Source organism: Streptomyces sp. NPDC127038 (assembly GCF_042725875.1).
In the GTDB taxonomy this organism is placed as follows: Bacteria; Actinomycetota; Actinomycetes; order Streptomycetales; family Streptomycetaceae; genus Streptomyces.
Genome location: NZ_JBHXDQ010000056.1, coordinates 1 through 56,775, shown reverse-complemented (window position 1 = coordinate 56,775; position 56,775 = coordinate 1). Strand labels below are relative to the sequence as shown.

Here is a 56,775-nt window from a genome sequence, read left to right as displayed (position 1 = left end):
ACGGCTGCCGGACTTCCGCGTCTCCGCGCCGCGCTTTCCTGATCCCTCGGCCACCTCCGCACCCTACGTCGTACCCCGGGTAACTTTCCCGGTCGCGACCCCTACCCATGAGTACCGGGCTGCTCTACCCTCCCGATTGTGCCAGTGTTCACTGGCAGGATCGTGCGGAGCAGGGAGGCGTCGGGATGACCGAGCACGAGCATGTACGGGTGGCGGTGATCGGATCCGGGTTCGGCGGGCTGGGAGCGGCCGTACGGCTGCGCCGCGAGGGGATCACCGACTTCGTGGTCCTGGAACGGGCCGGCGCCGTCGGCGGCACCTGGCGCGACAACAGCTATCCCGGGTGCGCCTGCGACGTCCCCTCACACCTGTACTCGTTCTCGTTCGCGCCCAACCCCGAATGGCCGCGCACCTTCTCCGGGCAGGAGCACATCCGCCCGTACCTGGAGCACGTGGCCGACGTCTTCCGGCTCCGCCCCCATCTGCGGTTCGACTCCGAGGTCACGAGGATGACCTGGGACACCGAGAAGCTCCACTGGCGGATCGAGACGAGCGCGGGGTTCCTGACGGCGGACGTCGTGGTCTCCGCGACCGGGCCGCTCTCCGACCCCAAGATCCCCGCGGTCCCGGGGATCGAGACCTTCACCGGCAAGGTGTTCCACTCGGCCCGCTGGGACCACGACCACGACCTGCGCGGCAAGCGCGTGGCCATGATCGGCACCGGGGCCTCCGCGATCCAGATCGTGCCCGCGATCCAGCCGGACGTCGCCCGGCTGACCCTGTTCCAGCGCACCCCGCCGTGGGTGATGCCCCGGGTCGACCGCGCCATCAGCGGCGCCGAACGGTGGCTGCACCGGCAGCTGCCGTTCACCGCGCAGGCCAGGCGGGGACTGCTCTGGGGCATCCGGGAACTCCAGGTGCAGGCGTTCACCAAGCGGCCCGACGAACTCGGCCTGGTCGAACGGCTGGCCAAGCGGAACATCGCGCGGGCCGTCAAGGACCCGGAGCTGCGCGCGAAGCTGACCCCCGACTACCGGATCGGCTGCAAGCGCATCCTGCTGTCGAACGCCTACTACCCGGCGCTCACGCAGCCCAATGTGGACGTGGTGGCCTCCGGGCTCGCCGAGATCGACGGCTCCACGCTCGTCGCCGCCGACGGCACCCGCGCCGAGGCCGACGTGATCGTCTTCGGGACCGGCTTCCACGTCACCGACATGCCGATCGCCGACCGGGTCGTCGGCGCGGACGGCAGGACGCTCGCGCAGGCCTGGGAGACCGGCATGAAGTCGCTGCGCGGAGCCACCGCGGCCGGTTTCCCCAACTGGATGACGATCATCGGACCGAACACCGGACTCGGGAACTCCTCGATGATCCTGATGATCGAGTCCCAGCTGAACTACATGGCGGACTTCGTGCGGCAGCTGGACGTCCTCGGCGGCCGGGTGGCGCTCGACGCCCGCCCCGCGGCCGTCGACGCCTGGAACCACCGGGTCCAGGAGCGCATGAAGCGCACGGTGTGGAACACCGGCGGCTGCACCAGCTGGTACCTGGACGCCAACGGCGTCAACACGACCGTGTGGCCCGGCACGACGACCGAGTTCCGGGGTGCCACGCGCCGCGTCGACCTCGGCGAGTACGACGTGCTGCGTGCCGGAGGGCCCGCACCCGACGCGTCGGAGGCCCCGCCCGAGCCGCGCACGAAGGACACCCGCAAGAAGAAGGTGGAGGCGGGAGCGTGAGCCGACCGACGTACGAGGCGCCCGGGGCGTACGCGCCCCCCGTGCCGGCGCGGGAACTGACCGCGCACTCCGCCGACGGTTCCCGGCTGCATGTCGAGGTGCACGGCCCCGAGGGCGCGCCGGCGGTCGTCCTGGCGCACGGCTGGACCTGCTCGACCGCCTTCTGGGCGGCCCAGATCCGGGACCTCGCCGCCGACCACCGGGTCATCGCCTACGACCAGCGGGGCCACGGACGCAGTCCCGCGAGCCAGAGGTACAGCACCGAGGCGCTCGCCGACGATCTGGAGGCGGTGCTCGCGGCGACCCTCGCGCCGGGCGAGAAGGCGGTGCTCGCGGGCCACTCCATGGGCGGGATGACGCTGATGGCGGCCTCGGCTCGGCCACGGTTCCAGGAGCACGCCGCGGCGGCGCTGCTGTGCAGCACGGGAAGCACGCGACTGGTCGAGGAGTCGCGGGTGCTGCCCTGGCGCGCCGGCCGGCTCCGGACGCGCCTCACCGGCGCCGTGCTCGGCTCGCGCGCGCCGCTCGGGCCCGTCACGCCCGTCGCCCGCCGGATCCTCAAGTACGCGACGATGGGCCCCGGTTCGTCCCCCGCCATGGTGGAGGCGTGCGCGCGGATCGTGCACGCCTGTCCGCGGGGTGTGCGCCACGCCTGGTCGGCCGTGCTCGCCTCGCTCGATCTCGACGCGGGAGTGCGGGAGTTGAGGGTGCCGACCGCGGTCGTCGCGGGCAGTGTGGACCGTATGACACCGGTCGTGCACGCCCGGGCCCTGGTGGCGGCGCTGCCGAACTGCGTCGGCAGCACCGAACTGCCGGGCCTCGGGCACATGACACCGGTGGAGGCGCCGGAACTGGTCACCGCCAGGATCCGGGAACTCGTCGCCACGTACGCGGTCAGGGCCGCGGAAGCCGAGCCGGTCGCAGAGATCAAGGAGGGCGCATGAGCAGGGTCAGCCTGGAAGGGCAGGTCGCCGTCGTCACGGGGGCCGCACGCGGTGTCGGCGAGCTCCTCGCCCGCAAGCTCTCCGCGAGGGGGGCGAAGGTCGCGCTGGTCGGACTGGAGGCCGACGAGCTGAAACGGGTCTCGGAGGGGCTGCGCGGCGAGAGCGGCCACTGGTACGCCGACGTCACCGACCACGAGGCCATGGCGCGGGTCGCCCGGGAGGTCGAGGAACGGTTCGGGAAGGTGGACGTCGTCGTCGCGAACGCCGGTGTCGCCAGCGGCGGGCCGTTCGCCGACTCCGACCCGGTCGCCTGGCGCCGGGTGATCGAGGTGAACCTCATCGGATCGGCGGTCACCGCACGGGCGTTCCTGCCCGCGCTGACGGCGAGCCGGGGCTATCTGCTCCAGATCGCGTCGCTGGCCGCCATCACCCCCGCCCCGATGATGTCGGCCTACTGCGCCTCCAAGTCCGGTGTGGAGGCCTTCGCGCACTGCCTGCGCGCCGAGGTCGGCCACAAGGGCGTGCGGGTCGGTGTCGGCTATCTGTCCTGGACCGACACGGACATGGTGCGGGGGGCCGATCAGGACGAGGTGATGCGGGAGCTGCGGCAGCGGCTGCCGTGGCCGTCGAACAAGACGTATCCGCTGGGACCGGCCGTCGACCGGATCGTGGCCGGGATCGAGCGCCGCTCCGTCCATGTGTACGCGCAGGGGTGGCTGCGCGGGATGCAGGGGATCCGGGGGTACCTGCCGGGGATCATCGGGTCGGTCGGGCAGCGCGAGATGCGGCGGTTCGAACCGCGCCTCGGCGGTGTGCGGACCGGTCTTGTCGGGGCGGGCGGGGCGGCCGACGAACAGGAGCGGACCTCGCCGGCTCCATGAGGGGACGAGGGGTGCCGCCTGCTCCGTGAGGGACCGAGGGGCGGCCGGGACCGGCGTCGGAGGAGCCTTCCGGTGCGTCCCACCGGCGCTTCTCACGGTGAGTGACCGACCGAAATGCGTGCTCTGTCCGTGCGTGTCAATCTGGTCGAGGCCCGCACAACCGCCCTTGTCCACAAGGGAGGTCGGGGCCGAATCCCTCACCCGCAACAGGAGTGAATCCCATGAGCATGCAGGACCAGTTCAAGGACAAGGCCGAGCGCATGAAGCAGCAGCAGACTGGCAAGAAGAAGACGCGTCCCGAGGGCCGCCAGGACGAGGCGAGCCGTCGCGCCCCGGCCGGCCGCGACCACGCGATGCCGGAGGCGGAGCGCTCTCAGCGTGAGGCCCAGGACCGCTTCGACCAGGACTACGACGCCTGACCGAAGCACCCGCTGTCCTGAACGGGGCGCCCTCCGCGCGGAGGGCGCCCCGTCCTTGTGCCCCGGTACCCCCCGGCCCCCCTCACGCGCCGGGCCCCCCTCACGCACCTCGGACCCCGGCCCGCCAACCCCGGTGCCGCCGGGGTCAGTTCGTTCTCGGGGGCAGCTTCGGCCTTCTTCTGTCGGGCACGTCCGAGTGGTCGGGCGGGGAGGCCGCGGGGTGGGTGCGCAGCAGGTCGAGGGAGAGCTGGACGGCGTCGTCCAGCTGGGCGTGCCGGCCCTCGGCCCAGTCGAGCGGGGTGCGCAGGATCTCCAGGTCCGGGGTGACGCCGTGGTTCTCGACGGACCAGCCGTACGCGTCGAACCAGGCGGCGTTCATGGGCACCGTGATGACCGTGCCGTCGCCGAGGCGGTGCCGGCCGGTCATGCCGACCACGCCGCCCCAGGTGCGCTGCCCCACGACCGGTCCCAGCTCCAGCAGCTTGAAGGCGGCGGTGATCATGTCGCCGTCGGAGGAGGTGGCCTCGTCGGCCAGGGCGACCACCGGCCCGCGCGGGGCGTTGGAGGCGTACGACACCGGCTGGGCGTCGCGCGTGAGGTCCCAGCCGAGGATCGTGCGGGTCAGCTTCTCGACGACCAGCTCGCTGATGTGGCCGCCCGCGTTGCCGCGTACGTCGACGATGAGGGCGGGGCGCGAGACCTCCATCCGCAGGTCGCGGTTGAACTGGGCCCAGCCCGAGCCGCCCATGTCCGGGATGTGCAGATAGCCGCAGTGTCCGCCGCTCAACTCCCGCACCACCTGGCGGCGTTTGGCCACCCAGTCCTGGTAGCGCAGGGGGCGTTCGTCGATCAGCGGGACCACGGCCACCCGGCGGGAGCGCCCCTCGCCCTCCGCCGGGGTGAAGGTCAGCTCCACGGTCGTCCCGCCCGCGCCCGCGAGCAGCGGATACGGCCCGGTGACCGGATCCACGGGCCGTCCGTCGACATGGGTGAGGACCGCTCCCTCGCGGATGCCGGTGCCGGCCAGCGGTGAACGCGCCTTGGAGTCGGACGAGTCGCCGGGCAGGATCCGCTTCACCATCCAACTGCCGTCACGGCAGACGAAGTTGGCGCCGAGCAGGCCCTGCCAGCGTTGGTAGTGGGACGGGCCCTCGTTGCGGCGCGCCGGGCTCACGTACGCATGCGAGGTGCCCAGTTCGCCGAGCACCTCGCGCAGCAGGTCCGCGAACTCGTCCGGGGAGGAGACCCGTTCGACCAGGGGGCGGTACTGCTCCAGGATCGCGGCCCAGTCGATGCCGCACATGTTCGGGTCCCAGTAGTAGGCGCGGATGATGCGGCCGGCCTCCGCGTAGGCCTGGCGCCACTCGGCGCACGGGTCCACCTCGTGCAGGATGCGGCGCAGATCGATCCAGACGGTGGAGTCGCTGTCGCCGGACTCGGTGGACGGCACGGCACGCAGGTCGCCCTCGTCGACGACGACCAGCCGGGACCCGTCGCCGCTCACCGCGAACCAGTCGAGATGGTCGACGAGTTCGGACTTCTTCCCCTTGGTGATGTTGAAGAACTCCAGGGTCGGACGGCCGGTCGTGTCGTCCGGGTTGGCGAACGTCTCGCCCAGGGCGCCGGAGATCGGCCAGCGCAGCCAGACCAGACCGCCGCCCGAGACCGGTTGCAGCGCCGAGTACTTGGAGGCCGTGACCGGGAAGGGGGTCACCCGGCTCTCCAGGCCTTCGAGTTCGACGGTCGTGGCGCTGCCGTCGCCGGAGCCGTCCTCGACCGGGTCGAGGCCTCCGGCGACGGGCCGCCCGTCGGGGTTCAGCGCGAACGGGGAGGGGGTGGCGGAGGACAGGGGGACGAGGTAGGGACGGCAGCCCAGGGGGAAGGACAGGTCGCCGGTGTGCACGTCGTACACGGGGTCGAAGCCGCGCCAGGACAGGAACGCGAGATAGCGGCCGTCCCGGGTGAACACCGGGTTCTCGTCCTCGAAGCGGCCGTTGGTGACGTCGACGATCAGCCGGTCCTTTATGCGCGCCATCTTGATCTGCCGCAGGGAGCGGCCGATCCCGGGGTGCGACCAGGTCAGCCAGGCCCCGTCCGGGGAGAAGGCGAGGTCCGTCACCGGTCCGTTGATGGACTGGATGAGCTCGACGACCTCCCCGGGCCCGGGCTGCGCGACCCCTCCGGATTCCCCGGCCCCACCGCTCCCATCGGCCGATTCGCCGTCGGCCGCCCCTTCGCCCTCGTCGGCCTCTTGGCCCGCGTTCCCGCCGCCGCTCGCGTCCCCGTCGCCGTCCGGGCCCGCGCCGTCGCCCCCGGACCCCGCCCCGTCCCCGGACCCCGCCCCGTCCCCGGCCTCGGCCCCGTCCCCGGCCTCCTCCACATCCTCCGCATCCTCCGTCTCCCCCGTACCCCCCAGCTCGTCGAGCCCGTCCGTCGCGTCGGGCTCCTCCGTGGCGTCGAGCAGCAGCAGCCGCCCGTCGTTCGAGGCGATGGCGAGGCGTTCGCCCTGGGGGTCCGACACCAGTTCCTGTACGCGGCCGAGACGGCCGGAGGCGAGGCGGCGCGGCTCGCGGGCGCCGGTCGCGCGCGGGAGGTAGGCGATCTCGACGGCGTCCTCGCCGTCCGCGTCGGTGACGTAGGCGACCTGGCCGCCCGAGCCGAGCATCTCCGGAAGCCGGACGCGTACGCCCGGGGTGTCCGAGATGGTGCGCGCGGGGCCGTCGCGGTGGGTGAGCCAGTAAAGGCTGCCGCGCACGACGACGGCGCTCGCCCGGCCCGTCTCGTCCACGGAGATGCTGTCCACGTGCTGGGCGGCCGGCACCGGGTAGGAGCGCCGTCCCGCGCGCGGACCGCCGAGCACCACGTCGAGGCGGCGGGGGACCGACTCGGGGGACAGGTCGTCGACGATCCACAGGTCGCCCGCGCACTGGTAGACGACCCGGGTGCCGTCCGAGGAGGCGTGCCGGGCGTAGAAGGCGTCGTGGTCGGTGTGGCGGCGCAGGTCGGAGCCGTCGTACGAGCACGAGTAGAGGTTCCCGACGCCCTCGTGGTCGGAGAGGAAGGCGATCCGCCCGCCGGCGAACATCGGGCAGGCGAGGTGGCCGCCGAGCTCGGCGACCAGTTGCCGGCCGTGCAGCCAGATGCGGCCCATGGCGCCGCCCCGGTAGCGCTTCCAGGCGGCCGGCTCGTGCGGTGGGGTGCCGGTGAGCAGCAGGGTCCTGCGCTCGCCGTCGATGTCGGCGACGCCGATGTCCGAGACCGGGCCCCAGGGCTGCTTGCGGCCGGGGTCGCCGTCGGTGGGGACGGCGTAGGCCCAGGTGAAGTAGGAGAAGGGCTGGCCGTGCGAGGCGACGGCGAGGATGTCGCCCTCGGGGGACCAGCCGCACACCTGGGTGTCGGCGCTGCCCCAGTAGGTGAGCCTGCGGCCCGGTCCGCCCTCCACAGGGGCCACGTGGATCTCCGGGACGAGGCTGCGCCAGCTCGTGTACGCGATCCGCCGGCCGTCGGGGGAGAAGCGGGGGTGGCCGACCTTGGTGCGGTCGACGGTGAGCCGCCAGGCGCGTCCGCGGCCGTCGAGCGGGGCCAGCCACAGGTCGTCCTCGGTGACGAAGCACAGCCGGTCGCCGCTCAGATGCGGGAAGCGCAGATAGCCGGGGGAGTTCTCGTCCGTCGTCGCGTTCTCGTACTCGTGGCTCACCTCCCCATGCTTTTCCGCTGGAGTGACCCCGGCAACTCGTGGCACGGGGGGCGCGTTGTGGGACGGGGGAGCGGATGGGGATACGGGAGGTGCGCATGGGGCGCGTCGCGGGAACGTACGCGCCCCGCGTGTGACCCTGGCCTCATCGAACCCCGGCCCCGGCCCCGCCCGGCCAGGTTTTCCCGGCCTCCCGGTCCCGTCCGCCCGGCCGCGGCTCCGGCGTGACCCAGCACACGTACGAAACGGTTTCGTTTCGCTGGCGTCGGGGGGTATCTTCAGGGCATACGAATCCGTGTCGTTCGAAGCGGGAGAGGTGAGTGGGATGGCTGAAGCCGCAACGGCGCGACGCAGTCGGATCACGCCCGAGCGTGAGGCCGAGCTCTACACGGCCGTGCTCGACCTGCTTCGGGAGGTCGGCTACGACGCCCTCACGATGGACGCCGTCGCGGCCCGTACCCGTTCCAGCAAGGCCACCCTCTACCGCCAGTGGGGCGGCAAGGCCGAGCTCGTCGTGAAAGCGCTGCGGCACCAGAAGCCGCTGAAGTTCTCCGACATGGACACCGGGAGCCTGCGGGGCGACTTCCACGCACTGGCCCTGCGCCAGGACGACTGCCAGATGGAACAGGACTCCGCGCTGATGCGGGGTCTGGCCATGGCGGCACACGGGAACCCGGACCTGCTGAAGGCGTTCCGGGAATGGCTGATCGAGCCGGAGCTGGAAGAACTGCGCCGGGTGCTCCGGCGCGGTGTCGACCGGGGTGAGATCCGTGCGGACAACCCGGCGATCGAGTACGTGATGCACATGCTCATCGGCGCCTTCGCCGCCCGCACCATGATCGACGAACTCCCGCCGACGCAGGCCTTCCTGCATTCGTATGTCGACGCCGTGGTCCTCCCCGCTCTCGGCGCCTGACGTCCCCTCCTGCCCCTGACCCACCCGGCGGACCTCCGCGGCCGTACCCGGCCACCGGACTCCGCACTCGCACCTGACGCGCCGCTCACGTCGTCGGGCTGATCACCCCTGCCCCCACTCGGGTGGTCACACCAGCCCCTGCCCTTCCACGACCTGACCGGGAGTACGCCCTCGTGGCCACATTCCTCTACAAACTCGGCCGACTCGCCTTCCGGCGACGGCATTTCGCCGCCCTGATATGGGTGGCGCTGCTCACCCTCGCCGGTGTCGGCGCCGCCTCCGCGCCCGTCGCGGGATCGTCCTCCTTCTCGATCCCCGGCACCGAGGCGCAGAAGGCCTTCGACCTGCTGGAGAGCCGCTTCCCCGGAATGAGCGCCGACGGAGCGACCGCACGGGTCGTCTTCAAGGCGCCGGCCGGCGAGAAGATGGCGGACAAGGACAACAAGGCGGCCGTCGAGAAGGCCGTCAAGGTGCTCGGCACCGGTTCCGAGGTCACCTCCGTCACCGACCCGTTCAAGGTCCACGCCGTGAGCAAGGACGGGACGATCGCCTACGCCTCGGTGCGTTACGACGTCTCCGGCATGGAGCTGAAGGACGCCTCGAAGGACGCCCTGAAGTCCGCCGCCCAGGACGCGCGGCACTCGGGGCTGACCGTCGAGGTCGGCGGTGACGCGCTCCAGGCGACGCCCGAGACGGGTTCCAGCGAGGTCATCGGCATCGCGATCGCCGCGGTCGTCCTCGTCATCACCTTCGGCTCGCTGATCGCGGCCGGACTGCCGCTGCTGACCGCGCTGATCGGCGTCGGCATCGGTGTCTCCACGATCACCGCGCTCGCCAGCGCGCTCGACCTCGGCTCCACCACCTCCACCCTCGCGATGATGATCGGCCTCGCGGTCGGCATCGACTACGCCCTGTTCATCGTCTCCCGCTACCGGGCGGAGCTGGCCGAGGGCCGCGAACGCGAGGACGCGGCCGGACGGGCCGTCGGCACGGCGGGCTCGGCCGTGGTCTTCGCCGGACTGACCGTCGTGATCGCGCTGGTCGGACTGTCGGTCGTCAACATCCCGATGCTCACCAAGATGGGTGTCGCCGCGGCCGGCACGGTCGCGGTCGCCGTCCTCATCGCCCTGACGATGATCCCGGCGCTGCTCGGCTACGCGGGCCGCAGGGTCCAGCCGGCCGGTCAGAAGAGCAGGCTGCTCGGCGGCGGCCGCGCCGCGAAGAAGGCGGGCAGGCCCAACATGGGCACGCGCTGGGCGAGCTTCGTCGTCCGCCGCCCGCTCGCGGTGCTGCTGCTCGGTGTGGTCGGCCTCGGCGCCGCCGCGGTCCCGGCCGCCTCGCTCCAGCTCGGTCTGCCCGACGACGGCTCGCAGCCGGTGTCCACCACACAGCGCCGCGCCTACGACCTGCTCTCCGAGGGCTTCGGGCCCGGCTTCAACGGCCCGCTCATGGTCGTCGTCGACGCCAAGGCGAGCGACGCGCCCAAGACGGCGTTCAGCACGGTCCACGACGAGATCAAGGACATGAAGGGCGTCGTGAGCGTGAGCCCGGCGGCGCCCAACAAGGCCGGGGACACCGCGATGATCACGGTGATCCCGGACTCGAAGCCGTCCTCCGTGACGACCGAGGACCTCGTCCACACGATCCGCGGCGCCGGAGCCGGCATCAAGGCCGACACGGACGCGACGGTGCTCGTCACCGGCTCCACGGCCATGAACATCGACTTCTCGCAGAAGCTCAACGACGCGCTGATCCCGTATCTCGCGCTCGTGGTCGGTCTCGCGTTCCTGCTGCTGATCGTGGTGTTCCGCTCGATCCTCGTCCCGCTGAAGGCGGCCCTCGGCTTCCTGCTCAGCGTGACGGCGGCCCTCGGCGCGGTCGTCGCGGTCTTCCAGTGGGGCTGGCTGTCCGGCCTGATGGGCGTCGAGGAGACCGGCCCGATCATGTCGATGATGCCGATCTTCATGGTGGGCGTGGTCTTCGGTCTGGCCATGGACTACGAGGTGTTCCTCGTGACCCGGATGCGGGAGGCGTTCGTCCACGGCGAGAAGCCCGCCCAGGCGATCGTGACCGGCTTCAAGCACGGCGCCCGGGTCGTCACCGCCGCCGCGGTCATCATGATGGCCGTGTTCTCCGGGTTCATCGGCTCCAGCGAGTCGATGATCAAGATGATCGGCTTCGGACTCGCCATCGCCGTCTTCTTCGACGCGTTCGTCGTCCGGATGGCCCTGGTCCCGGCGGTGCTCGCCCTGCTCGGCAGGCGGGCCTGGTGGCTGCCGAAGTGGCTCGACCGCGTGCTGCCGAACGTCGACGTCGAGGGCGAGGGCCTGCGGGTGCTCGACGAGCGGCCCAGCGAGGAGAAGGACCGGAAGCTGGTCGGGGTCTGATCCGCGACCAGGATCGTCGGAGTCTGATCCGCGACAGGATCTCCGGCCCGATCCGGAATCAGTGAGCCACCGGGGTGGCGGCCGTGTACGTCCGGCGGAGGAAGCGCATGAGCGCCTTCGTGTCGAGCTGCACGACCGCCACCCCCTGCGCCGAGTGGAACTCCAGGACGGCCTGGACGCGGCCGCACGGCCAGATGCGCACGTCACCGCTGTCCACGGGGACGCGCAGGCCCCGTTCCAGCAGCTCGCGCTCGAAGACCCATTCATGGGGGCCGGGCAGCGTGATGTGCACCTGGCGCGGGTCCGTCTCCGGGTCGTACCGGAGGGCCACCGGGACGGCCCGGTGTTCGTCGTCGGCGGAGTCGGCTGTGTCCGTGACGATATGAGCGCGTGCGTACTGTTCGACGGCGTGCATGAACCGACTCCTTACGCTGCGTCACCTATATGGAATGTGTGAATCCCGTCACCACTCCAATGTCGCACATCTCGCGGAAACCGCTCTCCGGCCGTCCGTGACCCTCCCTCAGGTGACGCGTGCCCCGTAAGGGCGCTCCCATGCGTGCGGTGGCGGTCGCGTCCGGCGCGGCCGTGCCGGACCTCCAGGCTCCCCGCGCCCGTGAAATGCCCCCGTACGCCTGCCCGTCGTCGGCTGTTCGCGTTGTCGCGCTCTTGCAAGTCATTCGCAACAAGGCATTATCATCGGACGGTGCACGTTCCTGACGGATTCATCAATGCCCCGGTCTCCGCGGCCGCAGGCGTCGTCGCGGCCGGCGCCCTCGCCGTGAGCCTGCGGGGTGCCCGCCGCGAACTCGACGAACGGACCGCTCCGCTCGCCGGCCTGGTCGCCGCCTTCATCTTCGCCGTGCAGATGCTGAACTTCCCGGTCGCCGCCGGGACCAGCGGGCACCTGCTCGGCGGCGCCCTGGCCGCGATCCTCGTCGGCCCCTTCACCGGCGTCCTGTGCGTCTCGGTCGTCCTGCTCATGCAGGGCATCCTCTTCGCGGACGGCGGTCTCACCGCGCTCGGCGTCAACATCACCGACATGGCGATCACCACCACGGTCGTCTCGTACGTCGTCTTCCGCGGCCTGGTGAAGGTGCTGCCCCGCAAGCGGCGCTCCGTCACCGTCGCGTCCTTCGTCGCGGCCCTGCTCTCCGTCCCCGCCGCCGCCGTCGTCTTCACCCTCGTCTACGCGGTCGGCGGCACCACCGACGTCGCGCTCTCCAAGGTCGCCACCGCCATGGTCGGCGTCCACGTCCTCATCGGCATCGGCGAAGCGGTGATCACCGCGCTCACCGTCGGCGCCGTCATCGCCGTACGGCCCGACCTCGTGTACGGCGCCCGCGGCCTCCAGCAGCGGCTCAAGCTGCGGGTGAACGGGGAACTCGTCGACACCCCCGCGGCCGTCGCCCCCGCCCCGGCCCGCTCCTCGCACCGCAAGGTCTGGATCACCGGCCTGGTCACCTCCCTCGTCCTCGCCGGGTTCGTCAGCTTCTACGCCTCCGCGAGCCCCGACGGCCTGGAGAAGGTCGCCAAGGACAAGGGCATCGACACCAGGACGAAGCCGCACGCCTCCGAGGACTCGCCGCTCGCCGGATACGGGGTCAAGGACGTCTCCGACGCCCGTCTCTCCGGCGGTCTCGCCGGGGTCATCGGCGTCGGCGCCACCGTCGCCGCGGGCAGCGGCGTCTTCTGGGCGGTCCGCAGGCGGCGCCCGGCCGACACCTCGCCCGCCTCCGTGCCGGAAGGCGTCTGAGGTGGGGGCCGGGCACGCTCATCAGCTCTACCGGCACGCCGACTCGCCCGTGCACGCCCTGCCGCCGCACACCAAGCTGGCCGCGGCCCTCGCCTTCGTGGTCGTGGTCGTCTCCACCCCGCGCGAGGCGATGTGGGCGTTCGCGCTGTACGCCGTGCTGCTCGCCGTCGTCGCCCACCGGGCCCGGGTGCCTGCGGGCGTCCTGCTGCGCCGGCTGCTGATCGAGATCCCGTTCGTCGCGTTCGCGGTGCTCATGCCGTTCGTGGCGGAGGGCGACCGGGTGGACGTGCTGGGACTGTCGTTGAGCGTCAACGGTCTGTGGGGCGCATGGAACGTCCTCGCCAAGGGCACCCTCGGCGTCGCCGCGTCCGTCCTGCTGGCCTCCACCACCGGGCTGCGCGAACTGCTCCTCGGCCTCCAGCGGCTGAAGCTGCCGCCGCTCCTCGTGCAGATCGCCGCCTTCATGATCCGCTACGGGGACGTCATCACCGACGAGATGCGGCGCATGCGGATCGCGCGGGAGTCGCGCGGCTTCGAGGCCAGCGGGGTACGGCACTGGGGGGTGCTCGCGAAGTCGGCGGGCGCCCTGTTCATCCGCTCCTACGAACGCGGGGAACGCGTGCACCTGGCCATGGTCAGCCGCGGGTACGCCGGTTCCATGCCCGTCATCGACGAGGTGACCGCGTCCCGGGCGCAGTGGTCGTACGCCCTCGCCCTGCCCTTCGCCGCCCTCGCCGTATGCCTGTTGGGATGGACCCTGTGACGTCTGCCGCACCTTCGCTGGAGGTCTCCGGCCTCGCGTTCGCCTACCCGGACGGCCACCAGGCCCTGTTCGGCGTCGACTTCCGGATCGAGCGGGGCGAGCGCGTCGCCCTGCTCGGCCCGAACGGGGCGGGCAAGACCACCCTCGTCCTGCACCTCAACGGCATCCTGACCGGCGGCGCCGGAACGGTCGCCGTCGCCGGACTCCCGGTCGGCAAGCGGCACATGGCGGAGATCCGGCGCCGGGTCGGCATCGTCTTCCAGGACCCGGACGACCAGCTGTTCATGCCGACCGTGCGCGAGGACGTGGCCTTCGGACCGGCCGCCGCCGGCATGAAGGGCGACGAGCTGGAGCAGCGGGTCCGCACCGCCCTGGAGCGGGTCGGCATGGAGGCCTTCGCCGACCGTCCCCCGCACCACCTGTCCTTCGGGCAGCGGCGCCGGGTCGCCGTCGCGACGGTGCTGGCGATGGAGCCGGAGATTCTCGTCCTGGACGAGCCCTCCTCCAACCTCGACCCCGCCTCCCGGCGCGAACTCGCCGACATCCTGCGCTCGTTGGACGTCACCGTCCTCATGGTCACCCATGACCTGCCGTACGCCCTCGAACTGTGCCCCCGCTCCCTCGTCCTCAGCGACGGCGTGATCGTCGCCGACGGCGGGACCGGCGCCCTCCTCTCGGACGACACGCTGATGCGCACCCATCGTCTGGAGCTGCCCTTCGGGTTCGACCCGCGCTCCGTGACAATGGGGGCGTGACCAAACAAGAGGACGTCGCGCCGGCCGGGTCGCTGCTGCTCGACGACCAGCTGTGCTTCGCGCTGTACGCGGCACAGCGGGCCGTGACCGCCGCGTACCGCCCGCTGCTGGAGGAACTCGGCCTCACCTATCCGCAGTACCTCGTCCTGCTGGTCCTGTGGGAGCGCGGCGAGACCACGGTCAAGGACCTGGGCGCCGCCCTGCGCCTCGACTACGGCACGATGTCGCCGCTGCTCAAGCGGCTGGAGTCGGCGGGGCTGGTGCGCCGTGAGCGCTCGGCGGACGACGAGCGCTCGGTCCGTGTGACCCTCACGGGGCGCGGCGAACTGCTCAGGGAGCGCGCCGAGGACGTACCGCAGGCGCTGCTGACGGCGACCGGTCTGAGCGAGGCCGAGGTCACGCGCCTGCGCGAGGAGCTGTGGCGGCTGACGGAGCGGGCGCAGGGCGCGGCCGCGCGGGGGCGCTGATCCCGCGGGGCGTCGGTCCGAGGGGCCGCTGACGCGTGCGGGTGCCGGTCCGCGAGGCCCTGACGCGCGAGGGCGTCGGTCCGCGAGGCTCATGTGCCGCGCGCCGGTGCGTTGATCCACGGGTTACCGGCGGTTCGTCGTCACTTGTCTCGACTCATCGTGACCCGAGGCTTTCCGGGCTCCATACCGGCCGGTACCTTGTGCACGATGCATTTGCGCGACGCGCCTGTGTGAGCTTCTGTTGCCCGCTCTGGGGGAGGTCCTGCCGTGATCGACGGCGCCGTAGTCGACACCCGTCCGACGAAGATCATGTATGTCGCCGAGGCGACCGCCCACGGCGGCCGGAACGGCTTCGTGACCAGCCAGGACGGGCAGCTCGAACTGAAGGTCGCGATGCCCCCCGCGCTGGGCGGCGACGGGAACGGCACCAACCCGGAGCAACTGTTCGCGGCCGGGTTCAGCGCCTGCTTCCACAACGCGCTGGTGCTGGTCGGCCGCCGCGCCGGCCTCGACCTCTCCGGCTCCACGGTCGCGGCCAAGGTCGGGATCGGCCCCAACAAGCAGCACGGCTACGGACTCGCGGTCGCCCTGAGCGTCTCGCTCCCCGTCCTCGACGCGGACGTGGCCGCCAAGCTCGTGGACGCCGCCCACGAGGTCTGCCCGTACTCGAACGCCACCCGCGGCAACATCGAGGTCACGATCCTGCTGGGCTAGCCGGCCTAGGAATCGAAGGCCGCGGACGCGTGTTCCACTCACCATCGGCAGTTTCTGCGGTGGTGAGGCGACAGGGAGCGCGGGCGTGGACGTGAACGGGACAGTGGCGGAGGGCTTCGAACCGGTCGGGGAGGCGTTCGCGGCCAACTTCGCGGCGCTCGGGGACCGGGGCGCCGCCGTCACCGTGTACCGCGACGGGGACAAGGTCGTCGACCTGTGGGGTGGCACCCGTGACGTCGACGGCACCGAGCCCTGGCTGCCCGGCACCGCGCAGATCGTCCGCTCGGCGACGAAGGGCGTCGCCGCCGCCGTACTCCTGCTGCTGGCCCAGCGGGGACAGCTCGACCTGGACGCTCCTGTCGCCGCCCACTGGCCCGGGTACAAGGCGCACGGCAAGGAGCACACGCGCGTACGGCATCTGCTCGCGCACCGGGCCGGGGTCCCCGTCCTGGACCGTCCGCTCACCCCCGCCGAGGCCGCCGACCCCGACCGCGCGGCCGCGGCGGTGGCCGCGCAGGCACCCGTGTGGGAGCCGGGCACCGAGCACGGCTACCACGCGCAGACCTACAGCTGGCTGACCGGCGAACTGGTCCGCCGGGTCACCGGGCGGACGATCGGCCGGTGGATCGCGGAGGAGATGGCCGGGCCGCTCGGTCTCGACCTGTGGGTCGGGCTTCCGGAGGCGGAGGCCGGCCGGGTGGGCCGGGTCGCGCAGACCGAGGCGCCGTCCACGCCGGGCGGCCTCAAGACCCGCCCCAAGCGGGCCGTCTCCGAGGCGTACGCCGACCCCGGCAGCCTCACCCGCCGCGCCTTCGCCGCGATCACCCCGATGCCCGACGAGAACGATCCCGCGTACCGCGCCGCCGTCCTGCCCGCCTCGAACGGCATCGCCACCGCCGACGGTCTCGCCCGCTTCTACGCGGCGCTGATCGGGGAGGTGGACGGCGTCCGGCTGTTCACCCCCGAGACGCTGGCGGCCGCGCGCTCGGAGCAGTCCGCGGGACCCGACCGGGTCCTGGTCGTCAACACCCGCTTCGGCCTCGGCTACATGCTCCACGGCGGAGCCTCGCCGCTGCTCTCCCCGGGCTCCTTCGGCCACCCCGGCCGCGGCGGCGCCCTCGGCTTCGCCGACCCCGAGTCGGGGATCGCGTTCGGCTACGTCACCAACGGCTTCCGCACGAGCGTGACGGCGGACCCACGGGCCCAGGCACTGGTACGGGCGGTGCGCACGGCCATCACGGCGTAGCGGCCGGGGTGCTGCCCCGACACCCACCCCCCTGTGCCGCGGGCCCCGCGCGCGGGGCATCTCGGTCCGGCCTCTGCCGCGCACCCTCCGGGGGCCCGCTGACAACGGGCCCGCGAGCGCCTACCCGGCCCCCGTGTGCAGCATCAGCCCTATCCCCACGACCAGGAGCCCCGCCGCCGCGATCCGGGGCGCGCCGAACCGTTCCTTGAAGAAGACGGCTCCGATGGCCGCGCCGACGATGATCGAGGACTCCCGCAGTGCCGCGACCGGTGCCAGTTCGGCGCGGGTCTGGGCCCACAGGACCAGGCCGTAGGCCGCGACGGACAGGGCGGCGCTGAACAGGCCGACGGCGGCGTGCGGCCCGAGCAGCGCGAGCGTCTCGCCGCGCCGGCGGTACAGCAGGTAGGCGGGGACGGCCACGCCCTGGGCCGCCATCAGCCAGGCGATGTAGCCGAGGGGGCTGCCGGAGGCGCGGACGCCCAGGCCGTCGACGACGGTGTACCCGGCGATGGTCACCCCGGTGGCGAGCGCGGCGCCGATCGCCGCCCAGTCGGGGCGCCGGCCGCGCAGACCCCACAGCGCGACACCCGTCAGTCCCGCGCAGGACAGCGCGACGCCCGCGGCCGCCCAGCGGTCGGGCACCTCGTGGGCGAAGAGGGCGGCCAGCACCGTCACGATCAGCGGGGCGGTGCCGCGCGCGATCGGATACGCCTGCCCGAAGTCGCCGAGCCGGAACGAGAGCATCAGCAGCAGCGTGTAGGCGACGTGGACGCAGGCCGACACGAGCAGGTAGGGCCAGGCACCGGACGCCGGGAACGCCACGAAGGGCGCCATGCCGAGACCGATCAGCATCCCGCCGCCGGCGATCAGCGTGAACCCGACGAGCTTGTCCTCGATGCGGTGCGCGAGCGCGTTCCAGCCGGCGTGGGTGACCGCGGCGAGCAGGACGGCCGCGGCGACCAGCGGTGTCACGCGGCCGGCTCGCGCACGTCCACCAGCGTTCCCCGGGCGTGCGCGACCAGACTCTCCGGGTCCATCGGGAAGACGGTGAACGGGACACCCGCCGAGGCCCACACCGCCTCGTGGCCGAGCACGGAGCGGTCCACCAGGACGCGGGTCGTCGTCAGGTGCCCGAAGGGCGGCACGGCGCCGGGGCCGTACCCTGTCGACTCGCGCACCAGGCGGGCCCCCGCCCGGGTCAGCCTGTCGGCGCCCAGCTCACGTCGTACGCGCTCCATGTCGACGTGCGCGGCGCCGTCGAGCAGGACCAGCACGGGAACCCCGTCCGCGGCGAAGAACAGCGAGGTGCAGATCTGGCTCGGCTCGCAGCCGATCGCCGCGGCGGCCTCGGCGGTGGTGCGGACCGCCTCGGGGAAGCGCCGGACCCGTCCGATCACGTCGTCGAGGCCCAGCTCCCGCAGGGCCTTCGCGAACCGGGGGTCGGGTTCGCCCGCTGCGGAGGGCCGGCCCTCGCCGGTGTTCTCATCGGTGACGTTCATGCACGGCACGCTAGCGGTCCGTGTACGACCCACGCGAACGGGCCCCGGGAGCGGCCGCCTCCCCGGGGCGGACGCGTGCGTCAGCCGCCCGAGCCGGCCTTCAGGAGGGCCGCCACGATCGGGCCCGCCGTGCTGCCGCCGTGGCCGCCCTGCTGGACGACGCCGGCGCCCGCCAGGTCGCCCTTCCAGGCGGTGAACCAGCCGTTGGGCTGCTTCTGGTTGTCGACCTCGGCGGAGCCGGTCTTGGCGCCGAAGTCGGGGCCGAGTCCGGCCATGGCCTCGGCGGCGGTGCCGGCGGCGGCCGTGTACTGCATGACCTCGCGCAGCTGGGCCAGGGTGGTCGCGGACAGGGTGCGGGACGCGGTGGCGATCGTGCGGTGGTCGACCGACGGGGAGACCAGATAGGGCTGGTGGAAGGTGCCGGACTGGACCGTGGAGGCGACGGAGGCCATGTTCAGCGGGTTCATGCGGACCCCGCCCTGACCCATCAGCGAGGCGGCCATCTGCGCGGCGGTCTGCACCGGCACCGAACCGTCCACCGTGGGCACGCCGATGGCCCAGTTGTTCATGCCCAGGCCGAAGACCTGCTGGGCCTGCTTGGTGAGGTCGTCGTCCTTCAGCTTCTTGGCCTGGGTGATGAAGGCCGTGTTGCAGGAGCGCGCGAAGCTCGCCTTGAAGGTGCCGTTCTTGATCTCGAAGTCGTCGTCGTTGTGGAACTTCCAGCCGCCGTACGTCGCCGTCTTGGGGCAGGGGTGCGGCTTGTCGGGGGAGGCGAGGCCCTTCTCGAACAGCATCGAGGCCGTGATGACCTTCATCGTGGAGCCGGGCGCGAGCGAGCCCTGGAAGGCGGTGTTGAAGCCGTGGTCGGTGTTCGCGACGGCGAGGATCTCGCCCGTCGAGGGGCGCATCAGGACCACGGACGCCTTGGGCTTGGCGGCGACCAGGCGCTCGGCCTGGGCCTGGAGGGTCGGGCTGAGCGTCGTCTGCACCTTGCCCGGCGTGCCCGCGCTGAGCGTCACCAGGGTCTTGTCGGGGGTCTTCTGGGTGCCCTTCGCCGCGGCCTTGCGGACCACGCGCAGCTCGATGCCCGCCTTGCCGCCCGCCGTCTTGCCGAACTTCTCGCGCAGTCCGTCGAGGACGGTGCCGAGGGAGGGGTACTTGGCGGCGGTCAGCTCACCGCCGTGCCGGTCGAGGGCGGTGATGGGCGGGGTCCCGGCGTCTCCGGTCACCAGCCGGTCGCCGTCCTGGAGGTCGGGGTGGACGACGGACGGCTTCCATCCGACGGTCGCCGCCCCGTCCGCGGTCCGGCGCACGACGGTCAGTTTCGAGGTGTACGACAGCGGCTTGGTCAGGCCCTTGTAGGTGACGGTGGCCTTGACGGTGAAGGGGACCTCGGCGCCGGTGTGCTTGCCGCCGGTCAGGGTCACGGCGCTGATGTGGCCGTCCTTGGCGAAGCCGGTCAGCACGGTCGTGGCCGCGGCGGAGTCGTCGGTCGCCGCGGCCGCCCGGGCTACGTCCCCGTTCTCCCAGGCGGTGAGGAAGGCGGTGGAGGCCATGGTGACCTCGGAGGCCGACAGGGGGCCTGTCTTGACGGCCTTGCGGGTGCTGGCCGTTATCCCGGCGCCGGCGGCCGCCTCGCCGCCGAAGAGGCTGTAGGCGCCCAGCGCCCCGCCGACGACGGCCACGGCGATCACCCCGCCGAGTACGGCGGGCCGCTTCGTCTTCCGTCGCTCGGCGACGCGCCTTCTCTTGCCCACAGCCCTGTGTCCTCCGCCGTCCCCTGGTGTCCCGCGATGCCGTGTGAAGCCCCCGTGCTCACGTGCCCCTCGTTTCTCACGAGAAGCACCACCCTAGGGTCACCTCCTGTGCGGAGTGACGTCAGCCGCCCGTTCGTAGCACAGCTGCGACGATCGGGCCCGCCGCCTGTCCCCCGTGACCGCCCTCCTGGGTCATGGCCGCGGCCGCGATGTCGTTGCGGTAGCCGGTGAACCAGCTGTTGGACTTGGCCTGGCCGTCGACCTCGGCGGAGCCGGTCTTGGCCCCGATGCTGCCGCCGAGCCCGGCCATCACCTGGGCCGCGGTGCCGCTGACGGCGGTGCGGTTCATCATCGCGCGCAGCTGGGCGACCGTACCGGCGGACAGGCCCTTGGCGGTGGCCAGCTCACGGCCGTCGAGGGAGCGCGGCACGATGACCGGCTGCCGGAAGACGCCCGTCATCGCGGTGGCGGTCACCGAGGCCATGTTCAGCGGGCTCATCTGCACCTGGCCCTGGCCGATCAGGTTGGCCGCCGTGTCCGGGCCGCCGGAGGCCGGGACCGCGCCGTCGAAGGACTCGATGCCGGTCTTCCAGTTGTTCTGTCCGAGGCCGAAGCGCTGCTGGGCCTCGTTCGTCAGGGAGTCGACCTTCACCTCGTCCGCGTACTTCACGAACGCGGTGTTGCACGAGCGCGCGAAGCTGTCGGAGAGCGTGGCGTCCGGCTGCGGCTGCATGCCGGTGAGGTTGTGGAAGGTCTGGCTCTGCCAGACCGCGGTGGGCGGGCAGGGCGCGGGGCCGCTGGCCGTGGTGATGCCGTTGTCGATGAGGGTCGCCGCGCTGATGATCTTCATGGTGGAGCCGGGCGCGAGCTTGCCGAGGAAGGCGGCGTTGAAGCCGTCGGCGCGGTGGTTGGCGACGGCGAGGACCTCTCCGGTGCTGGGCTTCACCGCCACCACGGAGGACTCGGGGAACCGGGTGACGGCCTGCTCTGCCGCGGCCTGGGCGCTCGCGCTGAGGGTCGTACGGACCTTGCCCGCCCGCCCCTTGGCGAGGGTGAGCAGGGTCGTGTCGCCCGTGTCCTCGCCGCCGTGCCGGATCGACAGCTCGACGCCGGGCGTGCCGCCCGCCTTGTCGCCGTACTTCTCCCGCAGGGCGTCCAGGATCGGCCCCAGGGACGGGTACTTCTCCTTGGTCAGGACAACGTTGTTCCGGTCCACGGCCTCGATCGCCGGGCTCGCCGACTCGCCCGTGACCAGGGTGTCGCCGTCCTTCAGCTCCGGGTGGACGACGGAGGGCTTCCAGTCGACCAGGGCCTTGCCGGTGGTCTCGCCGCGTACGACGGTCAGTTCGGAGTCGTACGAGAACGGCTTGCTCTTCCCGTCGTACGACACCGTCGCCCTGACGGAGAACGGCACCCGGTCCCCGGAGGCGGCACCCGGGGTGATCCTCACGCCGGTCAGGTGCGCGTCGTCGCGGTAGCCGGCGAGCAGCGCCTCGGCGCTCGCCGCGTAGTTGGTCCGGGCGGCGGCCTCGGCGGCGTCGCCCTTCTCCCAGGCCGCGAAGAACGCGCGGCTGGTGTCCTTGACCTCGCCGGCGCTCGGTGGCCCGGTCCTCACCGGGGCGGGCCCGGGCCCGCCGGCTCCCGTTCCGCCGCTCCCGCTGATCGAGGTCACGACGTTGTAGGCGCCGTACCCGGCACCGCCCACCACCACCGCGAACACACTGCCTATGACGGCAGCCTTGGCCCCCTTGCGCATCGCCCGAATCCCTCCCCGTGACCCCTTTCCGAACTTCTGAACGCGTTCAGAAAAGTCGGTTCACTCTGCACTCTAGGTGTGGATGGTGCCTGTGGTGCAGACCTTCGCTGAATCGTTAACCACGGTCAACAGGCTTGTCCGTGAAGGCAGTTCACGGACAAGCCTGTTGGTTTCCCTCGGCCGGCCGGGTCGCCCGGCCTACGTGTCCAGTGGCGTCCGCGGGTTTCCGCGTCTCAGCGGACGCGTCGCCGTACGAGGACGGACAGGGCGGCGCCGACGGCCAGTGCCCCTCCCGCGGCGGTCGCATACCAGGGCAGTGCGCCCGCGCCCGTGTCGGCCATGGAACCCTGCGCGGTGCCGCCCGGCGCGGTCGATCCGGAGCCGCCGGTCGAGCCCGAGCCCCCGGTCGATCCGGAACCGCCCGTCGATCCGGAACCGCCCGTCGATCCCGAGCCGCCGGTCGAGTCCGAGCCGCCCGTCGAGGATCCGGACCCGCCCGCCGGCTTGCCGCCGACGGTCACCGTGATCGCCGCGGTGTTGTTCTTGTCGTTGCTGTCGTGGCCGTCGACCTTGACCGAACCGGGGGCGAGCTTCTTGGGGTCGTCGATGCGCAGTTCGAAGTCGAACGGCGTGAACTGCTTCGCGTCGAAGTAGTAGTCGTCGGTGTCCTGGAAGCAGGAGTAGCTCCTGGCGCCGGGCTCGCTCGACTTGAAGTGACCCTCGAACGAGTAGCAGTCCTTGGGGACCTTCACCGCCGTGGTGCCGGGCGGGACCGCCACCCTGGTCACGACGGTGGGGTCGTCACCGGGTCCCTCGCCGGCCCACTGCGCGATGGTGGCGGGACCGTTGTTGCGGACACCCAGCTCCGCCTTCACCACCTGTCCGGCCTTGCCGTCGAGGGTGGCGCCCACCGCCTCGAGGTCGAGGGCGTTGGCGACGTGGACCGCGCCGGACGCGGGCCCGAACTCGAACTTCCCGGCGCCGCCGACCCGGGGGACGAGCCTCATCGCGCGTCCGGTGCCGCGGTGGACGTCGGTGAGGTGCATCCAGTCGTAGCCCTCGGCCGTCTTGTACACGCTCAGGTTCCAGGACTCGTTCAGCGCCGTGCCGCCGACCTTCAGCGTGAATCCGTCGAGGTCGTAGGAGGCGCCCGGTTCGACCGGGGCCTCGATGTGGCAGCGCGCTCCCTGGCGGCCGACCTCGCAGTTGCTGGGCACGTCGGCGAGGGAGAGGCCCTGGGAGAACCAGGTGGCCACGTAGACGCCCTGCAGGGGCCGGGAACTGTAGTGCGTGAAGCCGACCGTGGGGCGCAGTGTCGCGCCGGGTTTCGTCTCGGCGGCGTTCGAATGGCCCCGGTCGATGATCGGGCCGACGTCCGCCACGGCGGTCTGGATCGTGATCTCTCCGAGTGCGGTGTCACCGGCCTGCCCGGAGACCCGGACCGCACCCGTGAAACCGGGCCGCGCGGTCGCCAGTGTCGTGAAATGGAGGGAGGGGGCGCTCAGGATGTCGCCCGGCTTGAGCGGTTTGCCCCTGTTCAGGGTCTTGCCGTCACAGACGAGGAGCAACTTCTGTTTCTCGGTGCAGGACTGGTCCACCGACAGGCTCATCTGGCCCTTGAGCGCCGTGGCGTCGATGGTCACCGTGAAGTCGGTCAGCTCACTGGAGCCGGTGTAGCGCGCGTTCACGTAGGCGTAAGCGGTGGGGTACCCGTACGGCTCCACCGTGACCGGATCGCCGCTCTGGGTGGAGGTGAACTCCAGCGGCGTGCCGACCGCGGTGGCCTGGCCGGAAAGCGGCGCGCCGAGGGTCAGCAGTCCTGCCGCGAGGGCGGTGGCGCCTGCCCGCAGGGTGTGGCGGGGCAAGTGTCGGGGCACGGTGCTCCTTCGGCATGGCGGAGACCGGAAGTGATCCGGCCGCTGAAGTAGATGGCCGGGGGAGACCGATGGTTGTACGAGCCGACGTCGCCCGACGTCTGTACGCCACCGTGTCGACACTGTGTCGCCACCGCGTCGACACCGCGTCGACGGTTTCCGGCCGGGAACCGGGCCGCGGGGGTTTTCACCGGTCGGTCAGGTCGACGAGGAGGTCGCAGTGCGGGTCCTCCGGGACCGGCCGTCGGTACTGCTCCTCCTCGACGAGGGAGGGGAGCGAGGCGATCAGCGCGGTGGCGGGGGTCTCGGTCAGGCGGATGTCGGCGCCGATGACGCCGGGCCGGTCGGAACGCTGCACGTAGAGCCGCAGCAGCCCGTCGCCGTGGGGTGATCTCCTCCGGGCGCAGGCGGACGAGCGTCATCCCCATGGTTTCGCCGACGTCACTGCCGCTGTGGATCAGGGGTCCGGTCAGGGCGGCCCGGCGACAACGACGACGAGGGCCCGGCTTCCCGCCGCGCCCTCGTCGTCGTTGTCCGGTCGGCTAGACCCAGGTGTCCAGCCACATCCGGGATCTCCACTGGTCGATGGGGATCGCCGTGCCCGTGTACAGGGGCCAGAAGTAGATGAAGTTCCACAGGATCAGCAGGACCAGGACGCCCGCTCCCGCCGCGCCGACGACGCGGCGGCGTTCCCCGGAGCCGGGTGGGCCGAGGATCGCGCCGATCATCATCGTGACCGCCAGACACAGGAACGGCACGAAGACGACGGCGTAGAAGAAGAAGATCGTGCGCTCCTGGTACATGAACCAGGGGAGGTAGCCAGCCGCGATGCCGCAGGCGATGGCGCCGGCCCGCCAGTCGCGGCGGAACGCCCAGCGCCACAGCACGTACACCAGCGCGAAGCAGGCGGCCCACCACAGCAGGGGCGTGCCGAGCGCGAGCACCTCACGGGCGCACTTGTCGGCCGCGTCGGCCGGGCAGCCGTCCTTGCCGGGCATCGGGGACTCGTAGAAGTACGAGACCGGACGGCCGAGGACGAGCCAGCTCCACGGGTTGGACTGGTAGGTGTGCGGCGAGGTCAGCCCGACGTGGAACTTGTAGACCTCGTGCTCGTAGTGCCACAGGCTGCGCAGCCAGTCCGGGAGGAAGGTCCAGTTGCCGCCCCGGCCGTCCGTCACCGCCCAGTTGCGGAAGTAGCCGCCCTTGCCGTTGTCCGGCGAGAGGATCCAGCCGGTCCAGGAGACCAGGTACACGGCCACGGCGACCGGCACCGTCGCCAGGAACGTGAGGCCCGTGTCGCGTGCCAGGGGAGCCCCCAGATGCGACGTCCGGGCGCCCGCGACCCGGCGCGAGGCCGCGTCCCACAGGACCGCCATCACACAGAACGCGGCGAGGATGTACAGCCCGTTCCACTTGGTGCCGATGGCCAGGCCCAGCATCAGGCCCGCCGTCCAGCGCCAGGGCCGCCAGCCCAGACGGGTCGTCTCGGCGACCTCGGCGTCGGGGCGGACGAACCCGTTCTCGTCGGCCGGCAGCGCCGCCGCCAGTCTCGCCCGCGCCTTGTCGCGGTCGATGAGCAGGGCGCCGAAGGCCGCCAGCACGAAGAACATCAGCACCCCGTCGAGCAGCGAGGTGCGGCTCATCACGAAGTGCAGGCCGTCCACCGCCATCAGCGTGCCCGCGAGGCAGCCGAGGAACGTCGAGCGGAACAGCCGGCGCCCGATCCGGCACAGCATCAGCACCGACAGCGTGCCGAGCAGCGCCGTCATGAAGCGCCAGCCGAACGGGTTGAAGCCGAACATCCACTCGCCGAGCCCGATGACGTACTTGCCGACCGGCGGGTGCACGACATAGGCGGCGTCGCTCGGGATCCCGACGTGCCCGTTCTTCTGGAGGATCAGGTCGTTGGCGTCCTTGGCCCAGTTGACCTCGTAGCCGCGGTGGAAGAGAGCCCAGGCGTCCTTGGCGTAGTACGTCTCGTCGAATATCACCGCCTTGGGGCTGCCCAGGTTCCAGAACCGCAGCAACCCGGCGAACAGGGTCACCAGGAGCGGGCCCACCCAGCCCGACCAACGGTTGAAACGGTCGGCGACCTCCTGACGCAGCCCGAGCGCGGCCCACATTCCGGGGCCTGGCTGGGCGTACGGCGGTACGAGCCGGTCGCGCACATCACTTCGGGGCGGCGCCGTGTAGCCGAATCGGCGCAGCCGCTGCTGCCACGACGGCCGCCGGTCGTCGGCGGCCTGGCCCTGCCCCTGCCGGGTGTCCGTGGAGGACGCGGTACTGGTCACCGCGCCATCGTAGGGAACAGGTCTGTGGGAGTCCCGTGCATGGCCCCTTCGGATCGGACGAGCTTGCCGGGCCGCACCCCTGCGAGGATGGCACCGTGACAGGAATCCTTGTGTTGGCAGGCACTCCCATCGGCGACATCTCCGACGCGCCGCCACGGCTCGCGGCGGAACTGACCGGGGCCGATGTCGTCGCCGCCGAGGACACCCGCAGACTGCGCCGGCTCACCCAGTCCCTCGGGGTCCAGCCGACCGGGCGGATCGTGTCGTACTTCGAGGGCAACGAGGCCGCCAGGACCCCCGAACTCGTCGAGGCGCTCGTCGGCGGGGCGCGGGTCCTGCTGGTGACCGACGCCGGGATGCCGTCCGTGTCGGACCCCGGCTACCGGCTGGTCGCGGCCGCGGTCGAGAAGGACATCAAGGTCACGGCCGTCCCCGGCCCCTCCGCGGTGCTCACCGCGCTCGCCCTGTCCGGTCTGCCCGTCGACCGCTTCTGCTTCGAGGGCTTCCTGCCCCGGAAGGCCGGAGAGCGGCTGTCGCGGCTGCGGGAGGTCGCCGAGGAGCGCCGCACGCTCGTCTACTTCGAGGCCCCCCACCGGCTCGACGACACCCTCGCCGCCATGGCCGAGGTCTTCGGCACCCAGCGGCGCGCCGCCGTCTGCCGCGAACTGACCAAGACGTACGAGGAGGTCAAGCGCGGTCCGCTGGGCGAGCTGGCCGCCTGGGCCGCCGAGGGGGTGCGCGGCGAGATCACCGTCGTCGTCGAGGGCGCCCCCGAGAAGGGGGCCGAGGAGCTGGACGCCGCCGAGCTGGTGCGCAGGGTGCGGGTGCGCGAGGAGGCGGGGGAGCGGCGCAAGGAGGCCATCGCGGCCGTCGCCGCCGAAGCGGGAATTCCCAAGCGGGACGTCTTCGATGCCGTCGTGGCGGCAAAGAACGCCGAACGAAGCGGCCCATAAAAGGGCAAAGGACTATCGTGGAAAGCAAAGATCAGGTCGCGTAACAGGAGCCTTCCGACAAGGAAAGACCAAAACGACTCCAACACTCGACAGGCCGGATGCGTTCGCGCCGGGAGAAGCGTCCACTGGACGAAGGGACGCACCCGTCCCTCGCCACCGGGTGATCGGCGGAATTCCGGGGGAATTCCGTCGGCGGAGGCGCTTGTCCAGCGGACAAGAGGAGCTGGCATGAGTGAGACCACAGGACACACCGGCGGCATCGCCGCTGGTCAGGTCACCGAACAGACCAGGCATCGCGGCACGGCGACGGCTGTCGTCCATGAATCGTATTCTTTCGCCTGCATGCGCTGCGGGCACGGCTGGGAGCAGTCCTACGAGATCGAGCACCACCGTGACACCGACGGTGCCGAGTTCGTGGTGTACGTGGCGAACGGCGAGGTCGTGGCGTCGCCCCTCAGCCGGCCGACCTGCCTGAACTGCGACAGTCACGTGGTGCGCATCATGCGCGCCGGCCAGGTGTCCTCCGTCCGTGAATCCATGCACTCCACGACGCACCGAAACCGCCGTCCGGTACCGCGGCAGCCCGAGGACGTCCCGGAGGGGGAGGCGCCGTCCGATTCGGCCGGCGCACCCAAGGAGCCGCACCACTGGCACCTCTCGGACCTGCTGCACCCGTTCCAGCACCGCCGGGCCGGCTGACCCCGCCGGACCGGATCGACGGACGGCCTCCCGGCTCCCCGCGGGGTGAGGCCGGGCATGCCCCCTTCGTAGGATCGGGGCATGCCTTCCTCCGCCTCGGCCGCCGACAAGAACGCCGCACCGCCGCTCCCCGAGCCCCTGCGCGTTCCCGTCGCCGACTCGCACACCCATCTCGACATGCAGTCCGGCACGGTCGAGGAGGCCCTCGCCAAGGCCGCCTCCGTCGGCGTGACGACGGTCGTCCAGGTCGGCTGCGACGTGAAGGGCTCCCGCTGGGCGGCCGAGACGGCGGCCACGCACGACGCCGTCCACGCCACCGTCGCCCTGCACCCCAACGAGGCGCCCCGCATCGTGCTCGGCGACCCCGACGGGTGGTCCCGGCAGGGTGCCAGGACGCCGGGCGGCGACGGCGCGCTGGACGACGCCCTCGCGGAGATCGACCGGCTCGCCGCCCTCCCGCACGTCAAGGGCGTCGGCGAGACCGGACTGGACTTCTTCCGCACCGGGCCCGAGGGCAAGGAGGCGCAGGAGCGGTCCTTCCGCGCCCACATCGAGATCGCCAAGCGCCACGGCAAGGCCCTGGTCATCCACGACCGCGACGCCCACGCCGACGTCCTGCGCGTCCTGGCGGAGGAGGGCGCCCCGGAGCGGACCGTCTTCCACTGCTACTCGGGCGACGCCGAGATGGCCGAGGTCTGCGCCCGTGCCGGCTACTTCATGTCCTTCGCCGGCAACATGACCTTCAAGAACGCCCAGCCGCTGCGCGACGCGCTGGCCGTGGCCCCGCTCGAACTCGTCCTCGTCGAGACCGACGCGCCCTTCCTGACGCCCGCGCCGTACCGCGGACGGCCCAACGCCCCGTATCTCATTCCGGTCACGGTGCGCGCCATGGCCGCGGTGCGGGGCATCGACGAGGACGCCCTGGCGACCTCGATCTCCGCCAACACGGCGCGCGCGTTCGATTACTGACCCATAACGGTTTCCGGGGTCGGCGCTGCTCCGGCCGGGGGTCTTCGGCGGGGGAGTGTCGCGACACAGCGTAGCCGCGTTGCTTGGGAGAGTGACGGCCGCTCCGCTAGGTTCTGGTCGCCCGATCCGGACCCTGGAGCGTGTCGTCGTGAGCAGCCCGCGGTACGAGCCGTACGAGCCGTACAGGATGTACGAACCCACCGGTGGCGCCGAGGCCGTCACCGCCGTCATGGGCGCCCCCGCCGCGCCGCCCGCGCCGCCCGTGCCGGACGGCCTCGGCGAGGGCGCCCCACCGGGAGCGATCGGGCCGTCCGGCGTCTTCGGCCCGCCCACCACGCCGTGGGCCGCCCCGGGGGCGTACCCGGAACACGCGGCGCACCCCGGTCACGCGGCGTACGGCGGCGCCTGGACGTACGAAGCCGACGGCCCCCCGGCGCACACGGACCACGAGGCGTACGCCGGCCACGGCGCCGGCACCGCCCATGACGGGTACGACGGCCGCTCCGGGTATTCGGCCCCGTCCGGGCACCCGCCCCATGGCTCAGAGCAGGGCTTCCCCGGAGGGGTGGCGTACGGCTCCGGGCAGGAGCGGCATCCGGGTGGTGTCCCGTATCCGTCTTACGGGCCCTACGGCGGGGGCACCCCGGAGTCCTGGCGCCCGGTCCCCCCGACGCCCGCCGCGCCCCCGGTGCCGGACGTGCCGCCGGCCCCCCTCCACTCCGCGTCCGGCGTGCGCCGTGCGGGTGCCGTGCGGGTGGCGCCCGACGCGCCGACCGAACCCCGGCTGACCCGCCCGCAGCCCGACCCCGAGGGCACCGGCACCCGCAGCGCGCCCGGCGTCGAGGGCGCCGATCCCGGTGCCGGGCGGGCCGGGGCGCGACGCGGGGCGCGGCGCAGGCGGGTCTCCGAGCGTCCGGACTCCCTGCGGCGGCTGCTGCCGCAGGCCCTGGTCGTGGCCTTCCTCGCCGGAGGCACCTCCGCGTTCGTCGCCAACGACAAGGCGATCGAGCTCAGCGTCGACGGCAGACCCCGCACCCTGCACACCTTCGCCGGCGACGTGACGGAACTGCTCGCCGACGAGGGCGTGAAGGTGGGCCCGCACGACATGGTCGCGCCGGCCCCCGGCACGGCCCTGGCCAGCGGGGACGAGGTCGCGGTGCGCTACGGACGCCCGGTGCACCTCACCATCGACGGGGAGCGGCGCCGGGTGTGGACGACCGCGCACACCGTGGAGGGGGCGCTCAGCCAGCTGGGGGTGCGCGCCGAGGGCGCCTACCTCTCGGCCTCGCGCTCCCGGCGCATCGGGCGCGAGGGACTGGAGCTCCACGTCCGCACCGAACGCGCGGTCACGGTCATGGCCGACGGCCGGGCACGGACGATCCGCACCAACGCCGCGAGCGTCGCGGAGGCGATCCAGGAGGCCGGGGTCACCCTGCGCGGGCAGGACACGACCTCCGTGCCGGCCGGGAGCTTCCCGCGGGACGGGCAGACGGTCACCGTCCTGCGGGTCACCGGGAGCCGTGAGGTCCGCGAGGAGCGGATCCCCTTCGAGGTGCGGCGGGCCGACGACGCCTCGCTGTTCAAGGGCGTCGAGGTCGTCGAGCACCCGGGCCGGTACGGGGCGCGGCGTCTGACGTACACCCTGCGCACCGTCAACGGCGTCCGGCAGAGACCCCGGCTCGTCGGCTCCGAGGTGGTGCGGCAGCCGCAGACCCGGACGGTCAGGGTCGGCACGAAGCCGCACCCCCCGGCCCCCGGCGGCGCCGACCACCTGAACTGGGAGGGCCTCGCCGCGTGCGAGTCCGGCGGCCGGCCCGCCGCCGTGGACCCCTCCGGCACCTACGGCGGCCTCTACCAGTTCGACACCCACACCTGGCACAAGCTGGGAGGCACCGGGCGCCCCCAGGACGCCCCGGCCGCGGAACAGACCCGCAGGGCCAAGAAGCTGTACGTACGCCGAGGGACGAGCCCCTGGCCGCACTGCGGGCCACGCCTGCACGGCTGACCCGGTCACGGGCCCGGCGGCACGGGCCGCCCCCGGCACGACCGGGCCGGCGCGGGCCGCCCCGGCGTGGTCCGCACCGCCACGGCGGGCCATGGCTGCACGGCCGGGGCCCGGCCCCCCGTACCCTGGGCTCGTGACCAGCCCCACCTCCGACGCCCTCCTGGGCCCCGCCGAGATCCGCGAACTCGCGGCCGTCCTCGGCGTACGGCCCACCAAGCAGCGCGGCCAGAACTTCGTCATCGACGCGAACACGGTGCGCCGCATCGTGCGGACCGCGGAGGTGCGGCCCGACGACGTGGTCGTGGAGGTGGGCCCGGGCCTCGGCTCCCTGACGCTCGGCCTGCTGGAGACGGCGGACCGGGTCGTCGCCGTCGAGATCGACGACGTCCTCGCGAGCGCGCTCCCCGCGACCGTCGAGGCCCGTATGCCCCAGCGGGCCGACCGGTTCTCGCTGGTGCACTCGGACGCCATGCAGGTCAAGGAACTGCCGGGGCCGCCGCCGACCGCGCTGGTCGCGAACCTCCCGTACAACGTCGCCGTGCCCGTCCTGCTGCACATGCTCGACACGTTCCCGACCATCGAGCGCACCCTCGTGATGGTCCAGGCCGAGGTCGCCGACCGGCTCGCCGCCCCGCCCGGCTCGAAGGTCTACGGCGTGCCCTCCGTGAAGGCGAACTGGTACGCGGACGTGAAGCGGGCCGGCTCCATCGGCCGCAACGTCTTCTGGCCCGCGCCCAACGTCGACAGCGGTCTCGTGGCGCTCACCCGGCGCCCCGAGCCGATCAGCACGACGGCCACGAAGGCCGAGGTGTTCGCCGCGGTGGACGCCGCCTTCGCCCAGCGCCGCAAGACGCTGCGCGCCGCCCTCGCCGGATGGGCCGGCTCCGCCCCCGCCGCCGAGGCCGCGCTCGTCGCCGCCGGGATCTCGCCGCAGGCCCGCGGCGAGTCGCTGACGGTCGAGGAGTTCGTCCGGATCGCCGAGAACCGCGCCGCGGCGGACCACGACGGCGCCGCTCCCCACAACGCCACCGAGAACGAGGAGTCGACCCAGCCGTGACGGAGACGGTGACGGTACGCGTCCCTGCCAAGGTCAACGTCCAGCTCGCGGTCGGCGGCGCACGCCCCGACGGCTTCCACGACCTGGCCAACGTGTTCCTCGCGGTGGGCCTGTACGACGAGGTGACGGTCACCCCGGCGGACGGGCTGAGCGTCACCTGCGAGGGCCCCGACGCCGCCCAGGTGCCCCTCGACCGTACGAACCTGGCGGCCCGCGCCGCCCTGGAACTCGCCCGCCGTTACGGCATCGACCCCGCCGTCCACCTCCACATCGCCAAGGACATCCCCGTCGCGGGCGGTATGGCCGGGGGCAGCGCGGACGGCGCCGGCGCGCTGCTCGCCTGCGACACCCTGTGGGGCACGAACGCCTCCCGCGAGGAACTCCTCGACATCTGCGCCGAGCTGGGCAGCGACGTGCCGTTCTCCCTGGTGGGCGGGGCGGCGCTCGGCACCGGACGGGGCGAGCGGCTGCGGGTCCTCGAGGTCGGCGGCACCTTCCACTGGGTGTTCGCGATGGCCGAGCGGGGTCTGTCGACCCCGGCGGTCTTCCGCGAGTTCGACCGGATGAACGAGGGCGTGCGCGTCCCGGAGCCGGTCGCCTCGCAGGACGTCCTCGACGCGCTGGCCAAGGGGGACGCGGACGCCCTCGCGCGCAGCGTCACCAACGACCTCCAGCCCGCGGCCCTCTCCCTCTTCCCGGCCCTCGCCGACACCCTCGCCGCGGGCCGGGCGGCCGGCGCCCTCGCCGCGCTCGTCTCCGGATCGGGCCCGACCACGGCCCATCTCGCGCCCGACGCGGAGACCGCGGACGCCATCGGCCGGGTGCTCCTGGACTCCGGCACCTGCCGGGCGGTCCGGGTCACGCGGTCCCCGGCGCCCGGCGCCACCGTGCTCGGCTGAGGGGGCGGACAGTGCGCGGCTGAGGGGGCCGACAGCGCGCGGCGGGGGACGTGCGCCGCGCGGACTACCCTTGAGGGTCGATCGTCCCCCTTGTTCAGGAGAGAAATGGCCGTCAACCTGGTCAATGTCGAGTCCGTCAGCAAGGTGTACGGCACCCGTGCACTGCTCGACGGAGTCTCCCTGGGCGTCAGCGAGGGGGACCGGATCGGCGTCGTCGGCCGCAACGGCGACGGCAAGACCACCCTGATCCGCATGCTCGCCAAGCTGGAGGAGGCCGACACCGGCCGGGTCACCCACTCCGGCGGCCTGCACCTGGGCGTCCTCACCCAGCACGACTCCCTCGACCCCGCGGCCACCGTGCGCCACGAGGTCATCCGGGACATGGCCGACCACGAGTGGGCCGGCAACGCCAAGATCAGGGACGTACTGACGGGCCTCTTCGGCGGTCTCGACCTGCCCGGGTTCCCGCAGGGCCTCGACACCGTGATCGGCCCGCTCTCCGGCGGTGAGCGCCGCCGTATCGCGCTGGCGAAGCTGCTCATCGAGGAGCAGGACCTGATCATCCTCGACGAGCCCACCAACCACCTGGACGTCGAGGGCATCGCCTGGCTCGCCCAGCACCTGCGCGAGCGCCGCTCCGCCCTGGTCTGCGTGACGCACGACCGGTGGTTCCTCGACCAGGTCTGCACCCGCATGTGGGACGTGCAGAAGGGCGCCGTCTACGAGTACGAGGGCGGCTACTCCGACTACGTGTTCGCCCGCGCCGAGCGTGAGCGCATCGCCGCGACCGAGGAGGTCAAGCGGCAGAACCTGGTCCGCAAGGAGCTGGCCTGGCTGCGCCGCGGCGCGCCCGCCCGCACCTCCAAGCCGCGCTTCCGCGTCGAGGCCGCCAACGAGCTGATCGCCGACGTGCCGCCGCCGCGCGACAAGAGCGAGCTGATGCGGTTCGCCAACTCCCGGCTCGGCAAGACCGTCTTCGAGCTGGAGGACGTGACCGTCCAGGCCGGACCCAAGGTCCTGCTCAAGCACCTGACCTGGCAGCTCGGCCCCGGCGACCGCATCGGCCTGGTCGGCGTCAACGGAGCCGGCAAGACCTCCCTGCTGCGGGCCCTCGCCGAGGCCGCCCGCAGCGAGGGCGAGCAGCAGCCCGCCGCGGGCCGGATCGTCACCGGCAAGACCGTCAAGCTCGCCTACCTCTCCCAGGAGGTCGGCGAACTCGACCCGAACTGGCGTGTGCTCCAGGCCGTCCAGGCCGTCCGTGACCGGGTCGACCTCGGCAAGGGCCGCGAGATGACGGCGGGGCAGCTGTGCGAGACCTTCGGCTTCAACAAGGAGAAGCAGTGGACGCCGGTCGGCGACCTCAGCGGCGGTGAGCGCCGCCGGCTCCAGATCCTGCGCCTGCTGATGGACGAGCCCAACGTCCTCTTCCTCGACGAGCCGACGAACGACCTCGACATCGAGACCCTCACCCAGCTGGAGGACCTCCTCGACGGCTGGCCCGGCTCCATGATCGTGATCTCCCACGACCGCTTCTTCATCGAGCGCACCACGGACAACGTGTTCGCGCTCCTCGGCGACGCCACCCTGCGGATGCTCCCGCGCGGTATCGACGAGTACCTGGAGCGGCGCCGGAAGATGGAGGAGGCGGCCGCGGCCACCGTGCTCGCCGCCGCCCCCGCCCCGGTCAAGGCCGCCTCGGCCGCCGACGCCCGTGCCGCGAAGAAGGAACTCCAGAAGATCGAGCGACAGCTGGACAAGATCTCCGAGAAGGAGACCAAGCTGCACGCCCAGATCGCCGACAACGCCACCGACTTCGGCAAGGTGGCTCAACTCGACACCGAGCTGCGCGAGTTGGCGGGCGAGCGCGAGGAACTGGAGATGCGCTGGCTGGAGCTGGCCGAAGACGCGTGACGGCCGGGCGGCGTCGGGGGCGGACGCCCCTCGCGTCGTGGGTGAACGCCCCTGTCCCCGAGGGGTGGTGACCCCCGCCGGACGCGCGGTGCCCTCCGGAAGGTGACGGCTGCACGCGTCCGGCGCATCCGTGCGGCGCGCACGGCCCGTACCGAGGGCGTGCAAGTCCCCCCGGGCGCCCCCGAGTTGCCGGGAGCGCCCCGCTCGACGGCGGTCCGGGGGCGCCGAACCCGCCCCGCGCGCCCGGCGTGAAGGGCACGTGAAGACGCGTAACGACGGCATCACAGCCCGGTCCTCCCTTGGGAACAGGGCGCGCACCGGCCCCCTGCCCGCGCCCCCCGGAGTGATAGAAAGAGCGGTCGCAGAACAGTCTGAGATCCACCGGACGAGGCGCGAATCCGGCGCCGACGGTGGGGAGTCGCATCGGTAACAGGGGGACGCGCTGATGAGTCAGCCGCCGAGTCAGCCGCCGCAGGGCGGATTCGGAGCACCGCAGGATCAGCCGTCGACGGGCGGGGCCGGCGCCTCGCCGGACCCGCGGTCCCAGGGCGGCTTCGGCCCACCGCAGGGAACCCCGCAAGGGGCGCCGCAGGGCGCTCCGCAGGACCCGCGTCCGCAGGGCACGCCCCCTCCTCCCGCGCAGCCGCCCCAGGCGCCCGCGCCCCAGAACACCCCGCCCCCGCAGCCCGGATACGGCTACCCGCAGCAGCCCGGCCCCTACACCCAGCAGGGCCCGTACGGACAGCCGCAGCAGCCCGGTCCCTACGGGCAGCCCGGACCCTACGGCTATCCGCAGCAGCCGGGTTACGGCTATCCGGCCCAGACGCCGTACCCGGGGGCGCCCGGGGCGCCCGGGGCGCCCGGAGTCCCGCAGCCCGGCGGTTCCGGCGGAGGCTCGAAGAACCCCTTCAAGGGGAAGCCCGCGCTCGTCGTCGCCGCGGCGGTGGCGGGCCTCCTCGTCGTCGGCGGCACCGTCTGGGCCGTCACCGGCGGCGGCGGAGACAAGAAGCCCGTGGCGCGGCACAGCCCCAGCGCCGGCCCGTCCGTGTCCGCGTCCGCGTCGGACGCCCCGGTCAACCCCGGGGACGGCAGCGGTGACGGCGGCCAGGAGAACGACGACCTGAACGCCGGCCGCAAGCCGGGCGAGGCGAAGGTCCTCTGGTACAAGACGGCACCGGACGCGCCCGGTTCGGGCGCCGACGCCCCCGGGATGTGGATCACCGGCAAGACGGCGGTGAAGGCCGCGTACAAGCAGCTCTTCGCGTTCGACGTCGGTGACGGCAAGCCGACGTGGCCCGCGCTGACCTTCCCGCAGAAGATCTGCGCGGCCACCCCGCAGAAGACGGCCGACGACAAGATCGTCATCGCGTACTACAGCGGCTCCACCAGCAGCGCCAAGTGCAACCAGCTTCAGGAGATCGACCTGAACACCGGTGCCAAGGGCTGGAGCGGGAAGGTCGCGGACGGCACCCTGTTCGACAGCACCATCTCGGTCGACCTGTCCATCACCGGCAAGACCCTGACGGTCGGCCGCTCGATGTCGGGAACGGGGTACGACGTCGGCAGCGGCAGGAAGCTGTGGGACAAGCGCAAGTACGGCGCCGGCTGCTACCCGGCCGGCTTCGCGGGCGGTCCCAAGCTGCTGGCCGTCTCGGCCTGCGGGGCCGGTACCGACACCGAGCACGACGAGGTGCAGGAACTGGACCCGGCCACCGGCAAGGCCCGCTGGACGACGAAGATCCCCAAGGGCTGGCGGGTCGCGCACGCCTACTCCGTGGACCCGGTCGTGCTCTCGCTGACCAACGACGCGCAGAAGAAGACGAACATCACCGCGCTCAAGGCCGACGGCACCATGCGTTCGCAGCTCAAGAGCGACGACGGCTTCGCGCCCGAGTGCGGCTTCGCGATCCTCGACCGTGATCTGACGGGCTGCTTCGGCACCGCCTCCGACGCCGGCACGCTCTATCTGCCGACCGAGGCCAAGAGCGGCCCCAACGCGATCGTCGCGTTCGACCTCGCGACCGGCAAGGAGAAGTGGCGCGTCAAGTCCCCGGCGGACGCGGCGATGCTGCCGATGAGGACGGACGGCACGCACCTCATCGCCTACGTCGAGGCGTCGTACGACGGGGGTGGCCGTGTCGTGTCGATCCCGACGGGCGGCGGCTCCCACACTCCGGTGAAGCTGCTCCAGAATCCGGAGGGCACCGCGAACATCGAGGCCGGTTTCTACTCGAAGGCCGTCGCCTACGTGGACGGGCGCTTCTACATCTCCACCACCCGCCTGACGGGCAACGACCAGGCGAAGGAGAAGCTGATGCTCGCCTACGGCAAGTGACCGGCGTCCCCGCCCCGTTCCGTCGCGCCCCGCACGCGCACAGGCCCGTCGTCCCTTCGTATTCCGAGGTAGTCACGTCATGAGTCAGCCGCCCCCGCCGCCGAACGATCCCCCGAAGGGCTTCGGCGCCCCGCAGGACCCCGCCCCGGACTCCGGTCCGGGCCCGGACGCGGAAGCCCCCGCGCCGGCCCCGGCCGAGCAGGCCCCGGCCCCGTCGGCTCCCGCCGAGCAGGCCCCGGCCGCCCAGGACCCGGCTCCGCAGGAACCGGCTCCGAAGAGCTTCGGCGCTCCGCGGGCCCCCGCCCCGGCGCCGCAGGACCCGCCGCCGGGCTTCGGCGCCCCGCAGCCCCCGGCCCCGCAGGGCTTCGGCGCTCCCCAGGAGCCGGCCCAGCAGCCCCCGGCCCCGCAGGGCTTCGGTGCTCCGCAGACTCCGGGTCCGCAGACTCCGGGTCCGCAGACTCCGGGTCAGCAGCCCCCGGCCCCCCAGGGCTTCGGCGCCCCGGCGCAGGAGGCGGCCCCGGGCGGGTTCGGTCCGCCGACGCCCCCTCCGGCCGCCGCGGGCCCGGGCTACGGCTATCCGCAGACGCCCCCTCCGGCCGCCGCGGGCCCCGGTTACGGGTACCCCCAGACGGCCCCGCCCGCCGCCCCGCAGCAGCCCTACGGCTATCCGCAGACGCCGCCCCAGGGCCAGCCGGGCTACGGCTACCCGGGCCAGCCGGCCCCGTACGGCTACCCGCAGCCGCCGACCATGCCGATGCAGCCGCAGCCCCCGCAGGGAGGCGGCGGGCGCGGGAACAAGAGCCAGCTGATGATCATCGTGGCGGCCGTGGTCGCCATCGCGCTGATCGTCGGCTGCGGCTTCCTGTACGCGCACAACTCCGGCAAGGACGGCAAGCACAACTCCGCGGGAACGACCGGCGGCACCGGCGGCAAGGGCGGTGACGACAAGGGCGGCGCGAAGACGAGCAGCAACGGCAAGGAGAAGGTGCCGGCGAACACCGCTTCCTCGCTGCTGTTCCAGATTCCCGCGCCGGCCGTGCCCAAGGACATCAGCAGCGTGAACACGGTCGGCTCCTGGCTCACCGACAAGGTGTACGCCAAGACCGGCAACGCCGAGATCAACGGCTACGACCCGGCCACCGGCGCCAAGACCTGGACGATCAAGCTCCCGGGCCCGGTGTGCCAGGCCAGCCGCTTCACCACGGACTCCGACCGCTCGGCGATCGTCTACGAGCCCGCCATGCCCACCAAGGCGGAGCCCTCGCACGGCTGCTCCCAGGTCGCCGCCATCGACCTCGACGCGGGCGTCAAGCTGTGGACCCGGACGGTCAAGTCCGGCGACCAGACGATCAGCCTGCAGAACGTGACGGTCAGCCAGAACACCGTCGCCGCGGGCAGCACGAGCGGCGGCGGCGCGTTCGACATCTCCACCGGCAAGGCGCTGTGGCAGCCGAAGTCGGGCGACAGCTGCTACGACTACGGCTACGGCGGCGGCCCCAAGCTGGTCGCGGTCCGCAAGTGCGGCGAGTACGGCAGCACGCGCGAGCTCCACATCCAGACCATCGACCCGACGTCCGGGAAGGTGATCTCCGAGTACAAGATGTCGCCCGGCATCGAGTACGCCAGCGTCGTCTCCACCGACCCGCTGGTGGTGGCCGCCGACGTCGGCGACTCCGCCGGAGACGGCAGCGGCATCTCGGACTTCTTCTCCGTCGACAACAAGACCGGCACGCTGCGGGCGAAGATCTCGGCGCCCGGCAAGACGTACGCGGCCCGCTGCGACGGCATCATGAGGGTCGAGTACTGCTCGGGCCTCGCCGTCGGCAACGACAAGCTGTACATCCCGACGGAGGAGCACGACGGCACCGGCGACTACAGCCGGACCAACGAGATCGTCGCCTTCGACCTGGCCACGGGCAAGCAGACCGGCCAGCGCGCGGACGCCGGTGACGGCTACACCATCACCCCGCTGCGCATGGACGGCACCAACGTCCTCGCCTACAAGCGGCCGCCGTACGACAAGGGCGGACAGATCGTCAGCATCGACGCGGCCTCCTTCAAGGAGACGAAGCTGATGGAGAACCCGGCGACGCAGTCCACCCGGGACGCGGAGTCGAGCATGCTCCCGGACTACGCCGAGATCCTCTACGGCGGCGGCCGGCTGTTCATGTCCCAGGTGTACGCGGACAAGCCGACGTCCGCGACGGACAAGGCGTACCTCGCGATCGCCTTCGGAACGAAGTAGAGCGCCACCTTTCGGGTGAAACAGAAATGATCATCTCCGAAAGAACTCGGTGATCGTTTCTCCGGATTGCTTTCTCCGGTCCGAAACACCGTGTACGGCCCCGTCCCTGCTCAGGGCCGGGGCCGTACACGTACCCCGCATCACTTCCTATTGGGTGGGATTTCGATATTCCGGGGCACTTCTCTCCAGTAGGGGAAGCGCAACGTCGAACAAGCGTGTAGCTTCCGGGGGATGGAGAGCCGGGGGGCTCCAAATCCACGGGGAACCAGTGGGGATGCTTGGGGGGACTGGGGGGTTGCCTGATGGGAGTCCGGCTCATGGTGGTCGACGACCACCGACTGCTCGCCGAGGCGCTGGCCTCGGCACTGAAGCTGCGCGGGCACCGGGTGCTCGCCGCGGCGGCACCCGCCGCGGGGGCGGCGGAGCTGGTGATCACGCGGGCACCCGAGGTGTGCCTGCTCGGCACGGCGACGCCCGCCGAACCGGGGATCTTCGACCCGGTGGTGCGGATCAAGAGGGAGCGCCCGCAGGTGGCGGTCCTGGTGCTCGGCCCGGTGCCGAACCCGCGCGGGATCGCCGCCGCGTTCGCCGCGGGCGCCTCGGGATACGTACGCCATGACGAGCGCATCGAGGGCGTCGAGCGCGCCATCATGAAGGCGAGGGCGGGGGAGGCGGCGGTCGCCCCGCAACTGCTCCAGGGCGCCTTCAGCGAGCTGCTCAACCCCGCCGCCCAGCCCGACGATGAGGGCCAGCGGCTGCTCCAGATGCTCACGCCCCGCGAGGTGGAGGTGCTGGTGCGGGTCGCCGAGGGCGAGGACACCCGGCTCATCGCGGCCGGCATGGGCATCGCCCCGTCCACGGCCCGCACCCATGTCCAGCGGGTGCTGATGAAACTGGGCGTGGGCTCGCGCCTGGAGGCGGCGGCGCTCGCGGCCCGCACGGGCCTGCTGGACCGCGCGGGCCTGATCCCGGCGCAGACACCGCACGGCGGCACGGACGGAGCCCGCTGAGACGACGAAGGCGGAAGCCCACGGGCTCACGGGTCTCCGGGCCTCCGGCCTACAGGCCCGCGGGTCTACGGCCCACCGGGCATCGGGGCTACGAGGACGGGGGCTTCCCCTCCTCGAAGCTGGCGAAGTACGCCGCGGCCATGTCCTCGTCCCCGTGGCCGAGGGCAGTGGCCCGGCGGAACCGTTCGGCGGCGGCCTCGGCGACGTCGAGACGCACTCCCTGCCGCCGTCCCGCCTCCACGATCAGGCGGGCGTCCTTCTCGGCGGTGCTGACGGCGAAGCTGGCCGGAGACAGCCGGTCCTGAAGGACGAGGGCGGCCTTGGCGTGCAGATAGCCCATGTCGAGCGGGCCGCCCTCGATGAGGCCGAAGAAGTCGTCGGGGTCCACACCGAGGCCCTCGGCCAGGGCGAGCGCCTCCCCGGTCGCGGCGGTGGCGGCGAGGACCCAGCTGTTGGCGACGAGCTTGAGCGCGGTGGCGCTGCCCGCCGCGCCGTCCTCGCCGGTCCACACCGTACGGGCCCCGACGGCGTCGAAGACGGGCGTCACCGTGTCACGGGCGGCGCTCGGACCGGCGGCGAGGACGGTCAGCTGTCCGGCCTCGGCGGGGGCGCGGGTCCCCAGGACGGGGGCGTCGAAGAAGACGAGCCCGTGCTCGTCCGCGAACCCGGCGAGCTCGCCGAGCGTTTCGGTCCCGGCGGTCGTGGACTGCACCCAGACGGCCCCGGCGCGCAGGGCGGGCGCGGCCCGGCGCATCACGTCGAGGACCGCCGGGCCGTCGTGAAGCATGGTCAGGACGACATCGGCGCCCCGCACGGCCTCCTCCGGGGTGTCCGCGACGTGCGCGCCGTCGGCGGCCAGGGGCTCGGCCTTGTCGCGGGTGCGGTTCCACACCCGGAGGGGGTGCCCGCTCCGCGCGAGGTTACGGGCCATGGCGGCCCCCATGATCCCGGTGCCGAGAACACTGACGGTGAGTTTGTCGGTCATGGGGTCAGCCTTCCCCCTCGGTCCTGTTCTTTATGTGGTTCAGGAGATGGACAAGGGCACCGGGGGCGGTCGAGAGCCGGGTGCCAGGGGTGTCGCTCTCGCGGAGGTGGGCGGTGCCGGGGGTGGTGGCCAGTTCCAGGCAGTTGTTGCCGTCGCCGCTTCCCGAGAAGGACGACTTCTGCCAGTTGTCGGGGGTGGTCACGGCGGACCTCACAGTTCCTTCGCCAGCCGGTGGATGAAGTCACGCGAACGGGTGGGTTCGAGCGACACAGCCTCCACCATATGGAAGAGCGTTCGAAAAGTGCCCAGTTGTGCCTCGGAGTCGATGAACACCACACCGTGCGGTGCGTCGCGTACCGCTGTGTCCAGCTTGGGCACGGCACCGCCCACGTACATCATCGCGTTCGTGGCTCCGGCGAAGCCGTCGAGTTCGAAGGGGATGACGCGCACGGTGATGTGGTCCGCTTCGGAGAGCTCCAGAATGCCCGCCAGTTGACGGTGAGCGGTTGTCCGGTCGCCGACCCTGATGCGCAGCGCCGCTTCGTGGATCACCGCCGTGTAGGGGACGGAGGCCTGGTCGGCGATGACGGTCTTGCGTTCCATTCGATGGCGGACGCGCAACTCGATCTCGTTGTCGGGCAGTCGGGGGACCCGGTACGCGAAGACGGCACGCGCATAGTCCTCCGTCTGGAAGAGGCCGGGGACATGCAGGAACTCCACGTCGAGCCGGTGCGTGGCGTGGTGCTCCAACTCGGCCAGGTCCAGGAACGGCGTGGGAAGCAGGCCCCGGTACACCTCCCACCAACCGTGTGTCCGGTCGGTCGCCATCCGCACCAGTGCCTCGATCAACTCCCCGTCCGTGCAGGAGTAGTGAGCCGCGAGACCTCGTACCCGCTCCTCGCTCACCCCCGCGATGCCGGACTCCATCTGGCTCATCTGGGCGGAGTCCGACCCGACGAGTGCGGCAGCCTCGCGTGCCTTGAGCCCTGCGGCCTCGCGCAGTTTCCGCAGCTCGATGCCCAGGCGCTCCTGGCGTGCGGTTGGCTGCCGTCTGCGCGGCATGGCTTCCTCCCTCGCCCCAACTGCCCTGGGGCAGTGACACCTTCGAGGGGAAGATTACGGCAGCGGCTTGCGCGGGCCCAAATTTTACCCATACCGTCGGTGACGCGACGCACACGCTGCGGAACCTCGGGGTACCCGGAAGCGCACCACTCCGTCCTGCCACGGCGGATGTGACACTGCCACCGCCCGCGCCCCAGCGAACTCCCGACTCCCCACACCAGAACCGGAGTTCAGCCATGCCCAGAACCGATCCCTGGACCTACTCCCTGCACATCCCCCACGACACCCGCGCCGTCACCGTCTGCCGTCGCACCGTCCGCCTGGTCCTGACCCTGCACGGGCTGATCCGCCTGGCGGACGTCGCCGAGCTGCTGGCGGCGGAGCTGGTCTCCAACGCCGTACGGCACACGAAGGGGCCCGCGGCCCTGCGGCTGGCCTGGCGGGGCGGGGTGCTGCGGATCGGCGCCTGGGACGCGAGCCCGGTGCCGCCGCCGTACGACCCGCCGGGCACCTCCGACGCGGAGGCGGGCCGGGGCCTGGCCCTGGTCCGCGCCTGCGCCGACGACTGGGGCTGGCATCCCCTGCGCCAGGGCGGCGACACCGGCAAGTACGTCTGGTGCGAACTGGCCGCCGCCTAGCTCAGCGGTAGCCGTCCTGGAGGATCTGCCGGGCCACTCTCGCACGGGCGCCCGCGAGTTCACCGGCGATCCGGTGCTCCCGTTCGTCGTCGGACACGACCGTGGGGGGCACGGCCTCCCCGATCAGCAGGCAGGCGTGGCGCAGATGGGTCGGCGGGTGGGTCGAGTCGACGCTGTGGCCTCGCAGGACACTGGCCCGGCGCTGACGGTCGCGCTCGTGTTCCGGCACGGACGCCAGGGCCGCGACGAGACGCTCCCACAGCCCGTCCGCCGGGTCGGCGGACGCCCCTCTGCGGCGAGGTCCGCTCAACGCCCCACGGCCCCTCCCCAGAGGCCGTCCGTACCCGTCCCGGCGAAGGGGGTCACAGAGGTTTGGCGACGTAAAGTGCCAGGTCCAGGAGCTTTGCGTGCACCGGGGCCGGAGTTCTGAGCGAACTCCGGCCCCGGGTAGGGGAGTCAGGCCGTCGGCGGAGCCTGCTCCTCGGCCGGAGTCTCCGGTGTCGTCGGCGGCAGCGGCCGCAGCCACAGCCAGGCCAGGAAGAACAGGCCGAGGGCGAGCATGCCCAGGCCGGTCCAGAGGTTGATGTTGATGCCGCCCGCCTTGGTGAGGTCGGCGTCGGAGGCGGTGATGCCGGCGATGGTCACGATGACGCCGTAGACCACGAACAGGCCGCCGATGATGCGGCGGATGTCGAACAGACGGGCGGCGGTCGCGGACTTCTTCTCAAGATCCGAGACCTGGCGCTGCGCGTCGCTTTCCGAATAGTCGGACATTGTTTCCTTATTCTCCCTCGTCGGAGTGGGCCGGGGCTCGTCGGAACGAGGTCAGAACGAGAACGGGATGTAGCAGGCGGCGGCCAGGATCATCGCGCCCCAGCCCAGCAGGGCGGGCTTGCGGTACCAGGCGTCGTCACCGGCGGCCGGCGGCTCGGCCATGCCCGGGGACACCGTGCCGTAGACCAGGCCCTCCAGCTCCCGCGCGGGCTTGGGGGCGGTGAAGAGCGAGACCCCGACCATCACCACGCCGCCGGCCACGAAGGCGACGATCGCGGAGACGAAGTTGGCGCCCTGGTCGGAGGGGAAGCCGATGACGCCCTGCTTGTAGAGGACGAAGTAGTTCACCATCGCGGCCGTCGTCCCGGCCAGCAGGCCCCAGAAGCCCGACTTCACCGACGCCCGCTTCCAGAACATGCCGATGATGAAGACCGCGAACATCGGCACGTTGAAGAAGGAGAAGAGCGTCTGGAGGTAGCTCATGATGTTGGAGAAGGACGAGGCCAGGAACGCCGTGCCGATCGACGCCAGGACGCCGATCACCGTGATCAGCCGGCCGAAGCGCACGTAGTAGCTGTCCTCCCGGTCGGTGACCACGTACTTCGCCCAGATGTCGGTGGTGAACACCGTGTTGAAGGACGAGACGTTCGCCGCCATGCCCGCCATGAACGCGGCCAGCAGCCCCGTCACCGCGATGCCGAGGACACCGTTCGGCAGCAGCTCCTGCATCAGGTACGGGATCGCGTCGTTGTACTGCAGACCCGAGGCGCTCGTACCGATCTTCGGGACGAGGACGGCCGCCACCAGGCCCGGGATCATCACCAGGAAGACGATGAAGATCTTGGGGTAGGCCGCGATGAGCGGGGTGCGCCGGGCGGCGGAGAGGTTCTTGGCCGACAGCGCGCGCTGCACCTCGGCGAAGTTCGTCGTCCAGTAGCCGAAGGAGAGCACGAAGCCGAGGCCGAGCACGATGGTCAGCCAGTTGGCGCCGAGCGGGTTGTCGCTGCCGATGCCCGTGCCGCCCCAGGCCGTCGTGAAGTCGGTGCCGTGGGTCTTGTCCAGGGAGGTGGTCAGGCCGTTCCAGCCGCCGACGCGGTGCAGGCCGAGCACGGCGATCGGGATCAGCGCCGCCAGGATCACGAAGAACTGGAGCACCTCGTTGTAGATCGCCGAGGAGAGTCCGCCCAGGGTGATGTACGCCAGGACGAAGAAGCCGGCGACCACGATGGCGACCCACTGCGGCCAGCCGAGCAGCGCCTCGACCACGATCGCGAGCGAGTAGAGGTTGACGCCGGCGATGAGGACGGCCGCGAAGGCGAACAGCACCGAACTCAGCAGGTGCGCCCATTTGTCGAAGCGCAGCAGCAGGAACTCGGGCACGGAGCGGACCTTGGAACCGTAGTAGAACGGCATCATCACCAGGCCGAGGAAGACCATCGCCGGGATGGCGCCGATCCAGTACCAGTGCACGGTGTAGACGCCGTACTGCGCGCTGTTGGCCGCCATGCCGAGGATCTCGGTGGCGCCCAGGTTGGCCGAGATGAAGGCCAGGCCGGTGATCCAGGCGGGCAGGGAGCGTCCCGACAGGAAGAAGTCGAGGCTCGTCCTGACCGAGCGCCGGGCCGCGAAGCCGATGCCCAGCACGACCACGAAGTAGATGCCGAGGATTGTGTAGTCGAGTGCGTTCGTGGGGAGTCGCAGCTCGACGGCGAGCAGGGTGCCCGGTTGGGGCGGATGTGTGGGGGACTGCATCAGAACTCGCTTCGTCGCATGAACCTATCGGACCGGAATCTATGCCTCCGCATTCAAGACATGCACCCTTCCGATGGTGACCTTTGTTTGATTGTGACGTTGACTGTGGTGGTGGCTTGTGGTTTGTTGTGTTCGGTTATGTTTGAAGGTTTGATCGGGTGCTGATGGGGAGTCCGACTGTGAAGAAGACCTCGACCCGGCTCGCCGACGGTCGTGAGCTCATCTACTACGACGCGGGCGACGACCAGGTGCGCGACGCGGTGGACCGGCGCCCGCTCGACCCCACCGTCACCACCTCCGAGGTGCGCCGCGACCCGCTGCTCGGCGACGCGGTCGCGATCGCCTCGCACCGCCAGGGGCGCATCTACCACCCCCCGGCCGACCAGTGCCCGCTGTGCCCGTCCTCGGACGGCAGGCTGAGCGAGATCCCCGACTCCTCGTACGACGTCGTGGTGTTCGAGAACCGCTTCCCCTCGCTCGCCGGCGACTCCGGCCGCTGCGAGGTCGTCTGCTTCACCTCCGACCACGACGCCTCCTTCGCGGACCTGACGGAGGCCCAGGCGGCCCTCGTCCTGGAGGCGTGGACGGACCGCACCGCCGAACTGTCCCATCTGCCCTCCGTCCGGCAGGTCTTCTGCTTCGAGAACCGTGGCGCCGAGATCGGTGTGACGCTCGGTCATCCGCACGGGCAGATCTACGGCTACCCCTTCGTCACGCCCCGTACCACGCTGATGCTGCGCTCGCTCGCCGCCCACAAGGAGGCGACCGGCGGGGAGAACCTGTTCGACGACGTCCTCGCGCGGGAGCTCGCGGACGGCTCGCGCGTCGTCCTGGAGAGCGAGCACTGGGCCGCCTTCGTCCCGTACGCGGCCCACTGGCCCTACGAGGTCCACCTCTACCCGCGCCGCCGCGTGCCCGACCTGCTCGGCCTCGACGACGCGGCGCGCACAGAGTTCCCCCAGGTCTATCTGGAACTCTTGAGACGCTTCGACCGGATCTTCGACGGACAGGGCGGTGGGAAGGACGGGACGGGCGAGCCGCCGACGCCGTACATCTCGGCGTGGCACCAGGCTCCCTTCGGCCCGCTGGAGGGGTTCGAAGGCGTCAACCGGGACGACTTCGCGCTCCACCTCGAGCTTTTCACCATTCGCCGCACTTCCGGCAAGCTGAAGTTCCTCGCGGGTTCCGAGTCCGGCATGAACGTGTTCATCAACGACGTGCCGCCGGAGACCGCGGCCCAGCGACTGCGAGAGGTAGCGAGTACATGAGTGGGAAGTACCTGGTCACGGGCGGAGCCGGCTATGTGGGCAGCGTGGTCGCGCGCCACCTGCTGGAGGCGGGCCACGAGGTCACCGTCCTCGACAACCTCTCGACGGGCTTCCGCGAGGGCGTGCCCGCCGGCGCCGCGTTCGTCGAGGGCGACATCCGCGACGCCGCCAAGTGGCTGGACCCCTCGTACGACGCCGTCCTGCACTTCGCCGCGTTCTCGCAGGTCGGCGAGTCCGTGGTGAAGCCCGAGAAGTACTGGGACAACAACGTCGGCGGCACCATGGCCCTGCTCGCGGCCATGCGCGAGGCGGGCGTGCGCAAGCTCGTCTTCTCCTCCACCGCCGCGACCTACGGCGAGCCCGAGACCACCCCGATCGTGGAGTCGGCGCCGACCCGGCCCACCAACCCCTACGGCGCCTCCAAGCTCGCCGTCGACCACATGATCACCGGCGAGGCCGCGGCGCACGGCCTCGGCGCCGTCTCCCTGCGCTACTTCAACGTGGCCGGCGCCTACGGCGAGAGCGGCGAGCGCCACGACCCCGAGTCGCACCTGATCCCGCTGGTCCTCCAGGTCGCCCAGGGCCGCCGCGAGGCGATCTCCGTCTACGGCGACGACTACCCGACGCCGGACGGCACCTGCGTCCGCGACTACATCCATGTCGCGGACCTCGCCGAGGCGCACCTGCTGGCGGTCGAGGCCGCCACCCCCGGCGAGCACCTGATCTGCAACCTCGGCAACGGCAACGGCTTCTCCGTCCGCGAGGTCATCGAGACGGTGCGCCAGGTGACCGGACACCCGATCCCCGAGGTCATGGCCCCGCGCCGGGCCGGGGACCCGGCGGTCCTGGTCGCCTCGGCCGAGACCGCACGTGAGCGGCTCGGCTGGAACCCGTCCCGCGCGGATCTCGCGGGGATCGTCGCGGACGCGTGGGAGTTCGCACAGAAGAGCACGGCGAAGGGGTAACAGGTGGAGCAGGTGGGGGTACGTGAGGGCTTCGAGGAGCTGTACGGCGCCGCGCCCGAGGGCGTCTGGGCGGCACCCGGCAGGGTCAACCTGATCGGCGAGTACACCGACTTCAACGAGGGGTTCGTGATGCCGCTCGCGCTGCCGCACACGGCGGTCGCGGCGGTGTCCCGCCGGTCCGACGGCATACTGCGGCTGCACTCGGCGGACATCGACGGACCCGTCGTCGAGCTGCGCGTCGACGAGCTGACGCCCCGGTCGGACACCGGCTGGGCCGCCTATCCGGCGGGTGTGGTGTGGGCGCTGCGCGAGGCCGGCCACGCCGTCGGCGGCGCGGACATCCACCTCGCCTCCACGGTCCCCACCGGCGCCGGGCTGTCCTCCTCGGCGGCCCTTGAGGTCGTCACCGCCCTCGCCCTCGACGAGCTGTACGGGCTCGGGCTCAGCCGGCCCGAGCTGGCCCGGCTCGCCCAGCGCGCGGAGAACGACTTCGTCGGCGTGCCCTGCGGGGTCATGGACCAGACGGCGTCGGCGTGCTGCACCGAGGGGCACGCCCTGCACCTCGACTGCCGTGACCTGTCGATCCGCCAGGTGCCCTTCGACCTCGCCTCCCAGGGGCTCGAACTCCTCGTCGTCGACACCCGGGTGAAGCACGCGCTCGGCGACGGGGCGTACGCGGAGCGGCGGGCGGGGTGCGAGGAGGGGGCGCGGCAGCTGGGCGTCTCCCATCTGCGCGATGTCGCGTACGAGGACCTCGACGCGGCCCTCGGCCGGCTCTCCGACGAACGCGTCCGCCGTTACGTCCGGCACGTGGTCTCCGACGACCACCGGGTGGACCGGGTCATCTCCCTGCTGGACGCGGGGGACGTCCGGGCGATCGGGCCCGTCCTGACGGACGGTCACGCCTCGCTGCGGGACGATCTGCGGATCTCCTGCGCCGAGTTGGATCTCGCGGTCTCCGCGGCGAACTCCGCGGGTGCGCTGGGGGCGCGGATGACGGGTGGGGGTTTCGGGGGGTCCGCGGTGGTGCTGCTCGAAGCGGCTGATGTCGACTCGGTCACCAAGGCGCTGCTTGAGGCCTTTGCCGGGGCCGGGTTCACGGCTCCGCGGGTGTTTCCTGCCGTTCCCTCGGCAGGGGCCCGGCGGATCGGCTGACCCACAGCTTCTTTCGCCCCCTCCGCCCCTTCCCGTCCCGTACCCGGGGCTCCGCCCCGGACCCCGCTCCTCAAACGCCGGAGGGGCTGAAATGCTTCGTCAAGGTGTACTCCGTGATTCCCGGGGGGTAGTCGGGGATCACGGAGACCACCTCGTAGCCCTGTTTGCGGTAGAAGTCCGGGGCCTGGAAGTCCCAGGTCTCCACGCGGGCCGCGGTGCAGCCGCGTCCGGTGGCGGCCCGTTCGGCCTCGGCCAGGAGCCGGGTGCCCAGGCCCGCGCCCCGGTGGCGGTCGTCGACCCACAGATAGGTGACGTGCAGCCAGGCCGTCCAGGTGTGCCCCGCGAGTCCGCCGGCGAGTTCGCCGTCCTCGTCCAACGCCCATACGTGGAGTGGGAGTTCACGCTCAGCCGGGGTTCCGCGCAGCGCGCGCAGCACCGGGGACGCCGCCGTGTTCGTGTCCAACAGCCGCCTGCGGAGCAGATCCCGACGCTCCTTGTCGTCTTCTGTCTCGATACGAAACATACGACTCACCATAAACGCGCTGGCCAACCAGTTCTGCAAATTGCCTTCCGCTCCTCGCCCCCGGCCGTACTCTGATGAACGGTGCCGGTGGGGGCCGGTGCCGATCAGGGGGCGAGACAGTCGGGTACGACGCCCGAAGTGGGGGTAGCACTTCCAGCACGGCGGCGGCCGTGCGGCGGAGGCACCCCGTTTTCCGGGTCGCAAGCGGGCCCGGGATCACCTCGGGCGCCGTACCCGTACGGATCGTCCCCCGACAGTGGGGGTTTCTGTGGTTCGCATCCGAGTACTGGTCGTCGACGACCATCGTATCTTCGCCGAGTCGCTCGCCGCCGCGCTCGCGGCCGAGCCCGACGTCGACGTGTCCGCCGCCGGCAGCGGTCCGGCCGCGCTGCGCTGCCTCGAACGCGCGGCGGCCGAGGGCCGCCGCTTCGACGTGCTGCTCGTCGACGCCGACCTGGGCGGCAATCTGCCCGGGATGCGTCCGGCGGTGCCCGTCCAGGAGAGCAACGAGGACGGCCTGGTCGACGGCATCTCGCTCGTCGCCGGGGTGCGCTCCGGGCAGCCGGGCGTACGGACCGTGGTGCTGGCCGAGAAGGACGACCCGCGCCGGGCCGCGCTCGCCCTCCAGGCGGGAGCCTCGGGCTGGGTGGCCAAGGACTGCTCGCTGTCGCGTCTGCTCACGGTCATACGGGGAGTGCTGCGCGACGAGACGCATCTGCCGCCCGCCCTGCTCACCGGCGTGCTCCGCGAACTCACCGCCGCGCGCAAGCACCGCACCGAGAGCGAGCGGCTCGTCGAGTCGCTGACGCCCCGCGAGCGCGAGGTGCTGCGGTGCATGGTCGCCGGGCTCGGACGCAAGGCGGTGGCGGAGCGGCTGTTCCTGTCGCCGCACACCGTCCGCACCCATATGCAGAACGTCCTCGGGAAGCTCGGGGTGCACTCCACCCTCGCCGCCGTGGCCCTGGCCAGGCGCGCCGGGGTCGGACCCGTCGACCTAGCCGGGGATGTTGTCGAACGGGGCGGTCAACTGGCGTAGCAGTCCGGCCAGTTCACCGCGCTGGGCGCGGCTCAGCTCGGCGAGGATCGCCCGTTCCTGGTCGAGCAGACCGGCCAGCGCCTGGTCGGCGCGGTCGCAGCCCTCGTCCGTGAGGCGGACGAGCACGCCCCTGCGGTCGCTCGGGTCCGGGAGGCGTTCCACCAGACCCTTCTTGGTCAGCCGGTCGATGCGGTTCGTCATCGTGCCCGAGGTGACGAGCGTCTGGGTCAGCAGCTGTCCGGGCGAGAGCTGGTACGGGGATCCCGCGCGCCGCAGCGCGGTCAGGACGTCGAACTCCCAGGGCTCCAGGCTGTGCTCGGCGAAAGCGAGTCGGCGCGCACGGTCCAGGTGCCGGGCCAGCCTGCTCACCCGGCTGAGCACCTCGAGCGGTTCCACGTCGAGGTCCGGGCGCTCCCGGCGCCACGCAGCGACCAGCCGATCGACCTCGTCCTCCATGACGATCAGTGTAGTGGTTGTGTCGACATGAAGTCTCTTGATGTGGAGTCTCTTGAAGGCGAGTCTCTTGACGTCGAGATAGTTCTCCTGTGAGGCTGGAGATCCGAACGGTCCGGCCGGCGCGCCTTTCGTACGGACCGCGACCCGCCGCGACCCGCCGCGACTTCCGAGGAGGCCACCCATGACCGCCGCCCCCACCCCGACCTGGGACCCCGGCCAGTACCTGCGTCACTCCCGGCACCGGGCCCGCCCCTTCGCCGACCTCCTGGCCCAGGTCGGCGACCTGCCGGGCGACCCGGCCCGCATCGCCGACCTCGGCTGCGGCCCCGGCAACGTCACCGCCCAGCTCGCCGTCCGCTGGCCCACCGCGCACATCACCGGCTACGACAACTCCGCCGACATGCTCGCCCGCACCGAGGAGCACGCCGGTCCCACGGCCGGCGGCGGACGCCTCGACTTCGCCCACGCCGACCTCACCGACTGGGCGCCCGCCGGGACGTACGACCTGATCACCTCGAACGCCGCCCTCCAGTGGGTGCCCGGACACCTGGAGTCGCTTCCCGGCTGGCTCGACGCCCTCGCGCCCGGCGGCACCCTCGCCTTCCAGATGCCCCGCAACACCGACGCCCCGCTGCACGTCCTCCTGCGGGAACTCGCCACCTCCCCGCGCTGGAAGGGCCTCCTCGGCGGCACCCTCCGCCCCGCCGACTCCGTCCACGACCCGCTCGTCTACCTGGACCGGCTGGAGGACGCCGGCTGCCGCACGGACGTCTGGGAGACCACGTACATGCAGCTGCTGACCGGGCCCGACCCCGTGCTCGACTGGGCGAAGGGGACCGCGATGCGGCCCGTGCTGACCGCCCTGGCGGACGACCCCGAGGCCGCCGAGGCCTTCGTCACCGCCTACCGGGACCTGCTCCGCGAGGCCTACCCGGCCAGGGCCCACGGCACCGTGCTGCCGTTCCGCAGGCTGTTCGCCGTGGCCCGCAAGGAGGCCTGATGCTCACCGCGCTCGACCATGTGCAGCTCGCCGCCCCGCCCGGCTCCGAGGACCGGCTGCGCGCGTACTACGGGGACGCCCTCGGGATGACCGAGGTGCCCAAGCCGCCCGTCCTCGCCGCACGCGGGGGCTGCTGGTTCGAGGCGGGAGCCGTCCGGCTGCACCTGGGGACCGAGGACCCCTTCCGCCCGGCGAGGAAGGCCCACCCCGGGCTGCGCGTCACCGGCATCGACGCCCTCGCCGCCCGGATCGCCGCCACCGGCGCCCCCGTCACCTGGGACGAGGACCTGCCCGGCCACCGGCGCTTCTTCTCCGAGGACCCCGTCGGCAACCGCCTCGAATTCCTGGAGCCGCTCCCGGCCCGGGACTGAGCCGGGAGCGCGCGGCCCTCAGGCCTTGCGATGCCCTATCAGCCGCGGTTTCGGCTCCAGGCCGTCCAGACCGTGCCACGCCAGGTTCACCAGGTGCGCGGCCACCTCCGCCTTGCGCGGCTTGCGGACGTCCAGCCACCACTGGCCCGTCAGCGCGACCATGCCCACCAGGGCCTGGGCGTACAGCGGCGCCAGCTTCGAGTCGAAGCCGCGGCTCTTGAACTCGCGGCCCAGGATGTCCTCCACCTGGGTGGCGATGTCCGAGATCAGCGACGCGAACGACCCCGTCGACTGCGGGATGGGGGAGTCACGGACCAGGATGCGGAAGCCGTCCGTGTACTCCTCGATGTAGTCCAGGAGAGCGAATGCCGCCTGCTCGCACAGCTCGCGGGGGTGGCCCGCGGTCAGCGAGCCGGTCACCATGTCGAGCAGCCGCCGCATCTCACGGTCCACCACCACCGCGTACAGCCCCTCCTTGCCGCCGAAGTGCTCGTACACCACGGGCTTGGAGACACCGGCCTTGGCGGCGATCTCCTCCACCGACGTGCCCTCGAAGCCCTTGGCGGCGAACAGGGTGCGGCCGATCTCCAGCAGCTGCTGACGGCGCTCGGCGCCGGTCATGCGGGTGCGGCGCGCGCGCCGCGGCTTCTCGGTGCTGCTCGGGGTGCTGCTGGAGTCGGTCGCCACGCCGTCAATCATGCCGCTTCAGCGGTTTCCGTCTTGCGTCGGGAGCCGTTCCCACCCTCGTTGCGACGCGAATCGATACGCGAGCGTGACGGCCAGCGCACGTCGTAGGCCCATCCGAGCTGCTCGCACCAGCGGATGATCCGCGCCGAGGAGTCGAGCTGGCCGCGGTCCACCCCGTGCCGGGCGGACGTCGGGTCGGAGTGGTGAAGGTTGTGCCAGGACTCGCCGCACGAGAGGACCGCCAGCCACCACACGTTGCCCGAACGGTCACGCGACTTGAACGGACGCTTGCCGACCGCGTGACAGATCGAGTTGATCGACCAGGTCACGTGGTGCAGCAGAGCCACCCGAACGAGGGACCCCCAGAAGAACCCGGTGAACGCGCCCCACCACGACATCGTCACCAGACCGCCGATCAGGGCCGGCAGCGCGAGCGAGAGCAGCGTCCAGAGGATGAACTGACGCGAGATCGCCCGGATCACCGGGTCCCTGACCAGGTCGGGCGCGTACTTCTCCTGCGAGGTCCGTTCCTCGTCGAACATCCATCCGATGTGCGCCCACCACAGGCCCTTCATCAGGGCCGGAACCGTCTCGCCGTACCGCCAGGGCGAGTGCGGGTCGCCCTCGGCGTCGGAGAACTTGTGGTGCTTGCGGTGGTCGGCGACCCAGCGCACGAGGGGACCCTCGACCGCCATCGAGCCCGCGATCGCGACGGCGATCCGCAGCGGACGCTTCGCCTTGAAGGAGCCGTGGGTGAAGTAGCGGTGGTAGCCGATCGTCACGCCGTGGCAGCCCAGGTAGTAGAAGAAGACCAGCAGGCCGACGTCCAGCCAGCTCAGCCCCCATCCCCAGGCCAGCGGTACCGCCGCGAGCAGGGCGAGGAACGGAACGCAGATGAAGAGGAGGAGGGTGATCTGTTCGAGTGACCCCTTCCTCTCGCCGCCGAGGGTCGCGGCGGGGAGCGAGGTGTCGTCGCCGTCCGCCCGCGGGGCGTCGTCGATCACATCGGAACTCGTGGTCATGGTGGCGTCCCCTGTGGGGTTCGAGGGTGAGGAACGACGGGGAAGGGTCCGGGTGCGCACCCCAGGGTCCCCCCGCCGTCCGACGGGAATACCTACGGGTCCGTAACCTACGGCGTCGTAAGTATGTCAGCGCGTAGCCCGGCGGCAAGAGCCCGTGAGCCTGCGCGTCCGAGGGGACACCTATCCTTGGAGTCGGTCGGACAGCGCGGTCCGCTCTGATTTCTTCCCGGATGCCACCTCCCCAAGCGGCACCCGCCGCGCGCGGTCGCCACCCGGGTTCCCTCCCAGACGAGCTTCAGACGAGATTCCCCACTCTTCAGACGAGCTTCACCACTGCAAGGAGCCGCACCTGTGAGCAGTGCCGACGACCAGACCACGACGACCAGCAGCGAACTGCGCGCCGACATCCGCCGGCTGGGCGACCTGCTCGGCGAGACCCTCGTACGGCAGGAGGGCCCCGAGCTCCTGGAACTGGTCGAGAAGGTCCGCCGCCTGACCCGCGAGGACGGAGACGCCGCCGCCGAGCTGCTGCGCGGCACCGAACTGGAGACCGCCGCCAAGCTGGTCCGCGCCTTCTCGACCTACTTCCACCTCGCCAACGTCACCGAGCAGGTGCACCGCGGCCGAGAGCTGCGTGCCAAGCGCGCCGCCGAGGGCGGCCTCCTCGCCCGGACGGCCGACCGCCTCAAGGACGCCGACCCCGAGCACCTGCGCGAGACGGTCAAGAACCTCAACGTCCGCCCCGTCTTCACCGCCCACCCCACCGAGGCGGCCCGGCGTTCGGTCCTCAACAAGCTGCGGCGCATCGCCGCGCTCCTGGAGACCCCGGTCATCGAGGCCGACCGCCGCCGCTACGACACCCGCCTCGCCGAGAACATCGACCTGGTGTGGCAGACCGACGAGCTCCGGGTCGTCCGCCCCGAGCCCGCCGACGAGGCCCGCAACGCCATCTACTACCTGGACGAGCTGCACGCCGGCGCCGTCGGCGACGTCCTGGAGGACCTCACCGCCGAACTCGAACGCGTCGGCGTCGCCCTTCCGGACGACACCCGCCCGCTCACCTTCGGCACCTGGATCGGCGGCGACCGCGACGGCAACCCGAACGTCACCCCCGCCGTCACCTGGGACGTGCTGATCCTCCAGCACGAGCACGGCATCAACGACGCCCTGGACCTCGTCGACGAGCTCCGCGGCTTCCTGTCGAACTCCATCCGCTACACCGGCGCGAACGAGGACCTCCTCGATTCCCTCCAGAGCGACCTGGAGCGCCTGCCGGAGATCAGCCCCCGCTACAAGCGCCTCAACGCCGAGGAGCCCTACCGCCTCAAGGCCACCTGCATCCGGCAGAAGCTGGAGAACACCAAGGTCCGCCTGGCCAAGGGCACGCCCCACGAGGACGGCCGCGACTACCTCGGCACCGCCGAGCTGCTGCGCGACCTCACCCTCGTCCAGACCTCGCTGCGCGAGCACCGCGGCGGCCTGATCGCCGACGGCCGGATGAACCGCACCATCCGCACCCTCGCCGCGTTCGGTCTCCAGCTCGCCACCATGGACGTACGCGAGCACGCGGACGCCCACCACCACGCCCTCGGCCAGCTCTTCGACCGCCTCGGCGAGGAGTCCTGGCGCTACGTGGACATGCCGCGCGACTACCGCGCCAAGCTCCTCGCCAAGGAACTGCGCTCGCGCCGCCCGCTCGCCCCCACCCCCGCGCCGCTCGACGCCGCAGGGCAGAAGACCCTCGGCGTCTTCGAGACCGTCAAGCGGGCCCTGAAGGTCTTCGGCCCCGAGGTCATCGAGTCGTACATCATCTCGATGTGCCAGGGCGCCGACGACGTCTTCGCCGCCGCCGTCCTCGCCCGCGAGGCCGGACTGCTCGACCTGCACGCCGGCTGGGCCAAGATCGGCATCGTGCCGCTCCTGGAGACCACCGACGAGCTCAAGGCCGCGGACACGATCCTGGAGGACATGCTCTCCGACCCCTCGTACCGCCGTCTGGTGGCGCTGCGCGGGGACGTCCAGGAGGTCATGCTCGGCTACTCCGACTCCTCCAAGTTCGGCGGCATCACCACCTCGCAGTGGGAGATCCACCGCGCCCAGCGCCGGCTGCGCGACGTCGCCCACCGCTACGGCGTGCGCCTGCGCCTCTTCCACGGCCGCGGCGGCACCGTCGGCCGCGGCGGCGGCCCCTCGCACGACGCGATCCTCGCCCAGCCCTGGGGCACCCTGGAGGGCGAGATCAAGGTGACCGAGCAGGGCGAGGTCATCTCCGACAAGTACCTGGTCCCCTCGCTGGCCCGCGAGAACCTCGAACTGACCGTCGCCGCCACGCTCCAGGCGTCCGCCCTGCACACCGCGCCCCGCCAGTCCGACGAGGCGCTCGCCCGCTGGGACGCGGCCATGGACGTCGTCTCCGACGCCGCCCACTCCGCGTACCGCAGGCTGGTCGAGGACCCCGACCTGCCGACGTACTTCCTCGCCTCCACGCCGGTCGACCAGCTCGCCGACCTGCACCTGGGCTCGCGGCCCTCCCGCCGCCCCGGCTCGGGCGTCTCGCTCGACGGACTGCGCGCCATCCCGTGGGTCTTCGGCTGGACCCAGTCCCGGCAGATCGTGCCCGGCTGGTTCGGCGTCGGCTCCGGCCTCAAGGCGCTGCGCGAGGCAGGCATGCGGCAGGAGGGGGACACCGTGTTGGACGAGATGCACGAGCAGTGGCACTTCTTCCGGAACTTCCTCTCGAACGTCGAGATGACCCTCGCGAAGACCGATCTGCGGATCGCCCGCCACTACGTCGACACCCTCGTCCCGGACAACCTCAAGCACGTCTTCGACGTCATCGAGGCCGAGCACGAGCTGACCGTGCGCGAGGTGCTGCGCATCACCGGCGGCGAGAAGCTGCTCGACACCAACCCGGTGCTCCAGCAGACCTTCGCCATCCGTGACGCCTACCTGGACCCGATCTCCTACCTCCAGGTCGCCCTCCTCAAGCGCCAGCGCGACGAGGCCACGGCCGGACAGACGCCGGACCCGCTGCTCTCGCGGGCCCTGCTCCTGACCGTCAACGGTGTCGCGGCGGGTCTGCGCAACACCGGCTGAGCCGTCGTCCGCCGGGCCCGGCCGGCCGGCGGACAGCGTAGAGG

At 71.9% G+C, this 56,775-nt stretch carries 49 protein-coding genes; 30 read left to right on the top strand and 19 right to left on the bottom strand.

Annotation, left to right across the window (positions count from 1 at the left end; all coding sequences use genetic code 11):
- Positions 1-185: 185 nt before the first annotated feature.
- The 4 genes from ACFWI4_RS30765 to ACFWI4_RS30750 all read left to right on the top strand — a co-directional run bounded on the left by ACFWI4_RS30765 (position 186) and on the right by ACFWI4_RS30750 (position 3,983).
- The gene (locus tag ACFWI4_RS30765) at positions 186-1,739 is read left to right on the top strand and encodes a flavin-containing monooxygenase (protein WP_387202850.1); all 1,554 of its coding nucleotides are present in this window, start codon (positions 186-188) and stop codon (positions 1,737-1,739) included.
- Positions 1,736-2,683, top strand: coding sequence for an alpha/beta fold hydrolase (locus tag ACFWI4_RS30760; protein WP_387202847.1), 948 nt, complete (start codon positions 1,736-1,738; stop codon positions 2,681-2,683). Before ACFWI4_RS30765 ends, ACFWI4_RS30760 begins: the two co-directional genes overlap by 4 nt.
- Positions 2,680-3,564 (top strand): SDR family oxidoreductase, encoded by an 885-nt coding sequence (locus ACFWI4_RS30755; RefSeq protein ID WP_385395512.1) that lies wholly within the window; start codon positions 2,680-2,682, stop codon positions 3,562-3,564. The genes ACFWI4_RS30760 and ACFWI4_RS30755 overlap by 4 nt, the downstream gene beginning before the upstream one ends.
- Positions 3,565-3,785: 221 nt before the next feature.
- Positions 3,786-3,983 (top strand): hypothetical protein, encoded by a 198-nt coding sequence (locus ACFWI4_RS30750; protein WP_385395515.1) that lies wholly within the window; start codon positions 3,786-3,788, stop codon positions 3,981-3,983.
- 145 nt (positions 3,984-4,128) lie between these two features.
- Here the strand turns inward: ACFWI4_RS30750 and ACFWI4_RS30745 are convergent, their stop codons facing one another.
- Positions 4,129-7,680, bottom strand: a complete 3,552-nt coding sequence (locus tag ACFWI4_RS30745) for a S41 family peptidase (RefSeq protein WP_387202843.1) — start codon at positions 7,678-7,680, stop codon at positions 4,129-4,131.
- A 322-nt stretch (positions 7,681-8,002) separates the two neighbouring features.
- Between ACFWI4_RS30745 and ACFWI4_RS30740 the strand changes: the two genes are divergently transcribed.
- Positions 8,003-8,593, top strand: coding sequence for a TetR/AcrR family transcriptional regulator (locus tag ACFWI4_RS30740; RefSeq protein WP_387202840.1), 591 nt, complete (start codon positions 8,003-8,005; stop codon positions 8,591-8,593).
- A gap of 173 nt (positions 8,594-8,766) precedes the next feature.
- Positions 8,767-10,980, top strand: coding sequence for an MMPL family transporter (locus tag ACFWI4_RS30735; RefSeq protein WP_387202837.1), 2,214 nt, complete (start codon positions 8,767-8,769; stop codon positions 10,978-10,980).
- Positions 10,981-11,038: 58 nt separating this feature from the next.
- Here the strand turns inward: ACFWI4_RS30735 and ACFWI4_RS30730 are convergent, their stop codons facing one another.
- Positions 11,039-11,395, bottom strand: coding sequence for an SsgA family sporulation/cell division regulator (locus ACFWI4_RS30730; protein WP_387202834.1), 357 nt, complete (start codon positions 11,393-11,395; stop codon positions 11,039-11,041).
- Positions 11,396-11,686: 291 nt separating this feature from the next.
- Between ACFWI4_RS30730 and ACFWI4_RS30725 the strand changes: the two genes are divergently transcribed.
- From ACFWI4_RS30725 to ACFWI4_RS30700, 6 genes are all read left to right on the top strand, one after another.
- Complete coding sequence (locus ACFWI4_RS30725) at positions 11,687-12,736, top strand: energy-coupling factor ABC transporter permease (protein WP_387202831.1); 1,050 nt, start codon at positions 11,687-11,689, stop codon at positions 12,734-12,736.
- 1 nt (position 12,737) lies between these two features.
- The gene (cbiQ, locus tag ACFWI4_RS30720; RefSeq protein WP_385395533.1) at positions 12,738-13,499 is read left to right on the top strand and encodes a cobalt ECF transporter T component CbiQ; all 762 of its coding nucleotides are present in this window, start codon (positions 12,738-12,740) and stop codon (positions 13,497-13,499) included.
- Complete coding sequence (locus tag ACFWI4_RS30715; RefSeq protein WP_385395536.1) at positions 13,487-14,254, top strand: energy-coupling factor ABC transporter ATP-binding protein; 768 nt, start codon at positions 13,487-13,489, stop codon at positions 14,252-14,254. Before cbiQ ends, ACFWI4_RS30715 begins: the two co-directional genes overlap by 13 nt.
- Positions 14,251-14,721: a MarR family winged helix-turn-helix transcriptional regulator gene (locus ACFWI4_RS30710; RefSeq protein ID WP_387202827.1), complete on the top strand. Its 471-nt coding sequence runs from the start codon at positions 14,251-14,253 to the stop codon at positions 14,719-14,721. Before ACFWI4_RS30715 ends, ACFWI4_RS30710 begins: the two co-directional genes overlap by 4 nt.
- A gap of 309 nt (positions 14,722-15,030) precedes the next feature.
- On the top strand, positions 15,031-15,435 hold the full coding sequence (locus ACFWI4_RS30705; protein WP_387202877.1) for an organic hydroperoxide resistance protein: 405 nt from the start codon (positions 15,031-15,033) through the stop codon (positions 15,433-15,435).
- Between the two features lie 85 nt (positions 15,436-15,520).
- On the top strand, positions 15,521-16,681 hold the full coding sequence (locus ACFWI4_RS30700; protein ID WP_387202824.1) for a serine hydrolase domain-containing protein: 1,161 nt from the start codon (positions 15,521-15,523) through the stop codon (positions 16,679-16,681).
- Between the two features lie 120 nt (positions 16,682-16,801).
- Here the strand turns inward: ACFWI4_RS30700 and ACFWI4_RS30695 are convergent, their stop codons facing one another.
- The 7 genes from ACFWI4_RS30695 to ACFWI4_RS30665 all read right to left on the bottom strand — a co-directional run bounded on the left by ACFWI4_RS30695 (position 16,802) and on the right by ACFWI4_RS30665 (position 25,858).
- Entirely contained in the window at positions 16,802-17,653 is an 852-nt protein-coding gene (locus tag ACFWI4_RS30695) for an EamA family transporter (RefSeq protein ID WP_387202821.1), read from the bottom strand.
- Positions 17,650-18,180, bottom strand: a complete 531-nt coding sequence (locus ACFWI4_RS30690) for a YbaK/EbsC family protein (protein WP_387202818.1) — start codon at positions 18,178-18,180, stop codon at positions 17,650-17,652. Before ACFWI4_RS30690 ends, ACFWI4_RS30695 begins: the two co-directional genes overlap by 4 nt.
- 80 nt (positions 18,181-18,260) lie before the next feature.
- Positions 18,261-19,937: a penicillin-binding transpeptidase domain-containing protein gene (locus ACFWI4_RS30685; protein ID WP_387202815.1), complete on the bottom strand. Its 1,677-nt coding sequence runs from the start codon at positions 19,935-19,937 to the stop codon at positions 18,261-18,263.
- Between the two features lie 121 nt (positions 19,938-20,058).
- Positions 20,059-21,693 carry a penicillin-binding transpeptidase domain-containing protein gene (locus ACFWI4_RS30680; protein ID WP_387202812.1) on the bottom strand — a complete coding sequence of 545 codons (1,635 nt, stop codon included), beginning with the start codon at positions 21,691-21,693 and terminating at the stop codon, positions 20,059-20,061.
- A gap of 233 nt (positions 21,694-21,926) precedes the next feature.
- Positions 21,927-23,570 carry a hypothetical protein gene (locus tag ACFWI4_RS30675; RefSeq protein ID WP_387202809.1) on the bottom strand — a complete coding sequence of 548 codons (1,644 nt, stop codon included), beginning with the start codon at positions 23,568-23,570 and terminating at the stop codon, positions 21,927-21,929.
- Between the two features lie 184 nt (positions 23,571-23,754).
- On the bottom strand, positions 23,755-23,925 hold the full coding sequence (locus ACFWI4_RS30670; RefSeq protein WP_387202807.1) for a hypothetical protein: 171 nt from the start codon (positions 23,923-23,925) through the stop codon (positions 23,755-23,757).
- 184 nt (positions 23,926-24,109) lie between these two features.
- A complete protein-coding gene (locus tag ACFWI4_RS30665; protein ID WP_387202804.1) occupies positions 24,110-25,858 on the bottom strand; it encodes a dolichyl-phosphate-mannose--protein mannosyltransferase in 1,749 nt (582 codons plus the stop codon).
- Between the two features lie 95 nt (positions 25,859-25,953).
- Between ACFWI4_RS30665 and rsmI the strand changes: the two genes are divergently transcribed.
- The 10 genes from rsmI to ACFWI4_RS30615 all read left to right on the top strand — a co-directional run bounded on the left by rsmI (position 25,954) and on the right by ACFWI4_RS30615 (position 39,941).
- Positions 25,954-26,811: a 16S rRNA (cytidine(1402)-2'-O)-methyltransferase gene (rsmI, locus tag ACFWI4_RS30660; RefSeq protein ID WP_385395560.1), complete on the top strand. Its 858-nt coding sequence runs from the start codon at positions 25,954-25,956 to the stop codon at positions 26,809-26,811.
- A gap of 228 nt (positions 26,812-27,039) precedes the next feature.
- Entirely contained in the window at positions 27,040-27,510 is a 471-nt protein-coding gene (locus ACFWI4_RS30655) for a hypothetical protein (RefSeq protein WP_387202801.1), read from the top strand.
- An 81-nt stretch (positions 27,511-27,591) separates the two neighbouring features.
- Complete coding sequence (locus tag ACFWI4_RS30650) at positions 27,592-28,479, top strand: TatD family hydrolase (protein ID WP_385395565.1); 888 nt, start codon at positions 27,592-27,594, stop codon at positions 28,477-28,479.
- A 565-nt stretch (positions 28,480-29,044) separates the two neighbouring features.
- On the top strand, positions 29,045-30,484 hold the full coding sequence (locus ACFWI4_RS30645) for a ubiquitin-like domain-containing protein (protein WP_387202874.1): 1,440 nt from the start codon (positions 29,045-29,047) through the stop codon (positions 30,482-30,484).
- Positions 30,485-30,617: 133 nt separating this feature from the next.
- Entirely contained in the window at positions 30,618-31,541 is a 924-nt protein-coding gene (rsmA, locus tag ACFWI4_RS30640; protein WP_387202798.1) for a 16S rRNA (adenine(1518)-N(6)/adenine(1519)-N(6))-dimethyltransferase RsmA, read from the top strand.
- Entirely contained in the window at positions 31,538-32,440 is a 903-nt protein-coding gene (locus tag ACFWI4_RS30635; protein ID WP_385395571.1) for a 4-(cytidine 5'-diphospho)-2-C-methyl-D-erythritol kinase, read from the top strand. The genes rsmA and ACFWI4_RS30635 overlap by 4 nt, the downstream gene beginning before the upstream one ends.
- A gap of 105 nt (positions 32,441-32,545) precedes the next feature.
- Positions 32,546-34,351 carry an ABC-F family ATP-binding cassette domain-containing protein gene (locus ACFWI4_RS30630; RefSeq protein WP_387202794.1) on the top strand — a complete coding sequence of 602 codons (1,806 nt, stop codon included), beginning with the start codon at positions 32,546-32,548 and terminating at the stop codon, positions 34,349-34,351.
- Positions 34,352-34,796: 445 nt separating this feature from the next.
- Positions 34,797-36,686, top strand: a complete 1,890-nt coding sequence (locus tag ACFWI4_RS30625; protein WP_387202791.1) for a PQQ-binding-like beta-propeller repeat protein — start codon at positions 34,797-34,799, stop codon at positions 36,684-36,686.
- Between the two features lie 79 nt (positions 36,687-36,765).
- On the top strand, positions 36,766-38,931 hold the full coding sequence (locus ACFWI4_RS30620) for a PQQ-binding-like beta-propeller repeat protein (RefSeq protein WP_387202788.1): 2,166 nt from the start codon (positions 36,766-36,768) through the stop codon (positions 38,929-38,931).
- A 302-nt stretch (positions 38,932-39,233) separates the two neighbouring features.
- Positions 39,234-39,941: a LuxR C-terminal-related transcriptional regulator gene (locus tag ACFWI4_RS30615; protein WP_385395580.1), complete on the top strand. Its 708-nt coding sequence runs from the start codon at positions 39,234-39,236 to the stop codon at positions 39,939-39,941.
- An 88-nt stretch (positions 39,942-40,029) separates the two neighbouring features.
- On the opposite strand, the gene ACFWI4_RS30610 is transcribed toward ACFWI4_RS30615, so the two are convergent.
- The 3 genes from ACFWI4_RS30610 to ACFWI4_RS30600 are packed head-to-tail and all read right to left on the bottom strand — an operon-like array spanning position 40,030 to position 41,988.
- Positions 40,030-40,926, bottom strand: coding sequence for an NAD(P)-dependent oxidoreductase (locus ACFWI4_RS30610; RefSeq protein WP_387202784.1), 897 nt, complete (start codon positions 40,924-40,926; stop codon positions 40,030-40,032).
- Positions 40,927-40,930: 4 nt separating this feature from the next.
- Positions 40,931-41,128: a DUF397 domain-containing protein gene (locus ACFWI4_RS30605; protein WP_387202781.1), complete on the bottom strand. Its 198-nt coding sequence runs from the start codon at positions 41,126-41,128 to the stop codon at positions 40,931-40,933.
- 8 nt (positions 41,129-41,136) lie between these two features.
- Entirely contained in the window at positions 41,137-41,988 is an 852-nt protein-coding gene (locus tag ACFWI4_RS30600) for a helix-turn-helix domain-containing protein (RefSeq protein ID WP_387202778.1), read from the bottom strand.
- A 236-nt stretch (positions 41,989-42,224) separates the two neighbouring features.
- Between ACFWI4_RS30600 and ACFWI4_RS30595 the strand changes: the two genes are divergently transcribed.
- Positions 42,225-42,626 (top strand): ATP-binding protein, encoded by a 402-nt coding sequence (locus ACFWI4_RS30595; protein WP_387202775.1) that lies wholly within the window; start codon positions 42,225-42,227, stop codon positions 42,624-42,626.
- Position 42,627: 1 nt separating this feature from the next.
- Here the strand turns inward: ACFWI4_RS30595 and ACFWI4_RS30590 are convergent, their stop codons facing one another.
- The 3 genes from ACFWI4_RS30590 to ACFWI4_RS30580 form a co-directional block, all read right to left on the bottom strand.
- A complete protein-coding gene (locus ACFWI4_RS30590; RefSeq protein ID WP_387202772.1) occupies positions 42,628-42,936 on the bottom strand; it encodes a hypothetical protein in 309 nt (102 codons plus the stop codon).
- 146 nt (positions 42,937-43,082) lie between these two features.
- The gene (locus ACFWI4_RS30585; RefSeq protein ID WP_387202769.1) at positions 43,083-43,400 is read right to left on the bottom strand and encodes a hypothetical protein; all 318 of its coding nucleotides are present in this window, start codon (positions 43,398-43,400) and stop codon (positions 43,083-43,085) included.
- A gap of 51 nt (positions 43,401-43,451) precedes the next feature.
- Positions 43,452-45,152, bottom strand: coding sequence for a sodium:solute symporter family protein (locus ACFWI4_RS30580; protein ID WP_387202767.1), 1,701 nt, complete (start codon positions 45,150-45,152; stop codon positions 43,452-43,454).
- Between the two features lie 179 nt (positions 45,153-45,331).
- Here ACFWI4_RS30580 and galT point away from each other — a divergent pair, with 179 nt between their 5' ends.
- From galT to galK, 3 genes are read left to right on the top strand one after another with little or no spacing between them, the layout of a single operon-like run.
- Positions 45,332-46,420 (top strand): galactose-1-phosphate uridylyltransferase, encoded by a 1,089-nt coding sequence (gene galT / locus ACFWI4_RS30575; protein ID WP_387202764.1) that lies wholly within the window; start codon positions 45,332-45,334, stop codon positions 46,418-46,420.
- Entirely contained in the window at positions 46,417-47,385 is a 969-nt protein-coding gene (galE, locus tag ACFWI4_RS30570) for a UDP-glucose 4-epimerase GalE (RefSeq protein ID WP_385395605.1), read from the top strand. The genes galT and galE overlap by 4 nt, the downstream gene beginning before the upstream one ends.
- 12 nt (positions 47,386-47,397) lie before the next feature.
- A complete protein-coding gene (gene galK, locus ACFWI4_RS30565) occupies positions 47,398-48,540 on the top strand; it encodes a galactokinase (protein ID WP_387202761.1) in 1,143 nt (380 codons plus the stop codon).
- 70 nt (positions 48,541-48,610) lie between these two features.
- Here the strand turns inward: galK and ACFWI4_RS30560 are convergent, their stop codons facing one another.
- Positions 48,611-49,075, bottom strand: a complete 465-nt coding sequence (locus tag ACFWI4_RS30560; protein WP_387202758.1) for a GNAT family N-acetyltransferase — start codon at positions 49,073-49,075, stop codon at positions 48,611-48,613.
- Positions 49,076-49,331: 256 nt separating this feature from the next.
- On the opposite strand from ACFWI4_RS30560, the gene ACFWI4_RS30555 reads away from it, so the two are divergent.
- The gene (locus ACFWI4_RS30555; protein WP_355982190.1) at positions 49,332-50,099 is read left to right on the top strand and encodes a response regulator transcription factor; all 768 of its coding nucleotides are present in this window, start codon (positions 49,332-49,334) and stop codon (positions 50,097-50,099) included.
- Here the strand turns inward: ACFWI4_RS30555 and ACFWI4_RS30550 are convergent.
- Positions 50,058-50,555 (bottom strand): MarR family winged helix-turn-helix transcriptional regulator, encoded by a 498-nt coding sequence (locus tag ACFWI4_RS30550; protein WP_261703948.1) that lies wholly within the window; start codon positions 50,553-50,555, stop codon positions 50,058-50,060. The two genes, ACFWI4_RS30555 and ACFWI4_RS30550, sit on opposite strands and share 42 nt — an antisense overlap.
- A gap of 181 nt (positions 50,556-50,736) precedes the next feature.
- Between ACFWI4_RS30550 and ACFWI4_RS30545 the strand changes: the two genes are divergently transcribed.
- Both ACFWI4_RS30545 and ACFWI4_RS30540 read left to right on the top strand, forming a co-directional pair.
- Positions 50,737-51,555 carry a trans-aconitate 2-methyltransferase gene (locus ACFWI4_RS30545; protein ID WP_387202754.1) on the top strand — a complete coding sequence of 273 codons (819 nt, stop codon included), beginning with the start codon at positions 50,737-50,739 and terminating at the stop codon, positions 51,553-51,555.
- Complete coding sequence (locus tag ACFWI4_RS30540; protein WP_385395616.1) at positions 51,555-51,926, top strand: VOC family protein; 372 nt, start codon at positions 51,555-51,557, stop codon at positions 51,924-51,926. Before ACFWI4_RS30545 ends, ACFWI4_RS30540 begins: the two co-directional genes overlap by 1 nt.
- 18 nt (positions 51,927-51,944) lie before the next feature.
- Here ACFWI4_RS30540 and ACFWI4_RS30535 read toward each other — a convergent pair whose 3' ends face one another.
- Together ACFWI4_RS30535 and ACFWI4_RS30530 are read right to left on the bottom strand one after the other, a co-directional pair.
- The gene (locus ACFWI4_RS30535; RefSeq protein ID WP_339129830.1) at positions 51,945-52,625 is read right to left on the bottom strand and encodes a TetR/AcrR family transcriptional regulator; all 681 of its coding nucleotides are present in this window, start codon (positions 52,623-52,625) and stop codon (positions 51,945-51,947) included.
- Positions 52,622-53,635, bottom strand: coding sequence for an acyl-CoA desaturase (locus ACFWI4_RS30530; protein ID WP_387202750.1), 1,014 nt, complete (start codon positions 53,633-53,635; stop codon positions 52,622-52,624). The genes ACFWI4_RS30535 and ACFWI4_RS30530 overlap by 4 nt, the downstream gene beginning before the upstream one ends.
- Before the next feature lie 351 nt (positions 53,636-53,986).
- On the opposite strand from ACFWI4_RS30530, the gene ppc reads away from it, so the two are divergent.
- Complete coding sequence (ppc, locus tag ACFWI4_RS30525) at positions 53,987-56,731, top strand: phosphoenolpyruvate carboxylase (protein ID WP_387202747.1); 2,745 nt, start codon at positions 53,987-53,989, stop codon at positions 56,729-56,731.
- The last annotated feature ends 44 nt before the right edge of the window (positions 56,732-56,775 follow it).

Bases quoted from the DNA above. Each gene is read 5' to 3' on its own strand.
- ACFWI4_RS30765 (WP_387202850.1), top strand. From the start codon at position 186: ATGACCGAGCACGAGCATGTACGGGTGGCGGTGATCGGATCCGGGTTC.
- ACFWI4_RS30755 (WP_385395512.1), top strand. From the start codon at position 2,680: ATGAGCAGGGTCAGCCTGGAAGGGCAGGTCGCCGTCGTCACGGGGGCC.
- ACFWI4_RS30750 (WP_385395515.1), top strand. From the start codon at position 3,786: ATGAGCATGCAGGACCAGTTCAAGGACAAGGCCGAGCGCATGAAGCAG.
- ACFWI4_RS30740 (WP_387202840.1), top strand. From the start codon at position 8,003: ATGGCTGAAGCCGCAACGGCGCGACGCAGTCGGATCACGCCCGAGCGT.
- ACFWI4_RS30730 (WP_387202834.1), bottom strand. From the start codon at position 11,395: ATGCACGCCGTCGAACAGTACGCACGCGCTCATATCGTCACGGACACA.
- ACFWI4_RS30715 (WP_385395536.1), top strand. From the start codon at position 13,487: ATGGACCCTGTGACGTCTGCCGCACCTTCGCTGGAGGTCTCCGGCCTC.
- ACFWI4_RS30705 (WP_387202877.1), top strand. From the start codon at position 15,031: ATGTATGTCGCCGAGGCGACCGCCCACGGCGGCCGGAACGGCTTCGTG.
- ACFWI4_RS30690 (WP_387202818.1), bottom strand. From the start codon at position 18,180: ATGAACGTCACCGATGAGAACACCGGCGAGGGCCGGCCCTCCGCAGCG.
- ACFWI4_RS30680 (WP_387202812.1), bottom strand. From the start codon at position 21,693: ATGCGCAAGGGGGCCAAGGCTGCCGTCATAGGCAGTGTGTTCGCGGTG.
- ACFWI4_RS30655 (WP_387202801.1), top strand. From the start codon at position 27,040: ATGAGTGAGACCACAGGACACACCGGCGGCATCGCCGCTGGTCAGGTC.
- ACFWI4_RS30650 (WP_385395565.1), top strand. From the start codon at position 27,592: ATGCCTTCCTCCGCCTCGGCCGCCGACAAGAACGCCGCACCGCCGCTC.
- ACFWI4_RS30630 (WP_387202794.1), top strand. From the start codon at position 32,546: ATGGCCGTCAACCTGGTCAATGTCGAGTCCGTCAGCAAGGTGTACGGC.
- ACFWI4_RS30625 (WP_387202791.1), top strand. From the start codon at position 34,797: ATGAGTCAGCCGCCGAGTCAGCCGCCGCAGGGCGGATTCGGAGCACCG.
- ACFWI4_RS30620 (WP_387202788.1), top strand. From the start codon at position 36,766: ATGAGTCAGCCGCCCCCGCCGCCGAACGATCCCCCGAAGGGCTTCGGC.
- ACFWI4_RS30615 (WP_385395580.1), top strand. From the start codon at position 39,234: ATGGGAGTCCGGCTCATGGTGGTCGACGACCACCGACTGCTCGCCGAG.
- ACFWI4_RS30610 (WP_387202784.1), bottom strand. From the start codon at position 40,926: ATGACCGACAAACTCACCGTCAGTGTTCTCGGCACCGGGATCATGGGG.
- ACFWI4_RS30600 (WP_387202778.1), bottom strand. From the start codon at position 41,988: ATGCCGCGCAGACGGCAGCCAACCGCACGCCAGGAGCGCCTGGGCATC.
- ACFWI4_RS30595 (WP_387202775.1), top strand. From the start codon at position 42,225: ATGCCCAGAACCGATCCCTGGACCTACTCCCTGCACATCCCCCACGAC.
- ACFWI4_RS30585 (WP_387202769.1), bottom strand. From the start codon at position 43,400: ATGTCCGACTATTCGGAAAGCGACGCGCAGCGCCAGGTCTCGGATCTT.
- ACFWI4_RS30580 (WP_387202767.1), bottom strand. From the start codon at position 45,152: ATGCAGTCCCCCACACATCCGCCCCAACCGGGCACCCTGCTCGCCGTC.
- galE (WP_385395605.1), top strand. From the start codon at position 46,417: ATGAGTGGGAAGTACCTGGTCACGGGCGGAGCCGGCTATGTGGGCAGC.
- ACFWI4_RS30560 (WP_387202758.1), bottom strand. From the start codon at position 49,075: ATGGTGAGTCGTATGTTTCGTATCGAGACAGAAGACGACAAGGAGCGT.
- ACFWI4_RS30550 (WP_261703948.1), bottom strand. From the start codon at position 50,555: ATGGAGGACGAGGTCGATCGGCTGGTCGCTGCGTGGCGCCGGGAGCGC.
- ACFWI4_RS30545 (WP_387202754.1), top strand. From the start codon at position 50,737: ATGACCGCCGCCCCCACCCCGACCTGGGACCCCGGCCAGTACCTGCGT.
- ACFWI4_RS30540 (WP_385395616.1), top strand. From the start codon at position 51,555: ATGCTCACCGCGCTCGACCATGTGCAGCTCGCCGCCCCGCCCGGCTCC.
- ACFWI4_RS30535 (WP_339129830.1), bottom strand. From the start codon at position 52,625: ATGATTGACGGCGTGGCGACCGACTCCAGCAGCACCCCGAGCAGCACC.
- ACFWI4_RS30530 (WP_387202750.1), bottom strand. From the start codon at position 53,635: ATGACCACGAGTTCCGATGTGATCGACGACGCCCCGCGGGCGGACGGC.